Source organism: Gillisia sp. JM1 (assembly GCF_000424645.1).
GTDB lineage: Bacteria > Bacteroidota > Bacteroidia > Flavobacteriales > Flavobacteriaceae > Gillisia.
This window is the reverse complement of the sequence record NZ_KE384220.1, coordinates 1-54,130: the sequence shown is the minus strand read 5'-3', so window position 1 is coordinate 54,130 and position 54,130 is coordinate 1. Positions and strand designations below refer to the sequence as shown.

The following is a 54,130-nucleotide window of genomic DNA, read 5'->3' as shown; positions in this document are numbered from 1 at the left end:
AATATGCCTTCTGGCAATAAATAGCGGGCTAATTCTTTATCCAAGTTCTAAGTGTTTTGCTTGCAAAGATACATTTCTCCCCAAGTATTTACCTTGATCCGGGGTTTTTTTGATTTCTGAAACTTTAGGAACATAACGGATCAAGTCAAAAACTTGTGGAGTTCTCGGATCATGCAGAAATTATTTTTCTAAATTGTAAAAGATCTACATTCCTAACTCCTGTAATCTGTGTTTTAAAAGTTTTAGCGTTTTATTATTATTTGACTAATCAATATCCTTTTTGGAATAAGCCCTGCAAGGGTTTGAAACCCATGCAGGGCTGGTGTCATGTATTTTTTACATCTCTAATTTCTAGCTTCAAAAAGTTTTTATTAAAAATTAACCAGCCCAGGAAATCAAAAAAAAAGTTTACTGAATTAAGGATTTTCCGTCCCATAAAATGATGAAAGCTTCCTTAGGATGTCCGGCCAGGGATTGCAGCAAGCTACCCTGTAGCGCGGAAAGCCCGGCACAAGGCACAGCCGAAGTGGGACGCAGGTAAACTATAAAAAGTGGAAATATTCAAAATTGGATTCTCTTTATTTAATGGAGAACCTTAAATTTTAGAAGCTTTTATTTAAAACCACATTTATTTTTCAATGCATCCTTAACAGTCTTGACCCACTCATCCTTTAAAATACTTAGAACAATACTATCTCTTCGACCGCTTGGAGCCATACAATTACTACGTAATATTCCCTCTTCTACACAGCCGATACTTTTCATAGCTGCAATGCTTTTCATATTTGTAGCATCCGCTCTAAATCCAACACGATCTAGATTCATTATTTCAAAAGCATACTTAAGCAATAGAAACTTACAATTTTTATTTAAGCCAGTACCCTGAAAATCTTTACCATACCAAGTATAACCCAGTTGGACCGTGTTGTGAGCTTTTCTATAATCGTAAAAACGAGTAGATCCTGCAATTTTATTTGTGCGTTTATCCAATATAATAAAAGGATAAGAGGTTTGTAAATCTTTATCTCTTAATGTCTTATTAATATAATTTTTCAAATTCTCTAAGCCATTAGCAGGAATCAATGAATATTTCCATAATTCAGGTTCATTTAAAGAAAATTCTTTTAAAAGAGAAATATCCTCTTTTTTCAATGGTCTTAATAAGACAATCTCATTCTCTAAAATGATCTCATTTTTAAATTCCATAGCAGCTTTTAAGCTTATTGTTTAGTTCTTTATATCTTTCAGCAAATTATCCAGCATCATCTTATCGTATACTTTTCCTTTAACAATTGTGGCTTTAATACTGGTGAGGTTTTTTATGTCCTTTAATGGGTTTTTCTCTAGAATCACCAAATTTGCTACTTTGCTTTTAGCAATACTACCATAGAACTTGCCCAACCCGAAGAATTCAGGACCGTTTACAATTGAGGTGATAAGGGCTTGTTGTGGAGTAAGTCCCGCACCCACTAAACTTTGTAATTCCATCAGTAAGGATTCTCCGGGATATACAAACGAATTAAAAGCTCCGGAATCTGATCCTGCCAGTAGTTTAACTCCCGACTTATATAAAGGAACTATCATTTCTTTTGCCAATATTCCTAATTGTGATCTGGAACTATTTCCTTGTGATTTTGCTTTTATGGCAGTTTCCAATCTTCCTTTATATGTTTTTTGTATCCCTAACCCAATATAATTTAATAGACTGTCTTTTGCATGATCTACTTCGGTTAATTCTGAAAGGACAGTTCCTATATATAATGTGGGTGTGATATAAGCATTTTGAGATGCCAATTTATTAAAAACGTTATTTGCTAACTCGGGATCATAAGATGTTACTATTTCGGGAAACATAGAATAGCTCGGATTCACTTTTGTTAAACTATCGGCTAAAGGAGAACAAGCTTTTATTATATAATACATATGTTCTGTTCCATCCAAACCAAGCTCAGTTGCTGTAAGTAGATCTGCACTCAAGGGCATATGGCCTGTAGTCTTAAGCCCTCTTTTTTCAGACTGTTTGATAATTTCGTAAAAGACCTCCTTAGTTAAGCTACCATCATACATTTTTACGTAATCTACTTCTAAATTCTCTAAAGAATCTAGGGCAGAGGTTACATCTTCTTTTGTTTCCACAATTATGGATCCCGGCCATGCTGGTTTTTTTCCGTCTAGTTTTGGACCGGAAGTTAAAATCACCGGGCCTTTCAGTTCTTTTTTAGCAATTTGATTCTTCCAACTTAAAACACTTTGAGTTATATCACCTCCAGCGTCTCGAACATTAGTAATACCATGTGCAAGATATAATGGAAGTAGATTTTTGTTTTCCTCGATAAGAGAATCACCACCTCTAAAATGAACATGGTTGTCCCATAAGCCTGGCATTACAAAATTATTATTTGCATCGAATTTTTCTTCAGCTTTGTATTTATCTAAATTGGCCATATCATCTACCAATCTTATGGTATCCTTAGATATTGCTATTAATTTAGAGTAATTTAATGTATCACCAAGCACATCAATAATAGTGGCATTGGTAATTATTAAATCATATTGTCGTTTAGGTTTTTCAGAATTACATGAGCTGAAAAGAAGTAAAATTAAGAGTGATCTTAGAAAATTAGTCATATTTTAATTTTTAACAAGCGCAGTATTCATCCTTTAAATATGCTTTGGTTTGAGAATTTTGAGGGCAAGAGAATAGCACTGAAGCATTACCTTGCTCAATAAGCTTTCCATCACATAAAAAGATCAAATGATCTGCAATTCTTTTGGCTTGCTGTATGTTATGTGTTACAAATACAATGGTATATTCTTCTTTTAATTTAACCATCATATCTTCAATAGCCCTTGTAGATAAAGGATCTAATGAGGAAGTAGGTTCATCTAAAAGGATCACTTCCGGTTTAACGGCCAAAGTACGGGCGATACATAAACGCTGCTGCTGCCCAATGGATAGTGAAATTGCTTTATCATTTAATCTATGAGAAACTTCTTTCCAAAGTGATACTGTCTTTAAGTTTTCCTCTACAATTTGGAATTTTTCAATTTTACTTAGTTTTTTTAAATGCTGAATTCCAAAAAGCACATTTTCCTTGATAGATTTTGGAAAGACACAGGGTTTTTGAAAAACCATTCCAATTTGTGTCCTTAAACTTGCAATATCAGTATCTGAAGTTAAAATAGAGCTGCCATTAAAATTGATATTTCCCTGTGTAGTGATCCCGTCCACATCATCATTAATTCTATTGATACTTCTTATCAAAGTAGATTTTCCACTACCAGATGGTCCAATAATACATGTGATCTTATTTTTGGGGATATTCACATCTATGGCATCTAGGACATGATTTTCCTTGATCCAAATATGGAGTCCTTCTAATTTTATAATATCCTCCGTTTTTTTTCCAACTACAGATAATTTTGATTTTAGGATAAGTTGTTCCATCATCTTTTTGAAATTGTTTGATGCTTTAATCTAAAGCAGAGTGCTGATATGCTAAATAATACCACCAATGTTACCAGAACTAAACTTGAACCCCAGGCATTTTGCAAAGCATCTGGGTTGGTGGCTTGTTGGGCAAGCGCTAATATATGAGTAGGTAAGGTAGAAACCGGTTCAGAAAATGAATTAGGAAAGGCTACTCCAGAAAAAGCGGTAGCAATGAACATTATTGGAGCTGTTTCTCCAATAGCTCTCGCCACATCAATAAGCAATCCTGTTACTGCCCCACTAAAACCCTGTGGTAAAAGTACTTTTCTTATAACTTGCCATTTTGTTAATCCTAGAGCTAGAGAGCTTTCTCTATATACCGTTGGGATGCTATTTATGGAATGATATGTAGAAAGTGTAACCGTTGGTAAGATCATCATGGCGAGTATAATTGAACCTACTATCCATGAGATTCCCATACCTAAGATATTTACAAATAAAATAAGTCCGAAAATACCGAATATTACGGAGGGAATTCCATTCAAACTATAGATAAGGGTGTTTATAATTGCATGTAGCTTTTTGCTAATTACATATTCACTCTTGAAAATAGCGGTTCCAATGGCTACAGGTAAACAGATTATTGCTGAAAAAAGAACTATTAAAACACTTCCAGCTATTTGATAAATGATGCCGCTAGAGGCTCCAAAGTTTGAGGAAGCTTGGGATAAAAAGTTAAAATCAATTGCGGGTAGCCCATTCCACAGGATCACCCCAAACAAAAAGAATAGAATTGTTGTGCTTAAAATCACCGCTATCCAGGTAGCGTAAGTAAATAGTTTATTTTTAAGCTGCCTATTCATATAATCGTTCTGTTTTCTTTGATGAATTTTGAGCTAATACCGTAAGGAATAATACAATTGAAAATAAAACTAATCCCATAAAGATCATTGCGCTAAAATGAACAGATCGAAAAGAGGTTTCTGCAATCTCTCTACCTAATTTGGAAGTTACAGTTTGTCCCGGGGATAACCAGTTCAAGAGAGGACTTGGCAATTTATCTATACTTCCTGCAACCAACATTACAGCCATGGTCTCACCCAAAGCTCTTCCAAATGCCAATAAAATTGCACTTTTTACATCTGCCCTGGCTATAGGCATCAGAACTTCCTTAATGATTTCAGAATTATATAGACCTAGACCCTTTGCGGTTTCTCTATATTTTTCAGGGATATTATGAAAAGCATCATCTGTTAAAGTAATAATGGTTGGAAGTATCATAACAGAAAGTAATATACCAGCAGTAAATAAGGTTCTGCCAGATTGAAGATCAAATAGATCTTGAAACCAGATGCTTAAAAATGCGATCCCGATCAATCCATAAATTATCGACGGAATTCCAGTCAATAGTTCAAGCACCGATTTTACTACAAATCTATATTTGGAAGCTAAGATCTCACTGGTAAAGATCGCGGTAAAAGTACCTAAAGGAATAGCGATTACTAAAGCAATAAAGGTGACCACAAAGGTTCCATAGAGCATGGATATAATTCCGAACTCACCTTTTGCTGGATTCCAGCTTAAACTTATTAGATCTAAACCGATAGTACTAATAGCTTCCCAGCTATTTATCAATAAAATAATAAAGATTAAAAGAACGACAAAAGCACTAATTAAAGTGCTTGTATAAACATAGTATTTTCCAATCTTATTGGTTGATTCTAACATAACCTGCTTCTTCCACTATTATTTGTCCTTCAGAACTCAAAAGATAGTCAATAAAATGCTTAACAGCTCCTGTTGGTTTACCGTTCGTTACAATTAATAGATCTCTTGTAATAGGAAATTTATTATCGATTATATTTTTTAAACTTGGTTCTATTATAGTTCCATCCAACATTTTGATACTTAAGCCTTTTACATCTTCATTTAGCCAAGCATTAGACAGCATTCCAATTGCTGCATCACTTTGTACGATAGCCGTTTGTTCTTCATTATTAGAACCAAGAACAAGATCTGCTCCCGCTGCAATTGCTTCTTTATCTCCCAAAACAATTTCCATGAATACATGTCTGGTCCCTCTGGAAGCTTCCTTGTCTATCACTAAAATTTCCTTGTCTGGCCCTCCTAGTTCGTTCCAATTTCTAAATTCCCCACTATAGATTTTAGCTATTTCTTCTAAAGTTAGCGAAGTAATACCAGAGTTATATATCTCTGAAGAAACAACTGGAACTACAGCATCTTTTCCAATAGAGATTGAATTAAAGTTGACCATTGGATAAGAAACTATCTCATCTTGAGTAATATCTCTGGAGACCATCCCTATGTCTAGTTTACCTTCTCCTAATTGATTTACGCCTACGCCAGAACCACCCTCGTTTACAATAATATTAAGCTCTGGATTGGTTTTCCTGAATTCTTCTGCCGCGACAGAAATAATTGGAAGAACGCTTGTGCTGCCTGCAATGTTTATAGCTTGTTTTTTATTACAGGAAGTTAGAATAAAGCATACTAGAAGTGCCAGTAGGGTATAGGTGTTTTTCATTAAAAAATATTTATATTGATATTAAAAATTATCATTGCATTCGTTCAACATAAAGATATACGACGAAAAACTATTCTTGGCTTACAAAAAACAGAATATTTTTATTTTTTAAAAAATCCTAATGTCTAGTATGGCGAGCGCGCTAGTTTAGGTTCCAATTGAAATTTTGAAAAAAGGAAAGATAATTATTTAAAAAGACATCTTTAAGGAAGATATCTATGGTGTGGTGGAAAATGTGTAGTATAAAATATAATTCTATAGAATACAGTCTACTGTCAGCATTATACCTATCTGATGCAATAGGTTAAAATCTCAAAATCTATTTTCTATATGATTATTTTTGGAGAGCACTTATGATCCAAATGAAGTGTAAATAGAGCTTACTATTTAAGCTGTAGCTTCTTTAATAGTAACTTTTACTGCATTCTTCATAAAAGTTTCTTCTAATTTCTCCAATTTTTGAGTCATATTTTCTGTAAAAACTAAATACTGACATTTAGTAATGCTTTGGAAAACTCTATATATAGCTTCATAGGCTGATCTTTGTAGTAGATCATGGGCATCTTCGAGAATCATCAGCTGAAGTTCCCCTAAATTAATACCAGTAATAGAAAAGAGCTTATTTATTCTTTTTGGAGTTGCAATGACAATATCTACACCCGCATAAATATCATCTTTTTGATGATCTATATTTTGCTCATCATACGCACAATAGGTCCTAAGATCCATATATCTTGTGAACTCCTTAAATTTTTGCTCTAGATCTAAAGCCGATTCTTTATCTTTTACATATATCAATGCTCTAGGGGCATCCATATATGCCTCCGATTCAAGCTGTTGAATTGTACTTATGATCATTGCTGTTGTTTTACCAGCACCTTCTGGAGCAATACCGTAGAAATTAGCGCCACTCTTTATTTTTGAAATACTTTTTTTCTGAAATGGAGTAGGAACTTCAATTTCAAGACGTTCAAGAGCTTCTTTTAATGGTGTATTCAGTTTTTTAAATGGCATGCGCTAATATTTTGTGGTAGCTGAATAAATTTCAGCAACTTTTTCTATTTTGGCAAAAGTACAACCAAATTATTGAGTTCACTGGCTTACTAGGAACAAAGCTTTGGATAGCAGTTTTTTATATAAATTATTAAAATAAGCTTTATTTCAGCGACTCGTATAATTGATCTGCTACTTTATTAGAAGATGCAGGGTTTTGTCCGGTGATCAAATTCCCGTCCTTTACCACATGTACATTCCAGTTGGCAGCTTTGGTGAAAACACCTCCATCTTCCTTTAGCATATCTTCTACTAAAAATGTAACAACATTAGTTAACTGCACCGCTTCTTCTTCAGTATTTGTAAAACCGGTTACATTTTTCCCCATTACTAATGGCTCCCCATTTGCATTTTTCACGTTTTTTAGAATTCCCGGTGCATGACATACAAAAGCGATCGGTTTTTCCTGCTCATTAAAAGTCTCTATTAAAGTTATCGAAGTTTTATCTTCAGCAAGATCCCAAAGTGGGCCATGACCTCCAGGATAAAATACTGCATCAAAATCTTCTGCTTTCACGTCTTCCAGTTTTACAGTAGTATTAATTATTTCCTGTGCAGATTTATCTTTATTAAAACGCTTGGTAGCTTCTGTTTGACTTGCTTCTGCTTTCCATCTAGGGTCTATAGGAGCTTTTCCTCCTTTAGGAGATGCTACTGTTATTTTCACCCCTTTATCAAGTAAGTTATAATATGGAGCAGCAAACTCTTCTATCTAAAACCCTGTTTTTTCGCCGGTATCATCCAGCTTATCATGCGAGGTCAAAACAAATAATACCTTCTTTTGATCTGTATTTTGCTTTTCGTTATTTTTTATTTGTTGGCTGTTAGCAGTTAAACTGCTAACACTTAAAGCCAGTACTATTAAATGTGTTAATTTCATTTCTTTCTATCTTATTATTAATTGAAAAACCAATTGCGCTCACTCTATAGCGTCAGTTTTTTGTTTTAGATTTTAACTACCATTTTCCCTTTATTCTTCCCGTCGAAAAGATCTAAAAATGCTTGAGGTATATTTTCAAAACCTTCTATAATTGTTTCAGAATAACTAAGCTTATCTTGATTTAACCATTCAGTTAATTGCTTGATTCCTGCTGGATGTTTATCTGCATAGTCGAAGACCACAAAACCTTGCATAGAAGAACTTTTCTTTACCAAAAATGGTTGCACGCTAATACTCTTTGGCAGTTCGGTATTATTATAAACAGAGATTGCTCCACAATTAATAGTTCTTGAGAACTTATTGATGTTAAAAAGTACAGCTTCAGAGATCTCACCTCCAACATTGTCAAAATATACATCTACACCATCGGGACATGCTTTGGCGATTGCCTCAGACATATTTTTAGTAGTGTTGTAATTAATACCTTCATCAAAACCAAATTTAGATTTCAGCAGTTCCACCTTTTCATCTGTTCCTGCAATTCCAACAACTCGTAATCCTAAGATCTTACCAATTTGTCCTACTACGCTACCTACAGCACCTGCTGCTCCAGATACAAGTAGAGTTTCACCTTTCTTTGGTTTTCCTATTTCAGTTAATCCCAAATAAGCAGTTAAACCGGTCATCCCTAAAATCCCTAAATACGCTGATAATGACGCCTTGTCTGGATCTACCTTTAAAAGACCATCTCCTTTTGCTGTTTGTGTTTCTTTCCACTCTAACATTCCGGACACGTGATCTCCTTTACTAAAGTTGCTGTTCTTAGATTCTATAACTTCTGCAATGATTCCCGAAACAATTGGTTTATTTAACTCAAATGGTGGTATGTAGGAAGGAGCATCGCTCATTCTCCCTCTCAAATATGGGTCTACAGAAACATATTTAGAATTAAGCAAAACTTCACCTTCCTGCAATTCAGAAATTTCAGAAGTAGTGAAATCAAAATCTTTCAAATCTGGTTTTCCAGCTGGTCTATTCTTTAAATTAATTGTTTTTGTTGTGCTCATGATTTTTATTTTTAAATTTTAATACTATTCCATGCCATTTTATAGGCTTCATCTACGTGCGTAGATGATAATTCATACAGCTCTCGCTGTTGCATATTCATTAAAAATGCGATAGGGTAAATGCTAAATGCATATAGCATATATGGGGAAACTTGTTTAATGATCCCTTCATTCTGCCCACGTACCCAAAGATCTAATAGTGGTTGCAGGTGTTTTAAGCCTTCTTTTCTGCTAGGTTCATCTATCATGGGGGTATTATCACATTGAGAAAGGAACATAGCTTCTTCCACTTCTTTCAATTTGAATACTGCGATATTCTTCCAGATCTTTTCAAAACCTTTTTCAACAGAAAAATATTCTTCATAATCCATAAAAGCAAAATCACTAAATGAGGCCTTTACTTCAATATAAACTTGATTTATCAAGTTTTGTTTATTTTCAAAATAGAGGTAAATGGTCCCAGGCGAAATCCCTGCCATCTTTGCAATCTTGGACATAGGAGTTGCATGAAAACCGTTGTTATTAACAAGTTTAATTGTAGCTTTTACAAGTGCTTCTCTTTTATTTTGACCTTTTGAAGTTGCGCTCATATTTGAAGATTCTGACGCAAATTTACGTTAAAATGAACGTTCATTCATTTTTTAAATTGGGTTTATGTTTTATTTAACCCTATAGATTAAAGCTTTGCTAATATGATAGGGTCTATTAGAAATTTCTGAGAATAACGCTAGTAAGAATAATTAAATCTAGTCCAAACTTATCTTGTTGATACTAAACTCCATATTTATTATAGGTCCAGTAATCTCATTGATCCTGGAGTTGGTATAATAAAGGCTATTCTTATAAATACTGAAAGTATCTGCCCATCTAATTTTTTCGCCTTCTGCAAACGTGCTCATTTTTCCAGAGGAAATATTCAGTTTCATAATTTTTTGCTGTTCCAGATCGGCAAAATATAGATTTCCTTTTGTGTCGAAGAGCATTCCATCTGGAGCAGGAGTTTTCTTAATAAATTTCACTTCTTTTTGTATAGCTTCTTCTGTACCATTAATCAAAACTTCAGTCGGTACAGCATATAGACCATATCCGGTCAATGCATGGTAATAAAGTAGATCGTTTTCTGTATCAAGTGCAATACCATCAGAATGTACGGTGTTGTTCCATCTGTTATCTTCTATAATTAAATGATCTTTTTCTGCTAGAGTAGAGTAGTGGTTATTCAAGACTCTTTTGGTAGTTCCATCAACAAGATCCAAGATCACCAATCCAGCATGGCCGGAATCTGTGATATAAACTTTCTCTTTTTTCTTATCTATTCGCAGATCATTCATATAGGAATCTTGATGAAAACTATCTTCCTCGAAGATATAAGTCCGTTTAAGAGTTTGAGTTTCCAAATCGAAGACAAATACTCGTGGACTATCTAAAACTCCTTTAAAAAGAGCATTGCGAGTATCTAAAACATATAATTCATCTTCAAATGCGATCACAGATTGTACTCCTATGAAAACTGAGTCTTTTTGAGCTTGCCCAATTTCCCAGGAATTCCAATTTTCATTAGGAAATGCATGAGAAATTCCATTTTTATCTATTTCTACCACAGAGTTTTCTACATCCTTTCTCCATCGCGGAAAATTAGCAAACATTCTTCCTTGATCGCTTATGCTTAATCCTGTAATCTGCTGCCCTTTAAAGTAGGTAACTTCTTCTATTTTTTTGTCTGAAGTAGTGGGAGCGGTAACAGATTTACAACCTATAATCGTTGCTATACTTAAAATCAAAAATATTTTATTCATGGTATTTCGTATGATCTGATTATAACTTTAATTATCAATTACTAGTCACAAGAAAAGATTTTTTTGCACCAATAGTAGCGGTGTTATACTTAGTTTAACGCTATAATAAAACCCTTACTTATAGTTAAAACAAGGCTTGTTTACTATTTATAGGCCTATTCTGCATAGGCTCCAGAGGAATAAGTTAATTCATAACTATGTGTATAAATCTCGAAAACTATCCCAAATGGATCTTCTACATAACACATTTTAAATGGTTTGTCATTGGGGTAATATTCTCTTATGGGCATACGTTGTTTTCCGCCCAGAGAAACGATCTTATCAATCAAGTCTTCAATATTTGGATCTTGAATACAGAAATGGAAAAGTCCTGTGTTAAAAGGATTGAATTCCGGAGCTTCTTTTACGCCATGTGGGAATGAAAACAACTCGATCCCGATACCATCTGATGTAGACATATGGGCGATTTCAAATTCTTTCCAATCGTCTCCAAAAACATCAATACACATTTGTCCGATAGCGGTTTCCTTTTCCTTTTTAACTGTAGATGGCTGCATAATAATATACCAACCCATCACATTTTCGTAAAAATTCACTGCTTTTTTGATATCTGGAACTGTGATCCCTATATGGGAGAATGATTTTGGATATGTTCCTTTCTTTTTCATATGTAGATATATCGTTTTTTAATTGTCTCCTGAAACCTATCAGTAGCAATTCGCATATCTATATAGGTTTTTGTATTGTTTTAGCATTATGCTCATTTCATAACTCTCTATTTTAATGAATGGATTACCTGAATCAGGAATCAATCCGTTTGAGATTGATTTTTATAAACGCACTGCTTTTTCAATTGGAGTTTCCCCAGAAAGGATTTCAAAAACTTGATTTTTTCTTACATCATCATCCAGAACTTCCACTAAAGTTTTAGCTACATCTGCTCTTGAGATACTTCCTTGATTCTCAAATTTTTCCTTTAACTGGATCTTCCCAGAAGCGCCGTCATCTGTTAGTGAACCTGGTCTTACAATACTATATTCTAAACCACTTGCTTTTAGATAATTATCAGCATTTTGTTTTGCTTTTAGATAATCTTGAAGCTCATCACTTATAGAAGGATTATCTGCTCCCATGGAACTTAACATTACAAATTTTCCTGTTCCTGCTTTCTTAGCGGCATCGGTAAGTTTTTTTGCACCTTCCTGATCTACTCCAATTACATTCTTCCCTTTAGAACCTGCAGCAAAAATTACTTTATCTGCATTTTTCACCGCATGGTCTAGATCTTCTTCAAGATCAGCCATAACGGTCATTACATTTTCTTTTTCAAAATGGTCTTTTTGTTCTTGCTTTCTAACCATCGCGATAGGCTGATAGTTTTTAGATTCCTTTAATAGATCAATAATGATTCTTCCTGTAGTACCGTTAGCACCAGCTACTAGTACATTTTTCTCTTTGCTCATAATCATTTTTTTATTTGTTATAACTAGAATAGATATCAGCTTAATATTTAAAATATTTAGGCTAGACTTATAATCACTTTTCCTTCTGCTCTTCCTGTAGCCAGGTATTCATAGGCATCTGCTCCATCCTCGAGAGAATAAATAAGATCTACTATTGGCTTAATAGTTCTATCTTCAACCATAGTTGAAATTTCTTTCAGTTGTTCTGCATTAGGTTGCATCCATGTTAGTTTGTATACAGCTGATTTCTCTTTAATAAGTTTTGCTAATTTTTCGGGTAGTTTATAATCGGTCATACCCATTTGCTTTGCTGTTTCCTCATCTGGCGGGCCCACTATTGTAGTTACTTTTCCGCCTTCTTTAATAATTTCAAAAGCATCAAAGGTATAATCGTCTCCTAAAGTGTCGAAAACGATATCCAGATTATTAGCAACTTCTTTATAATCCTCAGTTTTATAATCGATCACACGGTCGGCTCCCAATGCTTTTACCCAATCTACATTTTTAGTACTGGTAGTAGTATAAACAATAGCTCCTTTTGCTTTGGCATACTGAATGGCAAAACTACCTACACCACCGGAGCCTGCATGAATAAGAATTCTATCATTTTCCTTTATACCAACACGCTCTAAAGCTTGGATTGCGGTGAGTCCAATTAATGGTAAACCGGCAGCTTTTTCAAAAGAGGCGTTTTCGGGTTTTTTAGCAACCAGGTCACTATTTACGGCTACAAATTCTGCTACTGTACCCATTTGTTCTTGTGGCACTCTAGAATATACTTCATCCCCAATTTCGAAATTTTTCACATCTGCACCTTTTTCGACTACCACGCCACTTACATCAAAACCTATTGTACTCGGCAGGTTTAAAGAAATCATATCTTTCAGCTTTCCTTCCACCATTTTGTAATCTATTGGATTTAATGCTGCTGCTTTAACTTCAACTAAAATATCATTTGGTTTTATAGAAGGTTTTTCGATCTCATTTAGAGATAAACTTTCTTTAATTTCACCGTATTTTACTATTTGTAGTGCTTTCATATCAATTTTATTTTCAATTCAACTTCCTGTAATTTAATCAATTTGCTCTAATTTTCCGATTTTTCTTTTAAGACATTAATCCATTGATCTAGTGTGTCCTTTAATAACATCACATCGGTAAGTTCTACTTCTTCTGAAAGCAATGTGTTGAGAAGTTTTCGCGGAACCTCTGAAGCATGACTTTTAAGAGACTTGCCTTTTTTAGTAAGTTCTACCCTTACACTGCGCTCGTCTTTAGTTGATCTTGTGCGATTGAGCAAGTCTATTTTCTCCATTCGCTTGATCAATGGGGAAAGTGTGTTGGTATTCAAGAGTAATTTTTCACCTATTTGATTTATAGATAAGTTACTATGTTCCCATAGAACCATAAGGACTAGATACTGCGGATAGGTAATCCCCATTTTTTTTAAAAATGGCTTGTAAGCTTTTGTTATAAGCCTTGAAACAGAATAGAGTGGAAAACAGATTTGATTGTCTAGTTTTAATTGTTCTAACTCCATAATAATTATTTTTTTGAATTCCTCCAAGCTTTCCATGCACCAGAAGACCATAGCGCCCATGCGATGAGAAGAGGTTGAAAGAATAGTCTAATTAGCCTTGCTCTATCAGAATTTAAAGCTCCAAAAGCATCTCTTCCGTCTAGATATTGTGCAATGTTGCCGGGAAAAATCAGAATAAAAAACAGTGCTAATGCCCATCCTATTCTTGCACGCTGCTTTTTCCAGAATAATAAGCTGAGACCTAAGGCCATTTCAACAATACCAGAAAGGATTACCACCAGATCTTTGCTTAAAGGAACCCAGTCTGGCACCTGAGTCTGAAATTCAATTCTATTGAAAGTAAGATGACTAAACCCAGCATAGATCATAAATAAGGCTAATAGTATTCTGAAAACATTTTGTATTGTAGTAGTTTTAACTTCGTTTTTCATAGTTGTAAATTATAACGCGCAAAATAATATCGTGCACGATGCAAATTTAAGGAGCTATTACAAAATCGGAATTGAATTCTAATAGACTTTATTTATTACAGATAATGAGTACCTATATTACCATTTGTAGCATACGCCAATCAATAGCTATTATAAATTTGTTGTAACAGTATCAAATCGTTTAAGGGCATTTTCATAAAGTTTTGGGTCTGCATAGGCTTTAGCCAAATCTGTTGCAAGTCTGTCCAAACTAGAGGAGAAGAGAACTGCAATGTAAAGTATAATGATTCCACTAAAAGGAACTAGTCATTTCCAATTTCGTTTTCTCCAAGATTTTTATTTAATCAATTCGCTATTCATAACTCTATTTTAATCCTCTTTTTATAAACATTTTATTGAAGGGAGCGAATAAGTGAGAAATTACCATGATAATAATTTCCATTTGTAAAATTAAATTGAAACCAGTAATCATCTGAAGGCATTTCTTTTCCATTAAAAGTTCCATCCCAGCCATTTCCCATTGGATCAAGTTGTTTTAGAAGTTTTCCATATCGATCAAATATCTGTATAGGTGAACTGTTTCTAATTGAATTCCCTTTGATGATCCATTTATCATTATAACCATCGTTGTTAGGAGTGAAAAACTTTGGAATTTTTAAATCTCCAATAAACTCAGGCTCCTCCTCGCAAAATTCAGATATTAATTTAAATGTAGTTTCAGTTACGCAGTTTGCGGAATTATCAAAACTTACTCTGGCTGTAATTAGCTCTTCTGAAGGTTTTGAATTTGTATAAGATACTGGCAGTGGTTTGGGTATTTTATCTCCATTTTCACCATAATAATCAACGGTAATACCTGTGTTGGAAACTTTAATTTCCTGGTCCATTGCCATGAGATTAAAGTTAGAATAACCATCATTTACAGTATCACATGAAAGGACATCTGCTATTTTTATGGGGTTTAAACTATTCAATTCAAGTTTTATAGCATATGAATTGAAACACATAGCATCAGAATATACACTTACTCTATAAATCCCTGCATTGATTTCTGAAACATTCTGTATTGCTGGAGTAGGTTCTGTGCTTGTAAAATTGTTGGGCCCAGACCATTTATAAGACGTCCCCGCTTCCGTAGAAAGGGATATACTAGATCCTAAGCAACTAGTTAATGTACTATAGGTTTCTGAAGATTCATTTATAGAATTCATCTGAAGTTTTACAATCCATTGATCCCAACCTCCATTAGTGTTTTCAGATTTATCCCCAGAAGCATTGGAAGTGGACCAACCTCCAAAAATGTAGCTCCCATCACTTGCTGCAAGTACTGAATTTAATTGATCAGTTTCAGTACCTCCAATTGTTTTGTCCCATTCAATAGTGCCTTCACTATTCAGTTTTACTAACCAAAAATTTCGCTCTCCAGGATTATCTTCGGATTTGTTCCCTGATGTATTTGAAGATGTCGAAATACCTACAATAAATCCATTGTCGTTAGTCTCACTCACATATGATTCCCAATCTGTACTATCGCCCCCTAAAGTTTTTTGCCATAAAACATTCCCATTTTTATCAAGTTTCAAAACCCAGGCATCCACAGAATTACATACTGAATTTTCAGATTTTTCACTGGAGATGTTAGAACCTGAAGTCCCACCTACAATATAATTTCCATTAGTCGTTGGTTTCAAAGAAGATAGATTATCTCCGTTATTTCCACCAATAGTTTTTTGCCATTTAATATCTCCGGACTCATCAATCTTTAAGATCCAATAGTCGGCAACTAGGAAAGAACTCCTAGAATTTTCTGTTTTTTCACCAGAAATATCAGACATAGAAGAGCCTCCAATAATATAACCTCCATCATGCGCTTTTATGATTTTCTTAGCAGAATCTCTTTGAGAACCACCTATTGTTCTTTGCCATTCAATATCGCCAAGGGAATTAATTTTGACAATCCACATATCAGTAATCCCTCTGGAATTTTCAGATTTCTCTCCTGAAATATTAGATTGGGATTCTCCAACTAAGATATAACCACCATCATTAGTTTCCAGAACAGAAAAGAGCCTGTCGGTATCATCGCCTCCATAGGTTCTGTCCCATAGAATATTTCTTTGCGAATCTAATTTCACAACCCAATAATCATCTTTTCCTCGGGAGTTCTCCGATTTCTCTCCTGAAATATTGGAGTTGCTATAACCCCCAATTAAATACCCTCCATCACTAGTTTCAATTGTAGAATTTGCTAAATCAAAATAACTGCCACCTATTGTTTTTTGCCAAATTAATTTTCCGTCATTTTTGTTTATTTCAGAGATCCAATAGTCAATAATTCCTCTGGAATTTTCAGATATATCTCCCGAAATATTAGATTGTGAATAACCACTTAATATAATATTACCATTTCTAGCTGTGATCATATGGTGTAAGGCGTCATTCTTAGAACCACCTAGGGTGTTTTGCCAAACAATGTTTGATTGAGATTGGCAATGCACTGAATATAGGATACTCAATATAATTAGAAAGTTTCTGGAGATAGAATAAAACTCAAATTGCATGGATTTTCTTAAATTAACTTTTAGATTTTTATTTAAATAAAAGAAGATGTAGATGAAAAACATTCATATTTAGTTATTGTAAAGACTACAAACATACTTAATTAAATTGTCCAATATTACTTCTGCAGCAACTTGACTACCCTCTAAAGAAGGATGGAACCCATCTGGGCCGTAATATTCATTATTGTTTGTGGAATCAATATAATTTTTCCAAATCCTTCCAACTGGTAGTAAAATTGAGTTGTTGGTTGATGCTGCGTCCTCATGATTTTTTATGACACCATCAAACGTATGATAGTTTTTTAAGGATGGCCAAACCATAAAGCAACATAGTTTGACATTATTTAATTTACATAATTGGCTGTATTTCTTTCCGTATTCAATAAGTATTTTTCTACCATCATCTTGTGAGGAAGAACCTTGCTGAATATTGCAAAATCATAATTTTTACTTGAAATTAGTTTTTGGACTTGCCTTTCATTCCATTGGTATTCAATAGCATAGTTAGGAAATGCAATCATTTTAATATTAATTTCAACTCCTTTTAGTATTGCATTTTTCTTTACAAGCTTTGGCAAGTTATTGGTAAAAGTAAGACTGTTGCCAATAAATAAGACATTGATTTTCTGTTTTGAGATATTGTCACTGATTTCTTGTTTACAATATGAATTAGGATTTATGATTATTACTAACGGTCTTGCTCAATACAAATAGTGGAGTAGAGACGAGTTCCTAATGGCTTAGTTGTTTTATAATTGGTGTCTAAATATCACTTTTCACTAGAATACCCTTTATTCGCGAGAACCGACATTGGCGGTTATTATATTTTTAGCAGTTACATTCGCAGAATATACTGCACCCTCCATATATCCAGGAAATTCGGAAGCTGCTTCTGAGCTGGAAATTAATAATTTATCATCATAAAAGGATTTACTAAAAATCGGGTTTCCATTATTTTGATGAGGATAAAGAGCAATATCAGATGCTTCAAAGGTGTTTTCTTCTTTGCTCCAGATACATTCCTCATAGTCAATAAAGTCTTCAGCTTTCTCTCCAAAAACATTTTTTATTTGATCAATAACTTTAGCACGTCTTTCTTTATAAGTAAGTTGTTTAAAGGATGAATTGATGAATCCACAAAGTGCATATTTTGACCTTTCGTGATTACAATGATCATATAATTCGGTTATAGGTCCTGTATTACTGAATAAAGTTCCAGATAGATCTGCTTGCTGCCAAAATGGTTGATCATAGGTCAATGCAATTTTAATGGAGTCTTCCATCCAGGTCTGCGTTTGTTGAGCTAAACTGATCAAATTCTCTGGTAAATTAGGCTCAAACAAGATTCTTCTCGCCCATAATTTAGGAGGAATAGCCAGAACAACTCTATTTCCTTCATAGACTTTATCTGTTATTACCTGAACAGAATCATTGAGAAATTTAATTTCTTTTACAGATTGATTTAGTAATACATCACCCTTATCTAATTTCTGAGCCAAGGTATTTATAAGATTAGATGTTCCATCAGAAATTCTATAACTAGGTGGTTGACTAGGGATTTGTATAGTTTCTACTGGAGAAGTAGAGAAGGGCTGAAAAAATACTTTCCCATCCATATATTGTTCAAAATATTCAATTTCTAATTCCTCCAATAAGGCCTTCAAATATGTATGTTGAGCGCCAAACCAGGTTGCTCCCATTTCAACCGGTGTATTATCTTTTCCATATACAGTATTTATTCTTCCACCAACTCTAGGTCTTGCCTCTAGAATTTTAAATGGAATACCTTCTTTTTTTAGTCGGTAAGCTGTTAAAAGACCCGATAAGCCTGCTCCAATTATTAGTATCATTTTGTAAAAATAATGAAGTGGAGACTAAATTATCTTCACTTTAGTAATTAATATTGAAGTTAGTAAAATCAAATATTATCAAGATATTCGAGATTAATTACATTTTAATTATATCTATTGCGCAGCATATGTGCAGTGTAAACCTTGAGAGGGTATTATCCCATTTACATTCTACTGGCTTTTTTAATTCTACTTGTCAAAATGATTATTTCACTTTGGTGTTTTTGTGTTTTTTTTTTCAAAATTAGAATAAGGTGCGAGTATATATTTATTAGTTCTTTTTCAAGAGTGATAATTAGTATGAATTTTTTCGAGAAAACTCTCCTTCTTTGCAGCTTAGATAAAAATCAAATAAATTACCAAAAACTCGAAGAGTTAAAGTAAAAAGAGTTTTGAAATTTGCAAAGACATCAAGATAAATGAAAGCGCGGAGGAGAGAATAAAAAAATTTCGGCTAAATTTACAAACCAAGTAAAACTAAAAGAATCAGAATTTTAATCAAAACCACCATATGAGTGATTCCAAAATAAGTATATCCGGCAGTTATTTGATAAAAACGTTCCTTATTATTGGAAGTATTTTGACAATTCTATACATTGGATCCAGCCTTATACTGCCCCTGCTCGTTGCGGCAATTATTGCTATTCTTTTAGACAAACCCAACAAAAAACTGAAGCAGTGGGGATTGCCAAACTGGCTGTCCATAACATTGTCTATCATTTTTATGATAGTGATTTTTGTGCTGCTCACTTGGCTCATAAGCTCACAGTTAAATACGATGGCAGGCGATTGGCCTACAATAAAGGAAAAGGCGGCCGAAAAACTGAATGGCTTTTCTCAATGGGCTAGCAAAAATTTGAATTGGAATTACAAGGATTATATCGCAAATAACAAAAGGTTGATTGAAAAGGCGGAAAGTCTGGCAGGTTTCTTTTTGTCTTCTATAATGAGTTTGCTGTCACAATCACTTTTAATTTTTGTGTATATAGTCCTCTTATTGATGCAAAAGAAAATGTTTATCAATTTCTTTAAAAAACTTACTACCAACCCTTCTGCAATGACATCCCTTTTAAGTAACTCAGCACAAATAATTAGTGATTATCTTTTTGGGAAAGCTAAGATTATGGTTTTTTTATTCGGAATCTATTATCTTGGTTTTAGCCTAGGATCTGTTCCCTATGGACTGTTTTTGGCTGTTTTTGCGGCGCTTTTTTCAATAATACCTTATGTTGGTAATATTATAGGCGGCGGTATTGCAGTAATCTTGTCGTTTTTGTACTCAGGTGCAACCCCTGCACTTATTGTGATTGGTGTGATTTCCCTGACGCAATTAGTGGAAAATTATATTCTTACTCCCTGGATTATAGGTAAGGAAACAAACTTGAATCCGTTTATCACGGTGTTTGGCATTATTCTTTTTTCGGCGCTGTGGGGAGTTGTAGGCGCCATTATTGCTCTGCCCATTATTGGCGTACTGAATGTGATTTTCGAGCATACTAAAGGAATGGAGGCCTATGCATATTTAATAGAAAAAAAAGAACAATAGCTGTGTTTTCAACTTTGCATTTTCTACTTAAATAGAGCGAGTAACTTGATAATATTCTATTTATATTAATTGAAGAGAGGGGCATGATAACCGGAAATGGCTTTCAATCATGGTATAATTGAGGTATTAAGCAAGGCTATTGTCTAGCCATGCAAAAATCTTCGAATAGAGCTTTTCTCTTACTGCCTTTTTTGAAAGAACCAAATCGTGCATTCCGTTTTCAATTTCCAAAACACTTACATTGCCATTCAATTGGTGAGCATTTTCTTTAATATGATCCACATTCAAAACAGCATCTCCTTCTTTAAATTTCTCAGTCCAATATTTTTCGTAGACAGAATTATCACTATGCATCACAAGTGCGGGCACATCTATAATGGATTTGTTTCGAATATTTACTTGTGCGCTTCGAATAGTTCTAATGAAACCAAGATTCACTTTCGGAATATTATGTGGTTTCCAAAGAAGAGAATAGTTCCATTCCCCATATTTTTCTATATGAAGACTATACCCGTAGAGTTCTGAAAATCCACCTGAAATAGGAATATTAGGCAAATATTTACCAATAAATGAAAGTATTGGGATACCAACTGTCCTCTCTAAGTAATTTAAATTAAATTCATAAAAAGGACTGTTACAAATCAACCCATGAAATAGGTTGCTATTTAAATGAGTAACAGCGTAGTTGGTGGTTATAAGCCCTCCGGTTGAATGCCCCATTAAAATTACTTGATGGTTGTTTTCAGATTTAATGATTTGCAAGGCAAGGTCTAATTCTTCATCATATTCTAAAATGGAACGGACGTTATTAAATTTTTGATGGCTCAGGTAAGATCTCCCATACCTTCTTAAATCCAGTGCATAAAAATTATATCCTTGTTGGTTAAATCTTATAGCCAATTCCTTCTGAAAGAAATAATCGTTGAAACCATGGACATAGAGGATTGCCTTCTCTGATTTATAATCGGAAATTCGACGTATTAATGTAGCAATCACTTCACCTTCATAATCATTGGAAAGCTTTAGTTTCAGTTTTTTAAATCCATCACCCAGAACATCACGATGATATTCCTGGGGTGTATTGTCCATAGATTTATTTTCTTGCATTTTAATTAGTCTTGTGCTGTCATTAGTGAGTTTTTTGGATTTTTACGATACCTATATATTTTAAGTTGAAGCAATAGCAGGATAGTAATAAAGGTGACAAAAATAATGATCACTAATATATTAATTTCTGGAGCAATCGAGGATATGTCCCCGCCGTAAAAAGCTATTTTTCTAAAAGCACTTAAGAACTGTGTCAACGGAATAAATAGCGCTACACTAGATATAGCATCAGGAAAAGCTAAGCTTGGCCATGTGAATCCACTAAGAACAAAAGCAGGAGTAGAAATAACCATTAAAAGCTCTGTCGCTTTTAATTGACTTGGAATTGCTATTGAAAACAGCATACCTATAAACATAGAGGCTAATGTTAAGAGGGATACTAAAATTAGCATAGGGAAGTTAAATACATCTGCATCAATTTGAAAGTAGGGGATAAACAGACCTACAATTGCCCACATTATTGATATCATCAATAAGAATGGAAAAGATTTAACCGTAATATGATATATAGAAAACTTGCTTTCCTGAATTAGATTTCGAAAATAGCTGTATTCAAAATCCCGGGAAAAAACCAAAGCCATGGCCAAAAATATAATTTGTTGCATAATAGCTGCGATCATTACGGGCAACATAAATGTTACATAGTTAGTTGCCCGTGGAAATATATAGTTTATTAAAATTGATCTTTAAACTTTAAGATGCCGCAGCAGCTTGAGTATGATGAAGCCCGGTTTTTTTTAGATCTTCTATTTCAATATCTGCATTTAGTGTCATTAAAACAGATTGAACGCTTTTGCTGGCAGTGTTGGTATTTACCATATTTGCCATATTCAAATCAACTCGTATTTCAGGATATTCTTGTTTTGTAAATCTGGAACAGGAGTTAGTGGGATGTTAGCACTGGGAATGGACTATTAAAAGCTATAGCGGCAGCCTCTTTAATTAGTAGCTTTTGTTTTGAGATTAAAATATTTTGGGTGTATTCATCAAAGGAAATATTATCATCTAATCTGGTATAACTTCCATTAAATGTGTCTTTAGGCAGGAAAACAGACTTAGCCAATTTTTGATCTACTTGAGCTTGCTCTGCATTAAAATATTGGATTTTAACACCGTGACTTTTATTAAGCCTCTTATTAATAAGGCTCTTAAGTTCCGGGTCTAGTTGCTGAGCTATATAAATTGATGAAAAAAAACATACAAAAGCAAGAAAAAATATGCTAAGACGTGATTGGTTTTTTTGCATTGTAGATAATTTTAATATTAATAGTTTAAAGGTAAATGAGATGCTATTAATTTCTTTTGACCTAAATCAAAAAGTGAAGTATTTTCTTAAGGTTAATCATTACTTCTTATGCGGCTAAGTGTTTCTTGTGACATGCCCAGATATGAAGATATATAGCCTAAAGGAACACGATGAGAAATTTCAGGATATTCAGTGAGCATATAATTATAAAGCTCTTTTGCTGTTTGGAACTGAAGTGCATTAAGTTTTTGGACAAATCTGGCAAGCGTATCTATGGTTAAAAGTCTGACAAATTTTTCCATATGATGATATTTAGCTAGCAGGAAGTCCATTCTTTCTTTAGTAATACTGTATAAAACAGAATCTTCTATAATGTCTAAAGAATAAAAACTTTGGCTTTGCTGGAAGTAGTTGTCTACACTAGAAATAAAGCTTCCATTTCCAAAAAACCATTGAGTCACTTCTTTCTCATCATTTTTTAGATAGAAACTTCTTCCAATACCCTTATCTACAAAATATAATTTATTGCAAACCTTAGCCTTATTCAGTATAACCTCATTTTTTTGACATTTTCTTTTTCAAATTGAGCTAGAATTTCATTGAGTTCTTCGTGAAAAAAAGACACGAACTTTACTAGGGAATCAGTAATCATAAATAGTATTTTGTGAATTTTCGCCCTAATATATAGCTACAGGTTAAAATCGTTTTTAAGCTGCTAAATCTCTTTTGGAGCGCTTCAACCCGTGTTAGATAATCTTTTGTTTCTACCATAACCCTTGTGCTCATTAGGCCTTTAGGTTTATATTTCCTGACCCATTCTTTGTTAGTCGAGGGTGCAATCCCATAGAGTTCAACTAGTTCATACTTAGTATTTTTTCCAGTACTAAGTACAGATGAGATTTTTAATTTGAATGGTTCGCTGTAGCATCTGGCTTATCTGTCATTTTTATATATAACTGTTTAGAATTATGTAGCCTTTATTCCGCACGAGTCAAATGAAACTATATTAAATGCATGAATTTCCGTAATCGCACTTTTCAACCACTTTTGGGTAAGTATTGTTACGCTCTGGTTTTATTTGTCTTTTTTAATATGTGCAGTTATGGCATAAGCAAACGCAAAACCAAACAATAAGGTAACTATTCCTGCAAAATATGGTATAAATTCAATCATTTTTCTTTATTTATTAGATGTAAGTATATTCCAAAAGACAGTAATGAAGGAACCCAGAGACCAATAAAAATAGCTTGGTTTTGGTGGCCATTAAAAAATAAAATCTCAGAATAAATAAGCGAAAGTATTGCTGCTAGAAAAAGCAACTTGTCAGTTAAGTTAAATTTTTTAAACATTTTTTTACTTATGATAATTTCCTAATCATTTGGCTTTTCGGTTTCGCCCCGTTTTTTAAGTGATTTCTAGTCTCCACTTTTATGAATTTAAAGATACATGTTTTTGCCACATAGATTATTGGTCCACGGGTTTTTTGACCATTAAATTTGTTTCAACTTATCGAAGTGTTTTATATGCTTTAATGGCTATTGGCTTTTTTACTCAATTTATGTTTTTGATATGAAAAGCATAAATATAATAGTCCATATTAAACAGGTAACTAATTTTGTTTATTCGTGTTTCTTTTCAGCTTGTTGCAAATGGTCTTGCTAAGCGCAAGAGACATGGAACAAGGGTGCGCGATAGCTAGCTTAGGTTTGAATTATTATTTTTAAAGTGAAAAAAGGTATATAATTGAATACCTGCTATTTGAAAGTAACTGATGTTGGCAATCGCTATTTTTCAAATGTGAATAAGAACTTGGCTCCCTTTGTTGGTTCTGACTCTACTTTTATTGAGCCACCACTATTTTCTATTACTTTCTTTACTGTTGCTAAACCTATTCCGGATCCATTATCCTGAACAAAAACTGGTAATGAGTGGTTGATGCTGCCACCCCAATTTCAATTTCAACATTTTTCTTATTCTCATAATCAGTTTCTGAAAGAGTGTCGAGTATAGAGTATGATTCTAAGTCTTTTAATCTATCTCTTTCTCGTATACTTCTGGTTTTAACATTATATATGTTTAATGATTGCCAAAGGTCTTGGTTAATCCAAGTTGCGTGCGGTAGGGACAAATAACGATATCTCTCGCAATTTTAGGCTTAGTGTTTTGATATTTGGACTCGAATATATCACTTTTCACGGAATTGCCAACTTTTTGAGATAACCGAACTTGTGTTGCGTTTTTATAATTCTTTCGTCACCAGATAACCAGTATATATCAAATAAAATGCTAATAATATTAATGCTTCCCATCTGTCAAGTTTTTTTCTTTTTCCTGTAAACATTGCAATTATTAGGAAAACTGTTCCTCCAATCAATATGGCAAAATCTTGATTGAAAATCTGATTATATTTTATGGGATTTATTAAAGAGCTAATTGAAAGGATAAGCAAAATATTAAATATGTTTGAACCAACAACATTACCAATAGCTATGTCACTATTCTTTTTAAGGGCAGCAACTATTGAGGTTATTAATTCTGGCAATGATGTGCCAGCAGCAATTATGGTTAATCCAATTATTTTTTGACTAATTCCAAAATCTGTGGCTATACCTATGCTATTATCAACAACTAATTTTCCTCCAATGATTAGTCCGATAAAGCCAATAAGAATTAAACTCCAAATCTTAATATTTGACTTTTGAATATATGGAACTACTTCAGTTTTTTCCGTTTTCATTTGTTTAAATATATAGTACAGAAAACTTATGAAAGATATAAGTAAAATAATTCCGTCAAGTCTTGATATTTCCGAGTTTTGATTTATAAAAAAATCGTTTGCAAGTCCAAATAAAACTACTGTAATTATCAGGGATATTGGGATTTCTCTCCAAGCGGTTGAAGACTGTACAGTAATTGGATAAACTAAACCTGCGATTCCTAAAATTATAAATAAGTTGAAATTATTACTTCCAATTACATTTGCCAAAACTATATCTGAAAGTCCGTCTAATGAAGCTACTGAATTAACAACTAATTCAGGTGCGGAAGTACCAAAAGCGACAATGGTCAAACCGATGACCAAATCAGGAATATTGTACTTTTTCGCCAAGCCTGATGCTCCATCAACAAGCCAATTCGCTCCAAAAATCAAACCTGCAAATCCAACTACAATCAATACTAATGAAATAACCATATTATTGATTATTTATTTTTGTTGCTTTCTGTAGAAACACATTGTTGGGAATCATAATTTTTTCATTTGTATCTGTCTTCAAAATTACATAGAATAGTCCTATGTCAGACACTTGTCCTTTAATATCAAATTCCTTATCAATAATTGTAATTGATTCTCCCAATTTTACAGGATGGCTTATAAATATGATTAGAGCAGAAGATATATTAGAAAGTATTGACCATTGAGCAAATAATGCTATACCAACAACTGCGAGGACAGAAGTAATGAAAGTTAAAAGTTTTGTCTGCTCAACTCCCCAAATTGCTATTATTAAAATTATCAGTGTTATAAGAAGGAACAAATTGATAAACTTCAAAATAGGTCTTACCCGGTATTTCGAATAATTGTACTTATTCTGAATTTTTGCAAAAAAATTTCTACTTAAATATCTTAAAACTAAGAAGGAGGCAACTGCAATAATGGTTTCTATTATTCTAATTTCCATTTAACTGTTTTTTAATTGGATATTACTTGTTTGAAATAAGCTTTGGTGATTCTCGGTACACACCTCTCGAAATTAAGGACTGGTACTGTAAAATCTTTGAATTTTCCAAGAATTTTTAGACCAAACCATAATTTATAAACTTTGTTTCCTCCTGTCTTTTAATAATTTTTTAATGTTCCCCTTTATCTAATTTTAGAAATTTCAATCCAAGTGCTAATAGAAGAACAGAGATTGGAATTATCAAAAATTCCCATTTCAAATCGTGAATATTTTCGATGATTACCTCGAGAAAAAGAACAAAAAGAATAATAATGATAACTTCTGAAAGTATATTTTTTAAATGTCCAATATTTGGTATCCTAATCCATTTTAAGACTCCCTTATCCTCAACATCATTTTTATTAGAAATGAATAGTGTAAAAGTACCGTAGGCAAAAATGAAAAGTGCCAGAGCTATTAGGAATGTATCTAATGCTTTCATTAAATATAATTTTGCATTATCTATAGAATGCAAGTGCTCATTCCCTTCCGGAATATAGTCAAAAAATAGTATTTCAATCGCGTTATAAGTTTTCCAAGCACCAACAAAAAAAAGTAGTAAAGAACCTATAAGGCAACAAATTATTGCTATTAAACTAACATAACGGAATATATAAAATGGTTTTTTCATAAAGTTTAAATTTGGCAGTGTTGTATACAGTTAGATTACCAATTTTAGATGATGAGGCATAATTTTATTTGAACTCATGCTTGTTAAGTTTACGGCTAGCAATGACTTTCCAGTTTTGAATTTTTTTTAATTTCTTAGGCAACTTTATTTCAGTATTTTAATTTGACGAATTTTGAATTTCAGCACGATTTTTTTAATTGCTATTTATTAGTCTTGGTTAATGCAAGAAGTGTGGAGTAGGGTCTGGTACAGATAGCTGTAGAGATTGTCAGTTTAGTTGTTTTCACTTGGTCTCTAAATTATCACTTTATACTAAATTGCCTGGTATTTGCAATTATCCGGTGGTATAATAGACTACAATTCTAAAAGTTCACAAATGTGATAATATTAATTTGATCGCGACTAGTTGTTTCAAAAAACTGGTTCATATAACCCAGCTCTAGTCTTATATTCTTATTTAAGTGATAGCCAATACCACCATAAAGCCTATTTCTATCAAATATCGAAGATTCTGTGTTTAGAAATATTTCATTATAGGCTGACAAATATAAATGTTTGCTATCATTATCCGCCTCCACTAAAGGGATGTTCAAGCTTAAAAAATATCTGAATCGCATTTTATAATCCTCTTCAACGAAGCGCTGTTCAAAACGATAGCGATGATTTATTTTTATAATTCCTACGTTTTGTTTTGAAGTGAATTGTTGAAAAATGCGATGCTCATTTATCGATGTTTTATTATCACTATTATCTACGTAGTTTTCAGATAAAATATAGCCATAGCCAATTAAGAAATTGTTGTTACCCTCATTGAAAGTATAACCTAATCCTGTTCTTAATAATAATTGCTCCAAATCTCCAATGGCATTGTAGTTTCTATATTGAACTTCGTTGTGGATATTCCAGTTTTGATTTATCTTTTTATTTCCAATATAAATTAGCCAATTCCCAAGATTGCTATCTTGGCCACTCGCTAAAAAAGGTAAAAGAAAGGTTAATAAAAAAAAGTGTTTCTACATTTTATTTTGTTTATGAACCTAAAAAGAAGGTCTTTTTGTTAATTAAATAAAGGCAAAAGAGAAAGAGTGGTCAGTTATGCTAAAAAGGCTGTGTCAAAGCAATTAAATTATTTTGACCACTCTTAAATCAATTTATAGAGGTCGCTACTTAAGTACATATTAATTTGCTATGGTATAATTTTGGTTTATCCATCATTCTGGAAATAAGGTTGTGCAATATAGTTCTCTTGCTTCCACTTCTGTTCAATCTGTAACAAAATTCATCAAAGTATCCATTGATATGAAAAGGACTCACATAGGAATAGGTGGTGCGGATCCAAGATTTGACCTGATGAATCATAGTGTGCAGAATCTTGAAGTTCTTCCCTGTATCGCTGGGTATCTGCTCAATTTTATAATCCTTGGCTATTGGCCTATAACCACGCCACAGATCTGTAGTGACATTGGCAGATCTTGAAATATGCCTATCGAATATTGGACGCAGTTCTTTGGCAGAAAAGTCATTTATCTGGTTCACATACATTCTTTTCACTTTTTCTTTATCTGTTAGCTCAAGTGCAACGACAGCCTTCTTTTTCTTGCTGTCATAGCTTCTACCGACTTTACCATCCTCTTTACCGCTCACCACAAATTCATCTATCTCCACTCGATTGACCATCGGGAAATTCCCACTGGACTTCATGGCCTCACGAACCTTGTACATGAACATTCGTGCGGTATATGGGGTGATGCCCAGTCGCTTTGCCAAGTAACTTGCAGATAGGCCACGGGTGGTGGTCGCCATTTCAAAACAAATAATAAAAGCCTTGTCCAGTCCGAATTTCACTTTATGGAATAGTGTATTTGCCGAAGGTGACTCCGTGTGGCTACACTTATTACAGGTGCGACTGTAGTTGGCACGTACCTGACACCTGGAATGACTGCATTTCACGCATATAAAGCCTTTTTTCCACTTGATCTCGGATAGATATTCCTTACAAGAATCCACAGAATTGAACCGAGCATAGAACTCTTGGGCATTTTGTCCTTCAAAATTAATCATAATATCCCTTGTTTATGGGTTACGAAGATATGAAACTAAATAGCGACCTCTAAATATTTATTTTGATTCTTAATTAATGCTTGATAAAACAAGCAATTGTAATTATAGTGCAAATGTAGGTGGGGACTTCAGCTTCTTATTTATTGACATGATTCAATAAGTCATGAAAACTGGTCAAGGTAAAGTTTTTTGTAAAAGAAAGATTTTTGATTAAATCTAAATATCTAAAAATCAGTTATTTAATAAAGTTTATTTTTAACTCGAGATATCTTTTGGACTAATTCCAAACTTGTTTTTAAAGGCTATGCTGAAGTTAGACAGGTTGTTATAGCCAATATCTAAATAAATATCTGAAGCTTTTAATTTACCACCTTGTAATAGTTCTTTAGCTTTTTGTAGGCGCTTGTCTTGCAGCCATTTTCCAGGAGGTTTGTTATATTCGTTTGTAAAATGTCGCTTAAATGTCGATAGGCTCATGTTACATAAAAAGGCAATTTCTTCCAATTTCAAATTAAAGTCTACATTACTTTCTATTACATTTTTAAAGGGTGAGATCTCTTTTGAAATTAAAGAGTGTAAATAAAATTCGAATTTATTACCGTATTTGTTAAGCAGATACAGCATTATTTCTTCAAATTTTAAAGATAATAAAGCATCGCTATAACTATCTCCAGCCAATGCGATAGAGGATAAGGAGTTTATAAAAGACGCAATATAATCGTCATTTTCAATAACGAAATAAGGCACATCTTCCTTATATGGTTTTATATCGTTATTGTACTTACTCAGAAAATCTGTGAGTTTCTTCTCAGAAAAGAAGAAAAGCTTGCAGTAGTAAATTGCTTCCGTATCAAGTAATTCTGTCCAAAGCCAATTTCCTTTTTTAAGAAGTAAGGATTGGTCTTTATTCACAGCAACCGATTTGCCTGCAAAGTGAACCTGTTTTTTTCCAACTTGTAAAAAACTAAACATGTTCATTCCTAAATTAACCTTGCTTTTAACAACATTATTGGTCATTTTAAAATCATAAGCGAATAAATCGGAATTCTTTTTTTTGTCCCTAATGTAGATTTCAGGTATATTCTCTATTGGCATCTGGATTTTTTTGCTGAAGGTAAAGGTCTTTAATAATGCGAGTAGAGTGAAGTAAAAAATGAATTATTTTCGGCTTAGTTGTTTTATACCTGAATTCTAAAACATCACTTTTCAAAGAAATGCTTGCTATTTTCGATAATCGATTTGGTAGTATGATTAAGAGAGAACAAGCCCATATAACCTATTTTAAAATTTAAAGTTGTGATTGTCATAGCTGTCTTCCATTATTTTTATTTCGTTATTGCGCAAAATATTTCTTTCGTATTTGTTGTGAATTGTAATTATTGCTAGTCCGAAAAGAACAGCTACCACAATGAGTATAATATTAACTAATCCACTAACTCCAAATGAAATTCGAATTAAAATCGTCGAAATAATAAAGCCAGAGTTTCTTATGATTTTATGAAATTGGTCGGTGTAAAAGAATGTAATTAAAAGCAATACTACATCTACAAGAATTAAAACGGTAAAAATTTGATCAAAAAAGAGATTATTGATACTATCAAATGATGGAAATTTGTTGGAAGATAAAGAAGTTTCTTTAAACCAATCTAGAAGTGTATATAGTGCCATAAAGAAAAATAAAGGCACCAAAATAATCGCAATTACCCTTTTCTTTTTAATGAATTTTTCGAGTATAGGTTTTAGGTTTGTTTGTTGCTCGAATTTTCGATTTCCTTGCTTTTGAAATTGAAATATCAAATAGAAAAGCAAAAGAGATCCTACTAAATCGTAAGTAAATTGTAGGTCTTCTTTAGTTTAGCCCCCAATAAGTTCGGAGTGATATTTTAAATTTCAAATAATACCTTTGAGAATAATTTTTCAATTTTTCCCCGCGTATCTTCAGAAAGAAGTTTATCAAATAGGAATGGTAGGATCATTATTCTATTCATATAAAATATTTTTGTATACCCGTTTAGAGTCCAGTGACCAAATTATCCTATCTGAAATGGTCGCGTCACCCAGTCCCGAACAATCCGGATTTTCAGGGTCTTATACCATATATTTGAGATGCTGAAACAAGTTCAGCATGATGGTAACAACCTGTAATTAATTAATAAAAAACTATTTACTGGAACAAAAGCGGACATACAGAAATATTTTTACTTATTTCGATAAATTGATATCGTTTTCAATTACTTATATCAGACTTTAACAGATAAAGTAAAGAGTTTGGATCCTACTTATAGCATAGCCAGTACCGCCACTATAATTTTGTATTCACAAATTTTCCTAGCTCATTTTTGTATTTAAAGGTTTAATTAATTAGATCTCAAGAGTTCATTTTGAAAAGCTTGTAGGCTTTTTCCAGATACCATGTCATGCCCCAATTCTAACAAAGCACGTTCTATGGCACCTAATACTGCAATTAGATCATTTGATGATACCGAGCCCATATGACCTATTCTAAAATAGGAGGTTTTTATTTCTGAAAGTAATCCACCTGCAACTATAACATCATTACTAGCTATTTTTGAAAGTAATGCCGCGCCATCAATCCCTTTTGGATAGTAAACTGCTGTAAGAGTATTAGCTGCTATTTGTTTTGTTTTTGGTAATATTTCAAGGTCTAGTGCAGTTATTCCAGCTCTAAAAGCTTTTGCTAAAAGTTGATGCCTTTTCACCCTTTTGTCCATACCCTCTTTACATATAATTTTCAAGCTAGTTTCTAATGCAACAATTAAATTAACTGCGGGTGTTCCGAAATAAGAAGGTCTTCTTTCTTCGTAAGCGCTCATTATAGGCAACCAATTATTCCAATCTGCGTAATAATTGCATACAGGTGTTTTTCTATTTTTCCAAACTTCCATCGCTTTTTCCGAAGCCATTAAAAGCGCAAGTCCCGGAGGCACACCAATGGCCTTTTGAGAACCGGTTAAAACAACATCAAGCCCCCATTCGTCTTGATTGATTTCTTCTCCTGCAACCGAGCAGACGCCATCTAAAATACTTAAGGTGTTATATTTCTGGGCTAATTTCACTATAGGTTTCGGATCTACCAATATTCCAGTTGAGGTATCTACATGTGTAATAGTCAGCGCTTTAAAATTTCCGGTTTTAAGCTCTTTTTCAATTGCTTCTAGGGGTACATCTTCGCCTGTAGGAGCTTCTAAAATAGTTGTGTTTGCGCCATAACGATCCAAAATATCTTTAAAGCGTTTACCAAAATATCCTGTGGAAATTACCAATACACGATCTCCTTGTTCAATAAGATTGGCTGCTGCCATATCCATAGCTAATGTACCAGTTCCTGAAACGATAAAAGGCTGTCCTTTTGGTGACTTCCATACTTGCCTCATCAGTTCAAGGCTATTACCAAAAACCTCTATAAAATCTGGAGCTACATGACTAGTAGTAGCCATGCCTAATGCTTGTAATACCTCTGGTTCAAATTCAATAGGACCAGGAATCATAAGTAATTTTCTACCTTTCATTTATCTTTTATTTTATTTCTTCAAATTAAGTTTGCTAACAAGTATCCCATCTGTTTCTGCATAAATATAGTCATCTGAATTAAAATAAACACCTCCAAATTTAACTGGAACATCTATTTCTCCAATATTGCGTTTAATACTTTTAATTGGAGTAGCATGTAAACATACTACAGGTAGTGTTTAATTTACTAATATTGACTAAGGCAACACTTTTATATGTTGCCTTGATCAATTTGTAGAATAATAATTATTTATCTAGAACAAGTTCTGGCTTTGCTTCAGTTTTTTTGATTATAAACTGATTACTTGTATTCTTTTGTCCTCCTGCTTTTATAGCTTTATCTCCTGCAAAGAAGCTTTTGTGATCATCTCCTAGGTCTGAACCTGCCATTCGTTGATGTTTTACACAAGAAACGCCTTTGCGAATTTCTTGTCTTTGAACCCCTTTCACATAAGCTAACATGCCTTCTTCTGCAAAATACCCTTTTATTAGTTCGTTCATATGAAGAGCAGTAGTATGATATGTTGGTAACGTAATTAAGTGATGGAAAATCCCTGCATTTCTTGCACCATCAATTTGGAACGTTTTAATTTTCTCGTCAGCACGATGACATAATTCACTACCATCATATTCTGAATCCATTAAATTATTTCTATCATAAGCGGTCATGTTTTCGCCTTCAGAAAGCATTTCTTCATATGCTTGATTACGGAAGTTTAAAGTCCAGTTGAAAGATGGGGAGTTATTGTAAACCAATTTCGCATTAGATACTACTTCTTTAACTCTGTTTACCATATAAGCGATTTGCTTAACATTTGGTGTTGGTGTTTCAATCCATAAAAGGTCTGCTCCATTTTGAAGACTTGTAATACAATCTAATACCACTCTATCTATATTGGAGCCATCTTTAAATTTATACAAACCATTGGATAATCTTACAGGACGTACTAATTTCCCATCTCTTTTTAGAAGAACATCATCTTCTTTAGCATCTTTTACGTCAATTTCTTCAGCTTCTACAAAAGCTAAATATTGAGAAGCTAAATCTCCAGGTTCTTGACTAACAGGTAATTTTTGAGTTAAGCTAGCTCCTTCAGAATCTGTTCTTGCAACTATAACTCCGTCATCTACTCCTAATTCTAAAAACGCATATCTAATTGCATTTAATTTTGCAATAAAATCTTCATGAGGTACCGTAACTTTTCCATCTTGATGCCCACATTGTTTAGCATCAGAAACTTGATTTTCAATCTGAATAGCACAAGCTCCAGCTTCAATCATTTTTTTGGTTAACAAATAGGTCGCTTCTTCATTTCCAAAACCAGCGTCAATATCTGCTATAATAGGCACTATATGGGTTTCAAAATTATCTATTTGACCTTGCACATCTTCTCCTTTTTCAAGTCTATTAAATAGATCATTTAACTCAATAGCATCTGCTTGACGTAAGAAATCATAAATTTCTTTTATTAATAAAGGAACAGCAGTTTTCTCGTGCATAGACTGATCTGGCAATGGTCCAAATTCTGAACGTAAAGCGGCTACCATCCAACCAGAAAGATATAAGTACTTTTTACAGGTCGTTTTATGATGCTTTTTGACAGCTATCATTTTTTGCTGCGCCACAAAACCATGCCAGCAACCGAGTGATTGCGTGTATTTAGATGAATCTGCATCGTAATCTGACATATCTTTTCTCATAATGCCAGCTGTATATTTAGCGATATCCAAACCTGTTTTAAAACGATTTTGAGCAATCATTCTTGCCGCGCTTTCAGAATTGATTGCATTCCAGGTTTCTCCGTATTTTTCTTTAAGGTTTCTAACCGTGTCTAATGCAGATTGATAATTACTGTGAGCTAAATTTTTCATAATTTTGTAATATGTTATTTATTATTAATAATTAGATCCTGTTGATTGTTGCCGCAATCGCAGGATTTTTTTTATAGGTATTGATAGGCGGGAAGCGTTAAAAATTCTTCAAACTTTTCTGATAACACTAATTTGTCAAAAAGCGCTATAGCGAGTTTAAACTTGGTATTTTTAATAGTGTCATCTTCAAACTCTTTTAATATTTTTTCGACTTCATCGTTGAATAAATCGATGTACAATTCTATATTAAATTTTCGTCCATCTTCCAGTACAACTTCATTTTTTAACCATTGCCAAAGTTGGGTTCGGGATATTTCTGCAGTGGCAGCATCTTCCATTAAGTTGTAAAGCGCTACAGCACCTTGACCTCTCAACCAAGCTTCGGTATATAAAATACCTACATTGATGTTTTTTCTAATTCCGGCTTCGGTTACAGTTCCTTTTGGTATTTCTACTAAATCTTGTTCTGTAATATTGATATCTTCACGAGTAACGTGTAACTGGTTTGGTGATGGCATGTGTTTGTTGAATTCTTCCATAGCTACTTCAATTAAAGCTGGATGCGCAACCCAAGTACCATCGTGACCATTTTTAGCCTCTCTTTCTTTGTCTTTTCTTACTTTTTCTAAAGCAACAATATTTGCATATTCATCATTTTTAATGGGAATTTGAGCTGCCATTCCACCAATGGCCAGTATACCACGTTTATGACAACGTTGAATCACAAGCTTAGAATACGCATCCATAAAAGGAGTTGTCATAGTAACCTGATCACGGTTTGGCACCACAAAGTTTGGATGGTTTCTAAATTTTTTGATGTATGAGAATATATAATCCCAGCGACCACAATTTAAACCCACAATATGATCTTTAAGTTCAAAAATGATCTCGTCTAGCTGAAAACTTGCAGTAATAGTTTCTATAAGAACAGTTGCCTTAAAAGTTGCTTTAGGAACCTCTAAATAGTCTTGAGCAAAAGTAAATACATCATTCCACCAACGTGCTTCTAAATAATGCTCTAGCTTTGGTAGGTAAAAGTAAGGTGCCGTATTGTTGGAAAGTAAGGTTTGAGTATTGTGAAATACGTAAAGACTAAAGTCTACCAAACTTCCAGAAGTTTCCTCTTCGTTTACTAGAATGTGTCTTTCGTTTAAGTGTAAACCTCTGGGTCTAACCATTAAAACTGCAGTTTCTTGATTCAGTCTGTAGGATTTACCTCGTTTTGAATCTACCAATGAAATGGTTTTATTGTTGGCATTAATTAGATTTTGTTGACCTTCTATAACATTTTTCCAGGTAGGAGCAGTGCTATCTTCTAGATCTGCCATAAATGTTCGTGCTCCGGAGTTCAATGCATTAATGATCATTTTTCTATCTACAGGACCTGTAATTTCTACACGTCTATCTTTTAAGTCTTCAGGAATGTTACCCGTAGTCCAATCACTTTCCCTTATAGATTGAGTCTCTTGAGGGAATTCAGGTAAGTTACCTTCATCAAAAACCTTTTGCTGTTTTAGTCTCTTTTCCAAAAGTGAAAGTCGTCTCGCATTAAATTTTTCATGAAGTGCTGCTATAAAGTTTAAAGCATCTTCTGTAAGAATTTCTGGATAGTAATTACTTACATCTTTTGAAAAGTTTAGTTTAGGTAGTTTTAAAGTTTTGTGTTCCATGGTCTTATTGTTTATCAGGACAATATTAGAACAAAGTTTTATAAAAAACAAGCGAACGTTCGCTAAAAGTATATATTCGCAAAATAAGTATGTTCGCGAAATAGCTTATATTTGTTATTATGAAGGAAGATTATATCAAACTAATATTTGGGTTAAAGTTAAAGCAGATAAGGACCGACAACAAGTTATCATTATTTGGATTGTCTAAACTTTCGGGTTTATCTAAGTCTTATTTAAATGAAATTGAAAATGGTAAAAAATATCCGAAACCAGATAAAATAGCGATACTTTCCGAAAAATTGGATGTGCCGTACGACCAAATGGTGTCTTTAAAATTAGATAAAAATTTAGCACCTATTGGAGACCTGTTGCAATCTAAAATACTAAAGGAAATTCCTTTGGAACTCTTTGGAATTAAGGAAAATACATTAATAGATATTGTCGCTAACGCTCCTGCAAAAGTAAATGCATTTATAAGTACTATTATTGAAATTGCACAACATTATAGTTTTAGCAGAGAAAGTTTTTTTCTTGCTTCATTAAGGTCCTATCAAGAAGCAAATAATAATTATTTTGATGATTTAGAACAAAGTGTTTTGAAATTTGTGAAAGCCTACCAATTAGATTTACGCCAAACGGTTTCCTCAAAAGATTTGGAAGAAATTTTAATAGAGGAATATGGATATTCTATTATTGAAAATGAATTAAGTAAATATGAAGCTTTAGGGAATTTACGTTCAGTTTTTGTTCCTAAAACTCATACTCTCTTATTGGCAAATGGGATTGATGAAGCTCAGCGCACCTTTATATATGCAAAAGAAATCGCATATAATTTTTTAGAAATCAAAGATCGTTTGTATACATTTCCTTGGATAAAGTTTGAAAGTTTTGACCAAGTTCTCAATAATTTTTATGCCTCATATTTTGCTGGAGCGCTTGTTATTCCTAAAGATGAATTAACCTTACAATTAGAGACAGTTTTTGAAAAAGAAACTTTTGACAAAGCGCTATTTCTTCAAATTTTGAAAGCTTTCAATACTTCACCAGAATCATTCTATCAACGTTTAACCAATATCTTGCCTAAAGCATTTAATATTAAGAATTTATTTTTTTTAAGGATTACACATAAAGCAGATTCCGAAAAATTTTACTTAAACAAGGAACTTCATTTATCACATCAGCATTCACCTCGGGCCAATGAAACCAATGAGCATTATTGTAGACGTTGGGTGTCCTTGAAAGTTTTAAAAGATATTAGTATAAGTAAAAATTCTCATGAATTTGATATTCAAATTTCGAATTATCCAAGCCATGATACAAAATATTTAGTACTCTCATCTGCTACGAAAGATCCTTTTAGAAACAATCAATATAGAAGTATAAGTATTGGGTTACTAATTAATAAGCAATTGGAGCGCAAGTTGAAATTTTTAGGCGATAAGACTATTAAAAAACAAGAGGTTGGTGTAACCTGCGAACGTTGCGCTATTAGTAACTGCAAGGTTAGGCAAGCTCCAGCAATTATTTTGGATCAAGCAGCTAAAAACAAAAAGACAGAAATAATCGTTGAAGAATTAAACGCTAAGTTTTAGACTTGGCTGTCTTGTCCTGAAATATGGTTATTGGTTAAATATTGATTTAAACAATTAATTAATATTCCATAATTGGTGTTTTGTGGTTTCCAGATTAAATTTAGCCATAACCAATTAAGTAATTGTTGTTATCCACATTGAAAGAATAACCTGATTCTGTTCTTAGTAAAAAACGCTCTAAATATCCAATACTATTCTATTATCAATATGCTCTTGGTTGTGGATATCCCAGTTTTGATTTAACTTTTTATCTGCAATATAAATTAGCAATTCCCAAGATTATTGTCTTGAGCTTTATCAAAAAAAAGGTAGCATTCACCCTAGAGTTAATGCTACCATCTTTATTTTAAAACTTAATTTAACTTTCTTATTATTTTTATTTATTCATAAAAATCAACTGTACCTGTATTAATATCGTACATCGCACCTATAATTTTTATCTCACCATTGCTTTGCATTTCTGAAAGAACATCACTCTCTTTCATAATTCTATCTATTGAAAGCTGAACATTTTTTGCTGAAACATTATCTACAAATTCTGAATTTGAAGAGTTACGTAAACTAGCATCTTTTGGTTCTTTTACGGCTTCTACTGCTGGTTTAATTTTAGCCAGCATACTTGTTAAATTTCCAAGTTTAGCATCGTCACAAGCACCTTTTACCGCCCCACAAGCTGTATGGCCTAAAACAACAATTAATTTAGTTCCAGCAAGCTTGCAAGCGAATTCCATACTTCCAAGGATATCCTGGTTTACAAAATTACCTGCTATACGCACACTAAAAACATCTCCTAATCCTTGATCAAAAACTAACTCGGCTGATACTCTTGAGTCTATGCAGCTTAAAATGGTAGCAAAAGGAAATTGCCCTTCGCTGGTATCATTTACCTGCTCCAAAAGATTTCTATTCGCTTTTAAATTGTTTTGGAATCGAAGATTACCTTCTCTTAAAAAGTTTAATGCTTTCTTCGGGGTCATCGTAGCTTGTGTCTCTTTTGTATGTGCTTTCATAATTTATGTATTTTAATTAACTAGTTGTTCTATGCTGATTTAGGTCTTAGTTTAAAAAATTCAATATAGCTTGGTGGGTTTTCAACAATACCTCGCTCTGAAATTAATTTTATGTTTATGTTTCGTTCCTTAGCCTTAAATGCAAAGTCTTCCAAAATTTCTATAATGTCATTGTCTAAGTACCTGGTTTTTATAACGTCCAACTCTAAATAGGAGTTCTCAGGTAAGCTTTCTAATTCCTTTAGAATTGCACCTTTGTTAAAAAATGTTACCTCTTCTGCTAAGGTCATTTTAATGGTTCCGTCGTTTAGCTCTTCACCTTCCTTATGCAAGAAATGAGAGTTTTGATAACTCTTTATTAGTATAACAACAATTCCAACTGCCAATCCTAATCCTATTCCGTAAAGCAGATCGATAAATACAATACCTAGAACCGTTACTGTAAAAGGTATAGATTGTTTCCAGCCTAAATCGTACATTTTTTTAAATAAAGCTGGTTTTGCTAACTTATATCCTACAACCAATAATATAGCAGCAAGCACAGATAGTGGAATCATGTTTAATAAATTTGGAATTACCACTACAGAAATTAGCAACAGGAACCCGTGGATAATTGCCGACATCTTGGTTCTTCCTCCCGATTGAATATTGGCAGAACTTCTTACAATTACCTGAGTAATTGGTAATCCACCTATCATTCCAGAGATGATGTTACCTGTGCCTTGGGCTAATAATTCTCTATTTGTAGGAGTTACATTTTTGTGTGGATCTAGTTTATCTGTAGCTTCAACACAGAGTAAAGTTTCTAAACTTGCAACCAAAGCAATAGTAAATGCAACAACCCATATTTCTGGATTCGTAATAGCTCCAAAATTCGGAAAACTGAATTGACCTAAGAATGAGGAAAAATCGTCTGGTACAGGTACGCTAACCAAATGAGATTGAGTAATAGCAATTGCATCGTTGGATTTTGTTACTAAAAAGAAGATAATTCCTGCAGCCACAGCTACTAATGGACCCTGTATTACTTGGAATACTTTAGATTTTTTGGATAATACTTTATCCCATAATAATAAAATGGATAAACCTATAATACCGATTAATGCAGATCCAGGCCGAATATAATTCACCGTTTTAAATATTTCGGAAAAAGTGTTTTCGCCATCTATTTGAAAAAACGCAAAATCACCTTGAGGATCGGCATCATATCCGAAAAAATGAGGAATTTGTTTAAGAATGATAATAATTCCTATTCCAGTAAGCATCCCTTTAATAACAGATGATGGAAAATAATATCCTATGATACCAGCTTTTAAAATACCAAAGAGTAGTTGTATAACACCACCTAAAACAACTGCTAACAGAAAATTCTCAAAACCCCCTAAAGAACCTATAGCTGTTAAAACAATTGCTGCTAATCCTGCGGCAGGTCCGCTTACTCCGATATTTGATCCGCTTAAGGCACCAACGATTATACCTCCAATAATTCCAGCTATTAAACCTGAAAAAAGTGGTGCTCCACTGGCTAAGGCGATACCTAAACATAGAGGTAATGCCACAAAAAATACCACAATACTTGATGGTATATCACTTTTTAAGTGTGAAAAAATATTAATCTTCATAGTCCCATTTTTCTTAAATTATTAAAATTTTAGTTGTAAATATAATAAGACTTTTTAAAACAATAGTAATACTATCATAAAAAATTGTTTTGCTTTTGTATATTTGAATTTTAATTACAACTTTGTTCGATTATCGAATCTGGTTTTGGATACAGATAACTATGAGTTTACAAATAAGATTTTCTTTAAACGACGGTTTATACCTTAAGGATCCACAAGATTCAAAACTTGGAAAAAATATTATTCAGCATAGTATTCTATTAATAGATGAATATGGTTTCGAATCCTTTACATTTAAAAAGTTAGCAGAGAGAATAGGGTCAACAGAAGCTTCCATCTATCGGTACTTTGAGAACAAACATTTGTTATTAATATTCCTAGTTAATTGGTATTGGGAATGGGTAAGCTATCTTATAAAAGTAAATACCATGAATGTTAGCGATCCAAGGATAAAACTAAAGATCATTATACATTCTTTTGTTTTTGCACCAAAAGATAATCCCGGTGTAGAATATGTTAATGAAAGTAAACTCCATAATATTGTTATATCAGAAGGGGTCAAAGCATATCATACAAAAGACGTAGATAAGGATAATTCAAAAGGATTTTTTAAAAGTTATAAAAGTTTAGCTAATTCAGTATCTAATGTGATATCTGAGATCGATCCGCAATTCAAATACCCCTATGCGTTAGCCACCAATCTTTTTGAAATGTCTAATAACCATATTTATTTTGCAAAGCATCTTCCAAGACTTACAGATATATCGGTTAATGGGAATAACGTAGATGAAGTAGAAACAATGTTGAATTATTTTACTGATAAATTATTGTCCTGATTATTTATGCATTATTCAGGACGATAAATCTTTATTTCTTGCAAGTAGCGGTTTTAGTAAACCCAAGCAGAGTGGAGTAGGGGCATGTCCCGAAAGCTATCGGTATTGTCGCTTTTGTTGGTTTTATAATTAGGGTATAGAACATCACTTTTCAGTCAATTTTCCGCTATTCGTGATAGTAGTTGTTAGCTTCTGTAGCTTTTCATTCCAATCATTTCATTTTAGCTTTTCTTATTTCTCAAAGCTTATTTCATAATTGAACAATAAGCACTTTATTTTTTGGTATTAACGATGAAAATTAGAAATAATCTTCCATAATTTTTGTTTAATAAAAAGTTAATAACGTTAGACAAAACGAAAGTTTAGTATATATTTGTGAAAGTATTTAATATCTAAAACTATAAATGATGAAAAAATTAGTCCTTATTTTAACATTTTTAATGACTGTAGCCTTATCTAAAAATGCTGCTGCACAAGAAACAATAGTAGATGTTGCCGTTGGCAACGAAGATTTTTCAACTTTAGTTACAGCATTAACTGCTGCCGATTTAGTTGGTGCTTTACAAGGAGATGGACCATTCACCGTTTTCGCTCCAACAAATAGTGCTTTCGCTAAAATTGATTCTAATACATTGAGTTCTCTATTAGAAGAAAAAAATCAAAAAGCATTAGCTAATATATTAACTTATCATGTAGTATCTGGAAAGTTAACTGCAACAGATGTAGTAGCTGCTTTAAAGAAAGGAAATGGTACGGTAGAATTAGAAGCATTAAATGGTCAAGTCTTAACTGTAATACAAAAAGATGGCAAAATTTGGTTGAAAGATGTAAATGGTAATTATAGTGAAATTGTAGCTACAGATGTAATGGGTAGCAATGGTGTAATTCACGTAATAGACACTGTGGTAATGCCTAAGTAATAATTGTTTTGTAATGAAAAATGAAAGCCTCGATAATTCGGGGCTTTTTTATTATGACACTATTTTTTTAAATATTTCAGTTAGTATTGTCCGGTAAAAAAATTCAGGATTTCGAGGAGGCTAGAAGAAACGTGGATTAAGAATATTTTCAATGTTTAGGAGCTTGCTATTGGAACACAGAATTATTTTTTCCTTTTTGAAAAATTTATCCAGATTAAAATAATCATTTTCAATTAATTGGAATAAAGTCTTACGTCTTGAATCTTGCAGCGCAGCGATCTTATATCTTTTGTCAGACGACAATATATTTCAATATCTGATTTCTGATGGTATCCGATGTTCTTTAATTTTTGCTTTTTTGATAGTCAGATTTGAGTAATGAGTAAATTTCACTATCTAAGTAATCCCCATTATAATGATAATTCTCTCTAAAATAGGCTTCTTTTTGAAATCCCATTTTCGTCAATATTGCTCGAGAATTATCATTTTGAGGATTAATGTTTGCTTCTAAACTATGAAGTTTTAAATCACTGAATCCAAAATTGAAAACATTCAGCATTGCCTCTTTCATAAATCCTTTTTTCCAAAATTCTGGTTTCAAAGTATATCCGATCTCCGCTCTAGAATTTTTATTATCTATTTTGAAAAAAGCAAAATCACCCATAAACTTATTGGTTGATTTTTCAATAATAGCCCAAAAGATTCCAGATCTTTCTTCGTAGATTTTTAATTTGTTAGAAATAAAGTTTTCAGAATGTTGAATGGTCATTTGTCTTTCTGAATCCATATAAATCATAACTTTTTCATCCGAACGAATTAATTGCACTTCAGATGCATCTGTCAATTCCAACTTTCTCAGAATTAGCCTTTCACTTTCTAAACTTGGAAAATTATTAAAGTATATTTCATTAATCATATGCCTTGTAGCTTATCTGATGAAAATGCATAGTAAAAAAGGTTTTGGTTAACTTAATTAGCGTGGAGAAGGGACACGACCCATTAGCTATTGGAATTGTTGGCTTACTTTTTTGTTACTGGGTCTCTAAAATATCACTTTTCATTGGAAGATCCACTATTTGCCCTAATCGATGTTACCTGCTTTGGCAACAGCTTTGAGTAAGAACGAACGATTTTGTATTGCTTTGCTTCTTAGTTTATATTTTTTAGCAATTCATTGGAGTGGAGTAGGAGATAGCTTGGTGGTCTTTGAGCATAAGCACAAACCTTTCTGTTTAGTCTTTATAGTTATGTCTTATAAACAGTTATGTGCGTTTGTTTTTATTTCAAAGATATTCAACCAAAATGCAATAGCAATCAGTCTGCTAGACAATAGCTCACATGGATATATTACCAAATTGCCAGTAATTTGGTTCATTCTATAATTTCGTAGTCAATACTTAATTTTCGCAAAGCTCTTAAAGCAGAACCAGTGTTTCTATCTTCCATCTCAATATCTACAGCGTCTCCTTCTAGAAGGATATCTGTAAGTTCATTTGACAATGTTTCATCGATGTTAGTTGAAATTTCTGCAATACAATTCGCTATCGCTCTTCTATCTGGTCTCTGAGCATGACAGGACAATAAGTTTAATTTCATATGTTGATATTTATTGTTTTATGATGGTCTCTCGAAAGCTATCTTTAGCAATTCGCATATCTTCATCGGTGTTTTTATCCTATTGGCGTTATGCTCATTTCATAATAACACTTTATTAATGCAATATACTAGAGTTAAGTTAAGTCTGGATTATACTTATACTATTATTCTTTTTTTGTTTTTAATTTTCACTTACACGAAACTTTCATTTTTAAAATAGTCCAAAATTAATCCCGCTTATTTTAAAGATTAATAAAGTTATATATAAGGAATTGCACATAATGTAATTGGATGTCAACTGTTTAAATTGGTGATATCTGCAGTCAAAAGAAGTTTGTTTTTTGGATTCTACAGTAATTACAAAATGACATTATCTTTTGTTTAACATATAATAAAATCAAATAAACAAATAAAAATAAATATTTAGATTTAATGATTCTATAACCTTATTTTTGCTACGCCATGAAACTAACGATCAAAGAGGTTTTCTTTTTATCTAGACCGAGATTCTGGATGTACGTCCTCGGAACTTTTCTTGTTGGTGTTATTTCTTCAGGAAATCTGTTCTTGTATGATGATAGCACTACGCTTCTTTTAATAGCGTTTGGTGTATTTTTTTCCTTGCCAGCAAATGTTTTTATCTACGGTGTTAACGATATCTATGATTATCAAACCGATATCTATAACGACAAGAAGATAAAATACGAATCTGTATTAAAACTGGAAAAACATAGAAGCTTGTGGATTATCATAGTCCTTTTATTAATTCCTTTTGTGCCATTATTTTTTATGGTTAATGTACCCACAAAACTCGCCTTATTGTTGTTTTTATTTACGGGGCTATTTTATTCAGCAAGGCCTGTAAGAGCAAAAAGTAAACCCCCTTTAGATGTCCTTTTTTCGGCAGTTATATATGTTTCCCCGGCACTAGTAGGATTTTTCATCACAGGAAACACCAATATACAATGGTTAGCTGTACTTGGCGGTCTTATTTGGGCCTTTGGGATGCAAACCTATTCTGCTATTCCAGATATTGAAGCAGATAGAAAAGCCGGAGTGAATACACTAGCAATTATACTTGGTGAGAAAAAAGCCTTATGGTTTTGCCTTATAGCTTATTTTATCTCTGCATCTATTGGATTTTACTATGTAGGTTTTATTGCAATCGTCTTCGGTATTGTTTATATCTCTATCGTACTATTAAGTATTAATAATATTTCAAAACTATTTAAATACTATACCTACTTTCCACTTATAAATGTGCTTACAGGAGCAATATTGTTTTTCTATATGTTTTTTAATGAAATAATGTAGTTGAGGCTACAAGGATTCTAAGGGTTTAGATGTTTTAATCTTTTGAATACGTTTATAGACGAGTTCAGCCGAAATCAAACAGATAGGCATACCAATTCCCGGACTTGTACCAGCACCAACATAATAGAGGTTTTTAACCTTTTTACTATAGTTTAATGGTCGTTTTAGTGTTTGTTTTAATGTATGCGCTAATCCTAATGCGGTGCCTTTATAGGCATTATAATCCCTTCGGAAATCATCACTCCAGTAAGACCTTTCATAAACGATATACTCTTCAATTGCTGGTAGATTTAAGTCCGTTTTCATCAGATTTAAAATTTTTTGACGGTAGCTTTCCATATCAGTTTTGGAAAGCCTTAAACCAGGAGGAATTGGCACCAGAACAAATAAATTATCAGTTCCTGGTGGCGATAAGTCTGGATCGGTTTCCGTGGGCTTACAGATATAATAACTAGGATCTTCCGGAAGTTTAGGCGTATCAAACAGCTCTTTGAAATTTTGTTTCCAATCTCCTCCAAAGCGTAGGTTGTGATGACTTAAAATCTCTAATTCTCTATCCAAACCAAGATACATAATAAACGCACTCGGACTCAAAACTGCCTTTTCCCAATATCGTTCAGGATAGGTTTGCTGACGCTTCTCAAGTAAATGGGTTTCCGTAAACCATAAATCGGCATTGGAGATGATCAAATCTGCTTCTAAAATAGTCCCATTTTCGAGTTGAACACCTGTAGCTTTTTTGTTTTCAACTATAATTTTTGATACAGGCATATTTGTCATAAACTGTGTACCATGTTTTTTATTTATAGTTACTAATGCCTTTACAATCTCATAAATCCCGCCTTTAGGGTAGTAAACACCCATATTGAAATCTATGGCATTCATGATATTATACATCGCAGGTGTTTTTGCAGGATCAGAACCTAAAAACACCAATGTATATTCTAATATTTTTTTAACACGCTCGCTTTTAAACCATTTATTTAAATAGGATTGCATGGTTTGAAAAGGATTGAGTTCAATCCCTTTTTTAATCACATCCCATTTTAAAAAATCTAATGAGAACCCTAGATTTCGATACATAAAAGTATCTTTAGCCATCTCATATTGCTCACCAGAACGTTTAAGGTACTCTTTAATCTTAGGCGTGATGCCTGGCTCTAACTGCTCAAAAAGAGGTAAATCTTTATCTAGATCAGAATGGATATCGACTATAGGTAATTCTTTATCATTAGAAAAAAACACACGGTAAGAAGGAGAGAGCTTTACCAGATCTAAATGTTTAGTAATGTCTTCATCGAGCAATTTGAAATAATGCTCAAATACATCTGGCATTAGATACCAGGAAGGTCCCATATCAAAAGTATAACCCTCGGCTTCAAAAATATTAGCACGACCGCCAAGATTGGCATTTTTTTCAATGACCGTAACGTCATAACCAGATTTAGCTAACAATGCAGCAGAACCTAAGCCTCCAATTCCAGAACCGATAATAATGATTTTCTTTTTCAATTATATAAAAATAATGAAGCCTTAAGTGGTATGAAATTATTTAAGAAGGAATTATGAAAGTTGTTCAAATTTGCTGTGAAATAAAAATCCTGATAATTTGATAATTAGGATTTTTAATCCCCATATTAATAATTATTCTAAACTTAATATCAGTATGTTCAATTCTTAATACCTAATTAAAGACCATACCCCTTTAGTTTTAAAGGTTTTGCTTGCTTGTTTTTACAGTTTTATTTTCTCCGCTCGAGATTGATTTTAAGTAACATTTTAATTTCTAAATTTAGATTTCCAGTTATTTGAGTCGTTAATGTTTTACGTAAATCTTCTGAATTCCGCTTGAGTGAGAAATTTCGCAACCGAATTAATTGAGCTTAACAATCAATCTCTATATTTTCTTGAATTCAGTTAAATTAAGTTTATTCACTTACGAACTTTAAAATTAATAATATGAATAGTATAATCGCTAAGGTAATTCCAGTTATTTTCTTAGTGTTTTTGTTATAAAATGATCTCATATTTCTTAGTTTTAAATATAGTTTCCAGTTTTACAAATAAAACCACGTTCTAATTTCATTAGAAAAGAAAATCTATTTGGAAAAATGCTGTCCATAATGTAGTCCCCAATGCATAATTCTCGCATCAATTTGTTCCAATGTTGGACGTGAATAAATTCCGTAAGCACATACTATTAGTAGAATTAAACATAGTATTAATAGAATTGTGTTCAGGTTTAAATTTTTCATATGTCATTTATTTTACATTCGTTCTGCAATCAAAGACAGCGGTATTGATCCGTATGTCAGCCGTATTTTTTTAATTCTATTAAGTTTTTTAAACTAAAACATTTTTTTGTATAAAAACTTAAACCATTGACCAAAATTTTTACTTATTATGAATGATTTTGAAGGCATTAATTTCTGATAATTCAGATTTCGAGATATTTCAGTAATGGATTTACCCTCTACATAATTTAATTTTTTCCATAATTCAGGTTTGAGATAAAATAGATTTTCAAACTTACTATAATTGGATTGGTTTATTTTTCGCCATTTATTTAAAAATTCATCAATATCTACTTGATGTGAATGTCCCCAATTAGTAAATTTCGTCCGAATTTCTTCTTCACTACGCGATAAACATTCATGTATCACTAGACTTGGAATATAGATTACTTGTTTTTTGGTGTTTCTGCCAGTTACATAACTCGGATAATTAGTAGCAAATTTTTGATTTCGTGGTTTGGATACATATAAAATTCCATCATCTGTATATTTATATAAGTTTACATAATATCCAGCTATCTGAATTTGATTTTTTTCTGGATTATTTAAATATTTATTTCTGAGCTTAAGTTCTTCCGTAAATTTCTTGAAGTCTACGAAATATTCATCACTATCTATTTGAATTAACCAATTGCCTATTCCCATTTTCGAGGCTAACATTTTTCTTTCTTTTACCTCGTTTTCCATCGCATTCAGATTGGAATCAAAAAAATCATCTCTATAAATTGTTATCTTTTTTTCAATATCAAAAGATTTGAGCCAAAGAAAAAAGCTGTCATCAATTTCAAAATTTCCACCTGACCATGTTCTTAAGTTCTCGTCAAGGGCAATTGTGATCGAGTCGGCTTCTTTATAAACTAATGGTATTGAATTTTTTAATAACTTATAATCATAAGACATTAGAAAACCAACTCGAATATCTTTCATTTAATTTACTTCGTTTGTTTTTAATTTTCTGTTCAAAAATAACATCTCTCGATTTTGCTTTCCACAAGTGGCGTAGAGTTGGAACACATAGCGTTATCTATTGGGATTGTTGGCTTAGCTGTTTGTTAATTTAGATCTAAAACATCACTTTTAAATCAAACGCTGCTATTTGGAATATTTGATATTGTTGCTAGTGTTTATAAGAATTTTATAATTGGTACTTCAATTTCACCTTTCCTTGAGTCGCTTTATAAGGATCAAAAGATATATATTTATTCGACTCACCATAATAATCAAGTCTGACTTCCTCTTCAAAATCTCCGATGAAATAGTAATAGCTTTTTGGATTTTCGATTTTGACGGGGCTTATGCTCAATCTAATTTTATCATTTGAGTAACCTTTAATTTTAGCATAAAAAACCGAATAGTTTTCATCAGGATTTGGGATTAAACTATCTATGAATTTTTTATCGAAATTATCAATTGTAACTTCTTTTTTATCAGTTGAATTTTCACAAGAACACAACAATATTAAAATCGTAAATAATCTAATATAATTCTTGATCATTTTTTACATCTTAAAAATTGTATGTTTCTGCAAATAAAGTCTACGTGTTTGTAATTGGCAAGTAGCGGAGAAAAAATCGACTGTCTTTCCTCCATGTCAAAGCCAGATTTTTGTTTTTGAGTTCTATCTTATTTTGTTTTAAATGACTAATACAAAAATTGCCTGTTTTCCAAATATACCGAAATTTTTGTCTTATAAAAGAACACTACTATTTTTTATATAAGGTGTTCTCTACTGTACCGACATGTGCTACCAGTAAACACCAAAATGAAAGCAGTTCTCAACTTAATTACGCCTTGGTTTCCCTTAGAATTGCTTATGAATGATCATTAAAATCACAATCCCGAAACAAGAGGAAGCCTCTTTTCTTTCCGTGCGTTTATAGCTCGCTTAAGCCCTGAAATAGCACCATGATGAATCCCTTCGTGAAAATTGTTGAAAATAATGGCTTCCTCAATGTTTTTCAATGTTGAACCAGAGTTTGCCGTGTAGGGCTGGTAGTTTTTGAAAAGCCCATTGTGCAAATCAATCTTGGTCTGGTTTATCGCAGGTATAAGCTTTGATTTTAGGTATTCCACATCCATTTTGTCTACGTTTTTGGTGGGTTTTGTTCCTTTTTTGTAGTTGGTGATCCATTCCTCTGAAATCAAGGGAGTCTGACCAGAAAAAACATAGACATACATTTGCTGGTGTGCGAGCGTATGCGCGATATTCCAAAATATATTGTTGTTGAAATCTTCAGGAATGGCATTAAGCTCTTCCAAAGAAAGGTCTTCCAGATAGCTTGTTAGTATCTCATGATTTTTCAACGTGATACCTAAAGTGTAATTTATACTATGAAATTAATATAAAAGTAGGCTTTTCAGTTGGGCCAAGTTGACAGATTAAAAAAGAAATGATATTACCGCCAATTTTACTCATTTATGTTGAGAATCAATGGAGCAAATATTTAAGTCAATTTTTTACACACATTTTATTGATTGTGTTTCTGATGGAATAGTTGTGGTTGTCTAATATATGCTGCAAAAATTGTAGCCAATACAATAATAGCTACAACTTCAAATGGCTTCTCTTTAGATATATGAATAAAAACTATAAATGTCATATATAATGCTAAAAGAGTCGTTCTCAAAATTATAGTTTTAATCAAGAACCTTGTGGCAAGCCCACGAGGTATGTCCCGATGGTTCGGGAGGAAAATACTTTTAAAAAATCGAGGCAAGCCCGCCTGAATGTTTCGGGCAGGCCTCGGGGAATTAAACCCTCAATGAGGGATTAAATAAGAACAAAGCAGTTGCTATAAGTAGAATAATTCCAACGATAATTATTATCGTATTATTTGTAATAATTTTATCCATTGATTGTAGTGAAATATTTTTCCTAATCCGTTTTGGATAGAAATCATAGATATCATTATAGAAGGTAGCCAAATTAAAACCGTCCGAATTATTTTTTAAATTCTCATGTTTTGTGGATGTTAGCAAATATTTTTAAATTCTGTCTGGCCAGATGTTAGGTAATTCTCCACTGAAACCCATTTCTTGAAGCCTATTAATGAGTTCCATTTCTGCTGTTGTCAATTCAAAATCGAACAGATTCATGTTTTCTTGGATTCTTCTGGGTGATGTAGATTTAGGGATAATAATTACATCGTGTTGAATAATCCATCTCAAACAAACCTGTGGAACAGATCTTTTGTGTTTGTTAGCGATTGCCTTTAACACTTCATTTCCAAACACTTTTCCTCTTGCCAAAGGCGACCATGATTCAACTACTATGTTTTGTCTTTTACAGAATTCTACTAATTCCTGTTGCCAATAACCTGGATGAAATTCTATTTGATTAATGGACGGAATCACATTAGCTGTTTGAAATAAAGCTTCTAAATGTTCTTGAAAAAAATTACTTACACCAATAGATTTTATTTTGCCTTCAGCTTGTAATTCTTCCATTGCCCGCCAAGTATCGGCATTGGTTTTTTGCCAATTATCATAATTTTTAGCATTAGCAGGCCAGTGTATTAAGTACAAATCAATGTAGTCTAGATTAAGTCTTTTTAGGGATTTTTCAAATTCTATTTTAGTTGATTTATAACCTAAACTCTCACGCCATAATTTGGTGGTTATGAAAATATCTTTTCTTAAAACTCCACTGGCTTTGATTCCTTTACCAACAGCTTCTTCATTCCCATAAATTGCTGCTGTATCGATTAGAGAATAGCCATTGGAGATAGCAGATATGACCGATTCTATTCCCTCTTGATTCTGAGATTTGTAGGTTCCAAATCCTACTATCGGTATTATATTTCCATCATTTAAGATTAAGTTCCGCATAATTTTTCAGTCAATTTCTTAAATTAAGTTTGTTTTTTTGAATTTACTAACTTGTTTAAAATGACAGCCATTAGGGCTTGGATAATCTAAGTATCGCAGCGTAGGGCCGAGTACCGGTAACTATCGTGATAGTAGGCTTAGTTGTATTTTACTTGAGGACTAAAATATCACTTTTCACTGGAATACCTACTATTTGCTGGTAACTGATGCTGGCATTGGTTGTTATAAGTCATAAGCGATGTAAGCTTGATTGATTACTTTAAATTCTGCAGCTTCATCTAATACATTTTCAAATGCTTTGTAATCAACCCAAACAAATCCATCATTTCCCCATTCATTTCCCCATGAGTTTGCAACTTTGAAGGCACTATAGTCATCAGAATACCCAATCACCAGCATTGCATGACATCTTTCTAAGCTGTAATCAACAAGATGTTCTCTGTATGCCGCTAAGCCAAAGTTATCTATCTTGCCAAATTCAGAAGATAAATATGCTCCAATTATTATAGGTGTCTTTTCATTAATTAAAGCTTTCATTTCTAGCACCATATTTTGTCCACTTAAACTTTTATAGTCACTAATTTTATATGTAGATGCTAAATCGTTTTGTTCTTCATTTGGCTGTAAACTACAACTGGTGTCGTTATAAGGAAAAGAAGCTAATGAGCAAACACCTTTATCTTTTAATAATTCCAGTGTTTCAGTAATTTGAGTTCCTAAACAATTGCCTTGAGCTAACTGATTGTAAGTGTATGCCGGACTCATTGTATTTGTTGTTGTGAAAGGCTGATTATTGGATTCTATCCCTTCTTGAAGTGATTTCATATAATAACTAATCGCCCAAGAAACACAGGAGCCTTGCTGACCTTGATTTCCTATTGGCGGCAATAAATGGGACAAGTCGTAACTATCAGGTAAATTATTAGGAATCACATAATCTACAAGCAAGTTATTATTATCAATTTTATATTCTCCATTTCCAGTGCATATACTACCAGTAGCAAATTCGAGTTCTTCAATTTCAGAAGGTAATCCTACGGGTTCATTTTGACATGAACATAAGCATGCAACTATAAAGAAAAGAATTAGTCTGTTCTCTCTCATTTTTTTTAGTTTTATTTATTTTCAACGGTCTAGATTAACACTAGTGGCGTGGAGTAGAGACACGTCCCATTTGTTATCGGGATTGTCGGCTTAGTTGTTTGAAACCTGAAGTTTAAAATATTACTTTACATGGGAATGCCCGCTATTTGCAATAACGATGTTACGTACTGGCATTATTACGATTTATAGTTTCTACAACTATTTTTTCTATTTCTTTTTGTTTAAACCCAAACCAACTTTCTCGGTACTCTGAATTGTCTATTAAATATTTAAAATTCTGAAATGGTTTCCTATTTGTCAAAGCTTCATTTAACTTTTCTTTAAAATGATTGTCTGTAAGCTCATCTTTGAAATTCTCCATTATTTTAAATGATTCGAAACTTTTTAAAACCTCAATTTTTATCAAGTTCTTTTTCTGCTTTTTTATTTTTTCAAAATCATCTTTGAAAACCTCTTCATAATAATCTTCATCCCCCATTCTTAAGTCGGCGCTGGGAATGCAAATTAATTGTTTTGTTTCTGGATTATAGTAGCAATCATTTCCGAAATCTAATTCTTGCGCTATATTGTTTATAATATTTTGTTCAGATTTATCCATAAAAGCATCCGTATTTATCTTCTTGAATGATTTCTAAAATTTTGTTTAAGTGGGAAGAACTGGGGAATGGCTCGTATAATTCCCATTTTAAATTTCCACGCATCCAATATAAGCTCCAAATATTCTTGGATTTATAATATCGTATTTTGACAAATGAGTTATGTTGAATTTCTTTTGGTTTATCCCATTTTGGTCTGATCTCGAAAATCTCGATAATTTTACCATCATAGGAATATCCGCAATCAAGTTTTTTCCTAATTTCAGGATCTTCTGGTCTTAATGATTCAACGAATTTTTTTATAGTCGATTCGTTTATGTCGATAATATCTTTTTTCATAGATTTTTCTGTAAACCGCTTGCAAATAAGGTTAATGTATAAGATTAGTTGCGTGTTTAAGCAACTAATTTAGCAAAAAATAGATCGAATCAGAGGAAATTCCGAAGGGATTTCCAAGTAGGCTAGAACCAAGCAATTAATTTTGGACGTTGTTACCACACGTTATTATTCAATTTGTATTCAACTGTCGCTTTTATTTTTCCACTTTTATTTAAAGGAATTAATGTAATTCCACTTTTTTAATCCCTCATTGAGGGTTTAACCCGCCTGACCGGCTGGGCAGGTTCCCCGAGGCCTGCCCGAAACATTCAGGCGGGCTTGCCTCGAATTTTTAAAAGTATTTTCCTCCCGAACCATCCTATCGTGTGGACACAATTTTTTAATATTTTAGCTGACTAATAATAGTTTTGCTAATAAAATGAAAAGGGGATTCACAGACCTAGAGGATAAACGTTTAGTTTACAGAGGCAATAAGATTTTATCGGATCTATTCAGTAAGAGCGTCCATTCAATCCGTCAGATTAGCAGGAATGAATCAGAGGCAAAAGCGGTTTACCGTTTTTTGCAGAACGACAGGGTCAGTGAAAAAGATATTATAGAAAACCTGATTCATAATTGCCGCACGGCATGTGCCGGCAGATTCGTTGTCTGTATCCAAGATACCACAGAAATCAACTTAAGCAGCCATGGTAAAAGAATCAACAAAGATAGCTTTGTGGGTACTACCAATGCAAAGGGCTCCCAAGGATTGGGATTCTTTATTCATCCAAGTTTGGTCTTGGATGCCGTGACTGGTACCCCCTACGGCTATTCTGATATTAAAGTTTGGAACAGGCCCTTAGAGTTCAAATCAAAGCATGAAAGACAGTACGGTAAACTGCCCATAGAAGAAAAAGAATCCTATAAATGGATAGAGGTGTCCAAAAACACACAGGCCTCACTACGTGATGTGGTAGAGGGAATGGTGATCGTACAAGATAGAGAAGGGGATATTTACGAACAGTTTGCAATCATACCAGATGCACAAACAGATCTGTTGATAAGAGCCCGAGTGGATAGAACATTGGCAGATAGGTC

General features: G+C 33.0%; 52 protein-coding genes and 3 pseudogenes. 6 read left to right on the top strand and 49 right to left on the bottom strand.

Annotated features, from left to right (window positions below):
- Positions 1-612: 612 nt before the first annotated feature.
- The 19 genes and pseudogenes from H033_RS0119200 to H033_RS0119105 all read right to left on the bottom strand — a co-directional run bounded on the left by H033_RS0119200 (position 613) and on the right by H033_RS0119105 (position 18,619).
- Entirely contained in the window at positions 613-1,206 is a 594-nt protein-coding gene (locus H033_RS0119200) for a GNAT family N-acetyltransferase (protein WP_026839745.1), read from the bottom strand.
- A gap of 21 nt (positions 1,207-1,227) precedes the next feature.
- Complete coding sequence (locus tag H033_RS0119195) at positions 1,228-2,628, bottom strand: amidohydrolase family protein (protein WP_026839744.1); 1,401 nt, start codon at positions 2,626-2,628, stop codon at positions 1,228-1,230.
- A gap of 10 nt (positions 2,629-2,638) precedes the next feature.
- The gene (locus H033_RS0119190) at positions 2,639-3,451 is read right to left on the bottom strand and encodes a phosphate ABC transporter ATP-binding protein (RefSeq protein ID WP_026839743.1); all 813 of its coding nucleotides are present in this window, start codon (positions 3,449-3,451) and stop codon (positions 2,639-2,641) included.
- On the bottom strand, positions 3,448-4,296 hold the full coding sequence (gene pstA, locus H033_RS0119185; protein WP_026839742.1) for a phosphate ABC transporter permease PstA: 849 nt from the start codon (positions 4,294-4,296) through the stop codon (positions 3,448-3,450). The genes H033_RS0119190 and pstA overlap by 4 nt, the downstream gene beginning before the upstream one ends.
- On the bottom strand, positions 4,289-5,161 hold the full coding sequence (pstC, locus tag H033_RS0119180; RefSeq protein WP_026839741.1) for a phosphate ABC transporter permease subunit PstC: 873 nt from the start codon (positions 5,159-5,161) through the stop codon (positions 4,289-4,291). The genes pstA and pstC overlap by 8 nt, the downstream gene beginning before the upstream one ends.
- Positions 5,142-5,978, bottom strand: a complete 837-nt coding sequence (locus H033_RS0119175; RefSeq protein WP_026839740.1) for a phosphate ABC transporter substrate-binding protein — start codon at positions 5,976-5,978, stop codon at positions 5,142-5,144. The genes pstC and H033_RS0119175 overlap by 20 nt, the downstream gene beginning before the upstream one ends.
- 387 nt (positions 5,979-6,365) lie before the next feature.
- Entirely contained in the window at positions 6,366-6,992 is a 627-nt protein-coding gene (locus tag H033_RS0119170; RefSeq protein ID WP_026839739.1) for a DEAD/DEAH box helicase, read from the bottom strand.
- A gap of 142 nt (positions 6,993-7,134) precedes the next feature.
- A pseudogene (locus H033_RS20755) lies at positions 7,135-7,911 on the bottom strand (type 1 glutamine amidotransferase domain-containing protein).
- 65 nt (positions 7,912-7,976) lie between these two features.
- Positions 7,977-8,978, bottom strand: coding sequence for an NADP-dependent oxidoreductase (locus H033_RS0119160; RefSeq protein WP_026839738.1), 1,002 nt, complete (start codon positions 8,976-8,978; stop codon positions 7,977-7,979).
- Between the two features lie 11 nt (positions 8,979-8,989).
- On the bottom strand, positions 8,990-9,568 hold the full coding sequence (locus H033_RS0119155; RefSeq protein ID WP_026839737.1) for a TetR/AcrR family transcriptional regulator: 579 nt from the start codon (positions 9,566-9,568) through the stop codon (positions 8,990-8,992).
- Positions 9,569-9,724: 156 nt separating this feature from the next.
- Entirely contained in the window at positions 9,725-10,774 is a 1,050-nt protein-coding gene (locus H033_RS0119150; protein ID WP_026839736.1) for an L-dopachrome tautomerase-related protein, read from the bottom strand.
- A gap of 155 nt (positions 10,775-10,929) precedes the next feature.
- Positions 10,930-11,442, bottom strand: a complete 513-nt coding sequence (locus H033_RS0119145; protein ID WP_026839735.1) for a VOC family protein — start codon at positions 11,440-11,442, stop codon at positions 10,930-10,932.
- Positions 11,443-11,604: 162 nt separating this feature from the next.
- Entirely contained in the window at positions 11,605-12,237 is a 633-nt protein-coding gene (locus tag H033_RS0119140) for an SDR family oxidoreductase (protein WP_034886613.1), read from the bottom strand.
- Positions 12,238-12,293: 56 nt separating this feature from the next.
- Positions 12,294-13,277: an NADP-dependent oxidoreductase gene (locus tag H033_RS0119135; protein ID WP_026839733.1), complete on the bottom strand. Its 984-nt coding sequence runs from the start codon at positions 13,275-13,277 to the stop codon at positions 12,294-12,296.
- A 47-nt stretch (positions 13,278-13,324) separates the two neighbouring features.
- Positions 13,325-13,777: a MarR family winged helix-turn-helix transcriptional regulator gene (locus H033_RS0119130; RefSeq protein WP_034886611.1), complete on the bottom strand. Its 453-nt coding sequence runs from the start codon at positions 13,775-13,777 to the stop codon at positions 13,325-13,327.
- Between the two features lie 5 nt (positions 13,778-13,782).
- Positions 13,783-14,208, bottom strand: coding sequence for a DoxX family membrane protein (locus H033_RS0119125; protein ID WP_026839731.1), 426 nt, complete (start codon positions 14,206-14,208; stop codon positions 13,783-13,785).
- Between the two features lie 392 nt (positions 14,209-14,600).
- Complete coding sequence (locus H033_RS0119115) at positions 14,601-16,769, bottom strand: T9SS type B sorting domain-containing protein (protein ID WP_231367674.1); 2,169 nt, start codon at positions 16,767-16,769, stop codon at positions 14,601-14,603.
- 344 nt (positions 16,770-17,113) lie between these two features.
- The gene (locus H033_RS22250; protein ID WP_231367673.1) at positions 17,114-17,347 is read right to left on the bottom strand and encodes a hypothetical protein; all 234 of its coding nucleotides are present in this window, start codon (positions 17,345-17,347) and stop codon (positions 17,114-17,116) included.
- A 213-nt stretch (positions 17,348-17,560) separates the two neighbouring features.
- Positions 17,561-18,619 (bottom strand): flavin monoamine oxidase family protein, encoded by a 1,059-nt coding sequence (locus tag H033_RS0119105; RefSeq protein ID WP_026839729.1) that lies wholly within the window; start codon positions 18,617-18,619, stop codon positions 17,561-17,563.
- A gap of 511 nt (positions 18,620-19,130) precedes the next feature.
- Here H033_RS0119105 and H033_RS0119100 point away from each other — a divergent pair.
- Complete coding sequence (locus H033_RS0119100) at positions 19,131-20,165, top strand: AI-2E family transporter (RefSeq protein ID WP_026839728.1); 1,035 nt, start codon at positions 19,131-19,133, stop codon at positions 20,163-20,165.
- Between the two features lie 126 nt (positions 20,166-20,291).
- Here H033_RS0119100 and H033_RS0119095 read toward each other — a convergent pair whose 3' ends face one another.
- The 17 genes and pseudogenes from H033_RS0119095 to aceB form a co-directional block, all read right to left on the bottom strand.
- Positions 20,292-21,272 (bottom strand): alpha/beta hydrolase, encoded by a 981-nt coding sequence (locus H033_RS0119095; RefSeq protein ID WP_026839727.1) that lies wholly within the window; start codon positions 21,270-21,272, stop codon positions 20,292-20,294.
- A 5-nt stretch (positions 21,273-21,277) separates the two neighbouring features.
- Positions 21,278-21,892 carry an ABC transporter permease gene (locus H033_RS22245; RefSeq protein WP_231367672.1) on the bottom strand — a complete coding sequence of 205 codons (615 nt, stop codon included), beginning with the start codon at positions 21,890-21,892 and terminating at the stop codon, positions 21,278-21,280.
- Positions 21,893-21,965: 73 nt separating this feature from the next.
- The gene (locus tag H033_RS22340) at positions 21,966-22,100 is read right to left on the bottom strand and encodes a hypothetical protein (RefSeq protein ID WP_262489329.1); all 135 of its coding nucleotides are present in this window, start codon (positions 22,098-22,100) and stop codon (positions 21,966-21,968) included.
- 55 nt (positions 22,101-22,155) lie between these two features.
- Complete coding sequence (locus tag H033_RS22240; protein ID WP_026839726.1) at positions 22,156-22,518, bottom strand: TolC family protein; 363 nt, start codon at positions 22,516-22,518, stop codon at positions 22,156-22,158.
- A gap of 92 nt (positions 22,519-22,610) precedes the next feature.
- Positions 22,611-23,066 (bottom strand): Crp/Fnr family transcriptional regulator, encoded by a 456-nt coding sequence (locus tag H033_RS20740; protein WP_231367677.1) that lies wholly within the window; start codon positions 23,064-23,066, stop codon positions 22,611-22,613.
- Positions 23,067-24,302: 1,236 nt separating this feature from the next.
- Positions 24,303-24,455 carry an ATP-binding protein gene (locus H033_RS22335; RefSeq protein ID WP_081661918.1) on the bottom strand — a complete coding sequence of 51 codons (153 nt, stop codon included), beginning with the start codon at positions 24,453-24,455 and terminating at the stop codon, positions 24,303-24,305.
- Positions 24,456-24,757: 302 nt separating this feature from the next.
- Entirely contained in the window at positions 24,758-25,711 is a 954-nt protein-coding gene (locus tag H033_RS0119060; protein ID WP_026839724.1) for a calcium/sodium antiporter, read from the bottom strand.
- Position 25,712: 1 nt separating this feature from the next.
- Positions 25,713-26,198, bottom strand: coding sequence for a mechanosensitive ion channel domain-containing protein (locus tag H033_RS0119055; RefSeq protein WP_026839723.1), 486 nt, complete (start codon positions 26,196-26,198; stop codon positions 25,713-25,715).
- Between the two features lie 169 nt (positions 26,199-26,367).
- Positions 26,368-26,868 (bottom strand): YqhA family protein, encoded by a 501-nt coding sequence (locus tag H033_RS0119050; protein WP_026839722.1) that lies wholly within the window; start codon positions 26,866-26,868, stop codon positions 26,368-26,370.
- Positions 26,869-27,230: 362 nt separating this feature from the next.
- Positions 27,231-27,866 (bottom strand): annotated as a pseudogene (locus H033_RS20735) (DUF2490 domain-containing protein); the annotation flags it as partial.
- 169 nt (positions 27,867-28,035) lie between these two features.
- Positions 28,036-28,929, bottom strand: a complete 894-nt coding sequence (locus H033_RS0119040; RefSeq protein WP_026839721.1) for an IS1595 family transposase — start codon at positions 28,927-28,929, stop codon at positions 28,036-28,038.
- Positions 28,930-29,184: 255 nt separating this feature from the next.
- Positions 29,185-30,024, bottom strand: a complete 840-nt coding sequence (locus H033_RS0119035; RefSeq protein WP_026839720.1) for a helix-turn-helix domain-containing protein — start codon at positions 30,022-30,024, stop codon at positions 29,185-29,187.
- A gap of 186 nt (positions 30,025-30,210) precedes the next feature.
- Positions 30,211-30,597 (bottom strand): hypothetical protein, encoded by a 387-nt coding sequence (locus H033_RS20730; protein WP_231367671.1) that lies wholly within the window; start codon positions 30,595-30,597, stop codon positions 30,211-30,213.
- A gap of 689 nt (positions 30,598-31,286) precedes the next feature.
- Positions 31,287-32,459, bottom strand: coding sequence for a pyridoxal-phosphate-dependent aminotransferase family protein (locus tag H033_RS0119025; protein ID WP_026839719.1), 1,173 nt, complete (start codon positions 32,457-32,459; stop codon positions 31,287-31,289).
- A 12-nt stretch (positions 32,460-32,471) separates the two neighbouring features.
- Positions 32,472-32,624 (bottom strand): annotated as a pseudogene (locus H033_RS21505) (putative 4-hydroxy-4-methyl-2-oxoglutarate aldolase); the annotation flags it as partial.
- Between the two features lie 82 nt (positions 32,625-32,706).
- On the bottom strand, positions 32,707-34,332 hold the full coding sequence (locus H033_RS0119020) for an isocitrate lyase (protein ID WP_026839718.1): 1,626 nt from the start codon (positions 34,330-34,332) through the stop codon (positions 32,707-32,709).
- Between the two features lie 71 nt (positions 34,333-34,403).
- Positions 34,404-36,002, bottom strand: coding sequence for a malate synthase A (gene aceB / locus H033_RS0119015; RefSeq protein ID WP_026839717.1), 1,599 nt, complete (start codon positions 36,000-36,002; stop codon positions 34,404-34,406).
- Between the two features lie 119 nt (positions 36,003-36,121).
- Between aceB and H033_RS0119010 the strand changes: the two genes are divergently transcribed.
- On the top strand, positions 36,122-37,594 hold the full coding sequence (locus H033_RS0119010) for a helix-turn-helix domain-containing protein (protein WP_026839716.1): 1,473 nt from the start codon (positions 36,122-36,124) through the stop codon (positions 37,592-37,594).
- A 380-nt stretch (positions 37,595-37,974) separates the two neighbouring features.
- Here H033_RS0119010 and H033_RS0119005 read toward each other — a convergent pair whose 3' ends face one another.
- Entirely contained in the window at positions 37,975-38,604 is a 630-nt protein-coding gene (locus H033_RS0119005) for a carbonic anhydrase family protein (RefSeq protein WP_026839715.1), read from the bottom strand.
- A gap of 29 nt (positions 38,605-38,633) precedes the next feature.
- The gene (locus H033_RS0119000) at positions 38,634-40,226 is read right to left on the bottom strand and encodes a SulP family inorganic anion transporter (RefSeq protein ID WP_410503535.1); all 1,593 of its coding nucleotides are present in this window, start codon (positions 40,224-40,226) and stop codon (positions 38,634-38,636) included.
- Positions 40,227-40,387: 161 nt separating this feature from the next.
- Between H033_RS0119000 and H033_RS0118995 the strand changes: the two genes are divergently transcribed.
- Together H033_RS0118995 and H033_RS0118990 are read left to right on the top strand one after the other, a co-directional pair.
- A complete protein-coding gene (locus H033_RS0118995; protein WP_026839713.1) occupies positions 40,388-41,062 on the top strand; it encodes a TetR/AcrR family transcriptional regulator in 675 nt (224 codons plus the stop codon).
- Between the two features lie 440 nt (positions 41,063-41,502).
- Entirely contained in the window at positions 41,503-41,982 is a 480-nt protein-coding gene (locus tag H033_RS0118990; RefSeq protein ID WP_316928660.1) for a fasciclin domain-containing protein, read from the top strand.
- 343 nt (positions 41,983-42,325) lie between these two features.
- Here the strand turns inward: H033_RS0118990 and H033_RS0118985 are convergent, their stop codons facing one another.
- Both H033_RS0118985 and H033_RS0118975 read right to left on the bottom strand, forming a co-directional pair.
- Positions 42,326-42,898, bottom strand: a complete 573-nt coding sequence (locus H033_RS0118985) for a GNAT family N-acetyltransferase (RefSeq protein ID WP_026839711.1) — start codon at positions 42,896-42,898, stop codon at positions 42,326-42,328.
- 455 nt (positions 42,899-43,353) lie between these two features.
- Positions 43,354-43,578: a hypothetical protein gene (locus tag H033_RS0118975; RefSeq protein WP_026839709.1), complete on the bottom strand. Its 225-nt coding sequence runs from the start codon at positions 43,576-43,578 to the stop codon at positions 43,354-43,356.
- A gap of 462 nt (positions 43,579-44,040) precedes the next feature.
- Between H033_RS0118975 and H033_RS20725 the strand changes: the two genes are divergently transcribed.
- Positions 44,041-44,892 (top strand): prenyltransferase, encoded by an 852-nt coding sequence (locus tag H033_RS20725; protein WP_081661916.1) that lies wholly within the window; start codon positions 44,041-44,043, stop codon positions 44,890-44,892.
- Positions 44,893-44,898: 6 nt separating this feature from the next.
- On the opposite strand, the gene H033_RS0118965 is transcribed toward H033_RS20725, so the two are convergent.
- The 9 genes from H033_RS0118965 to H033_RS0118925 form a co-directional block, all read right to left on the bottom strand.
- The gene (locus H033_RS0118965; protein ID WP_026839708.1) at positions 44,899-46,404 is read right to left on the bottom strand and encodes a phytoene desaturase family protein; all 1,506 of its coding nucleotides are present in this window, start codon (positions 46,402-46,404) and stop codon (positions 44,899-44,901) included.
- Between the two features lie 836 nt (positions 46,405-47,240).
- Entirely contained in the window at positions 47,241-48,113 is an 873-nt protein-coding gene (locus H033_RS0118960; protein WP_026839707.1) for a hypothetical protein, read from the bottom strand.
- Between the two features lie 208 nt (positions 48,114-48,321).
- Complete coding sequence (locus H033_RS0118955) at positions 48,322-48,681, bottom strand: hypothetical protein (RefSeq protein WP_026839706.1); 360 nt, start codon at positions 48,679-48,681, stop codon at positions 48,322-48,324.
- A 335-nt stretch (positions 48,682-49,016) separates the two neighbouring features.
- On the bottom strand, positions 49,017-49,490 hold the full coding sequence (locus tag H033_RS20720; protein WP_262489328.1) for a DinB family protein: 474 nt from the start codon (positions 49,488-49,490) through the stop codon (positions 49,017-49,019).
- A 164-nt stretch (positions 49,491-49,654) separates the two neighbouring features.
- Positions 49,655-49,813 carry a hypothetical protein gene (locus H033_RS21720; RefSeq protein WP_155827879.1) on the bottom strand — a complete coding sequence of 53 codons (159 nt, stop codon included), beginning with the start codon at positions 49,811-49,813 and terminating at the stop codon, positions 49,655-49,657.
- 358 nt (positions 49,814-50,171) lie between these two features.
- A complete protein-coding gene (locus H033_RS0118940) occupies positions 50,172-51,014 on the bottom strand; it encodes an aldo/keto reductase (RefSeq protein ID WP_026839705.1) in 843 nt (280 codons plus the stop codon).
- Between the two features lie 222 nt (positions 51,015-51,236).
- Positions 51,237-52,118 (bottom strand): C1 family peptidase, encoded by an 882-nt coding sequence (locus H033_RS0118935; protein WP_026839704.1) that lies wholly within the window; start codon positions 52,116-52,118, stop codon positions 51,237-51,239.
- A gap of 160 nt (positions 52,119-52,278) precedes the next feature.
- On the bottom strand, positions 52,279-52,716 hold the full coding sequence (locus tag H033_RS0118930; RefSeq protein ID WP_026839703.1) for a UPF0158 family protein: 438 nt from the start codon (positions 52,714-52,716) through the stop codon (positions 52,279-52,281).
- The gene (locus H033_RS0118925; protein WP_051228121.1) at positions 52,709-53,053 is read right to left on the bottom strand and encodes a DUF3024 domain-containing protein; all 345 of its coding nucleotides are present in this window, start codon (positions 53,051-53,053) and stop codon (positions 52,709-52,711) included. Before H033_RS0118925 ends, H033_RS0118930 begins: the two co-directional genes overlap by 8 nt.
- Before the next feature lie 418 nt (positions 53,054-53,471).
- On the opposite strand from H033_RS0118925, the gene H033_RS0118920 reads away from it, so the two are divergent.
- A partial coding sequence (locus H033_RS0118920; RefSeq protein ID WP_262489327.1) for a transposase DNA-binding-containing protein occupies positions 53,472-54,130 on the top strand: 659 nt, incomplete at its 3' end.

Bases quoted from the DNA above. Each gene is read 5' to 3' on its own strand.
- H033_RS0119140 (WP_034886613.1), bottom strand. From the start codon at position 12,237: ATGAGCAAAGAGAAAAATGTACTAGTAGCTGGTGCTAACGGTACTACA.
- H033_RS0119105 (WP_026839729.1), bottom strand. From the start codon at position 18,619: ATGATACTAATAATTGGAGCAGGCTTATCGGGTCTTTTAACAGCTTAC.
- H033_RS0119000 (WP_410503535.1), bottom strand. From the start codon at position 40,226: ATGAAGATTAATATTTTTTCACACTTAAAAAGTGATATACCATCAAGT.
- H033_RS0119125 (WP_026839731.1), bottom strand. From the start codon at position 14,208: ATGAAAAACGAAGTTAAAACTACTACAATACAAAATGTTTTCAGAATA.
- H033_RS0118940 (WP_026839705.1), bottom strand. From the start codon at position 51,014: ATGCGGAACTTAATCTTAAATGATGGAAATATAATACCGATAGTAGGA.
- H033_RS0119150 (WP_026839736.1), bottom strand. From the start codon at position 10,774: ATGAATAAAATATTTTTGATTTTAAGTATAGCAACGATTATAGGTTGT.
- H033_RS0119020 (WP_026839718.1), bottom strand. From the start codon at position 34,332: ATGAAAAATTTAGCTCACAGTAATTATCAATCTGCATTAGACACGGTT.
- H033_RS0119100 (WP_026839728.1), top strand. From the start codon at position 19,131: ATGAGTGATTCCAAAATAAGTATATCCGGCAGTTATTTGATAAAAACG.
- H033_RS0119025 (WP_026839719.1), bottom strand. From the start codon at position 32,459: ATGAAAGGTAGAAAATTACTTATGATTCCTGGTCCTATTGAATTTGAA.
- H033_RS0118935 (WP_026839704.1), bottom strand. From the start codon at position 52,118: ATGAGAGAGAACAGACTAATTCTTTTCTTTATAGTTGCATGCTTATGT.
- H033_RS0119155 (WP_026839737.1), bottom strand. From the start codon at position 9,568: ATGAGCGCAACTTCAAAAGGTCAAAATAAAAGAGAAGCACTTGTAAAA.
- H033_RS0119130 (WP_034886611.1), bottom strand. From the start codon at position 13,777: ATGGAGTTAGAACAATTAAAACTAGACAATCAAATCTGTTTTCCACTC.
- H033_RS20730 (WP_231367671.1), bottom strand. From the start codon at position 30,597: ATGGCACTATATACACTTCTAGATTGGTTTAAAGAAACTTCTTTATCT.
- H033_RS0119050 (WP_026839722.1), bottom strand. From the start codon at position 26,868: ATGAAAAAACCATTTTATATATTCCGTTATGTTAGTTTAATAGCAATA.
- H033_RS0119175 (WP_026839740.1), bottom strand. From the start codon at position 5,978: ATGAAAAACACCTATACCCTACTGGCACTTCTAGTATGCTTTATTCTA.
- H033_RS0119145 (WP_026839735.1), bottom strand. From the start codon at position 11,442: ATGAAAAAGAAAGGAACATATCCAAAATCATTCTCCCATATAGGGATC.
- H033_RS0119040 (WP_026839721.1), bottom strand. From the start codon at position 28,929: ATGATTAATTTTGAAGGACAAAATGCCCAAGAGTTCTATGCTCGGTTC.
- H033_RS0119095 (WP_026839727.1), bottom strand. From the start codon at position 21,272: ATGCAAGAAAATAAATCTATGGACAATACACCCCAGGAATATCATCGT.
- H033_RS0118995 (WP_026839713.1), top strand. From the start codon at position 40,388: ATGAGTTTACAAATAAGATTTTCTTTAAACGACGGTTTATACCTTAAG.
- H033_RS0118975 (WP_026839709.1), bottom strand. From the start codon at position 43,578: ATGAAATTAAACTTATTGTCCTGTCATGCTCAGAGACCAGATAGAAGA.
- H033_RS0119035 (WP_026839720.1), bottom strand. From the start codon at position 30,024: ATGCCAATAGAGAATATACCTGAAATCTACATTAGGGACAAAAAAAAG.
- H033_RS0118990 (WP_316928660.1), top strand. From the start codon at position 41,503: ATGACTGTAGCCTTATCTAAAAATGCTGCTGCACAAGAAACAATAGTA.
- pstC (WP_026839741.1), bottom strand. From the start codon at position 5,161: ATGTTAGAATCAACCAATAAGATTGGAAAATACTATGTTTATACAAGC.
- H033_RS20725 (WP_081661916.1), top strand. From the start codon at position 44,041: ATGAAACTAACGATCAAAGAGGTTTTCTTTTTATCTAGACCGAGATTC.
- H033_RS0119160 (WP_026839738.1), bottom strand. From the start codon at position 8,978: ATGAGCACAACAAAAACAATTAATTTAAAGAATAGACCAGCTGGAAAA.
- H033_RS0119195 (WP_026839744.1), bottom strand. From the start codon at position 2,628: ATGACTAATTTTCTAAGATCACTCTTAATTTTACTTCTTTTCAGCTCA.
- H033_RS0118985 (WP_026839711.1), bottom strand. From the start codon at position 42,898: ATGATTAATGAAATATACTTTAATAATTTTCCAAGTTTAGAAAGTGAA.
- H033_RS0119135 (WP_026839733.1), bottom strand. From the start codon at position 13,277: ATGAAAGCACTACAAATAGTAAAATACGGTGAAATTAAAGAAAGTTTA.
- H033_RS0119170 (WP_026839739.1), bottom strand. From the start codon at position 6,992: ATGCCATTTAAAAAACTGAATACACCATTAAAAGAAGCTCTTGAACGT.
- H033_RS0118955 (WP_026839706.1), bottom strand. From the start codon at position 48,681: ATGATCAAGAATTATATTAGATTATTTACGATTTTAATATTGTTGTGT.
- H033_RS0118930 (WP_026839703.1), bottom strand. From the start codon at position 52,716: ATGGATAAATCTGAACAAAATATTATAAACAATATAGCGCAAGAATTA.
- H033_RS0119010 (WP_026839716.1), top strand. From the start codon at position 36,122: ATGAAGGAAGATTATATCAAACTAATATTTGGGTTAAAGTTAAAGCAG.
- pstA (WP_026839742.1), bottom strand. From the start codon at position 4,296: ATGAATAGGCAGCTTAAAAATAAACTATTTACTTACGCTACCTGGATA.
- H033_RS0119005 (WP_026839715.1), bottom strand. From the start codon at position 38,604: ATGAAAGCACATACAAAAGAGACACAAGCTACGATGACCCCGAAGAAA.
- H033_RS0119060 (WP_026839724.1), bottom strand. From the start codon at position 25,711: ATGGTTATTTCATTAGTATTGATTGTAGTTGGATTTGCAGGTTTGATT.
- H033_RS0118960 (WP_026839707.1), bottom strand. From the start codon at position 48,113: ATGAAAGATATTCGAGTTGGTTTTCTAATGTCTTATGATTATAAGTTA.
- H033_RS0118925 (WP_051228121.1), bottom strand. From the start codon at position 53,053: ATGAAAAAAGATATTATCGACATAAACGAATCGACTATAAAAAAATTC.
- H033_RS22240 (WP_026839726.1), bottom strand. From the start codon at position 22,518: ATGCAAAAAAACCAATCACGTCTTAGCATATTTTTTCTTGCTTTTGTA.
- H033_RS0119115 (WP_231367674.1), bottom strand. From the start codon at position 16,769: ATGCAATTTGAGTTTTATTCTATCTCCAGAAACTTTCTAATTATATTG.
- H033_RS22245 (WP_231367672.1), bottom strand. From the start codon at position 21,892: ATGATCGCAGCTATTATGCAACAAATTATATTTTTGGCCATGGCTTTG.
- aceB (WP_026839717.1), bottom strand. From the start codon at position 36,002: ATGGAACACAAAACTTTAAAACTACCTAAACTAAACTTTTCAAAAGAT.
- H033_RS0119200 (WP_026839745.1), bottom strand. From the start codon at position 1,206: ATGGAATTTAAAAATGAGATCATTTTAGAGAATGAGATTGTCTTATTA.
- H033_RS22340 (WP_262489329.1), bottom strand. From the start codon at position 22,100: ATGGCAAATATGGTAAATACCAACACTGCCAGCAAAAGCGTTCAATCT.
- H033_RS0119055 (WP_026839723.1), bottom strand. From the start codon at position 26,198: ATGGAAATTAGAATAATAGAAACCATTATTGCAGTTGCCTCCTTCTTA.
- H033_RS0119190 (WP_026839743.1), bottom strand. From the start codon at position 3,451: ATGATGGAACAACTTATCCTAAAATCAAAATTATCTGTAGTTGGAAAA.